The sequence below is a fragment of the Amycolatopsis dendrobii genome, assembly GCF_014145675.1.
Lineage (GTDB): Bacteria > Actinomycetota > Actinomycetes > Mycobacteriales > Pseudonocardiaceae > Amycolatopsis > Amycolatopsis dendrobii.
The window spans coordinates 519,045-574,878 of sequence record NZ_JACGZW010000005.1; the positions used below are offsets into that span (position 1 = coordinate 519,045).

Consider the following 55,834-nt stretch of genomic DNA (forward strand, 5'->3'; position numbering starts at 1 on the left):
CCCGCCGACCCGGCCGTGGCCCGCGGCGGCGGGCAGCACCGAAATCCCGCGCGATCCTGCCGGGTCGAGGGCACCCATCACCCCCTCGACCACCCGATCGGATCAGGCGACCGTCGCGTCCACCGTGACCTCGATGCTCCCGCCGAGCGCCTTCGAATACGGGCAGGTCTGGTGCGCGGCCGCGGCCAGGGCGTCCGCGGTCTCCTGATCGATCCCCGTCAACTCCAGGTGCAGCGCGGCGCTGAGCCAGAAGTTCGCCTCGTCGTGGTGCAGCGTCACATCCGCGACCACCGCCAGGTCGGCCAGTTTCACCTTCCGCTGCGCCGCCGCGATCCGCACCGCGCCCATGAAACACGACGACCACCCGGCCGCGAGCAACTGCTCCGGGTTCGTCGCCCCGCCGTTGCCGCCCAGTTCCTTCGGGATGGCGAAGTTCAGGTCGAGCGCACCGTCGGACGAAACCGCGCGTCCCCCGTTGCGGCCTTCGCCGGTAGTGGTGACGACGGCGGTGTAAGTGGTTTCAGACATGACTTTCCTTTCCGGAAATTTTCAGAATCCGCTGAGGACGGTGCCGGTCAGCGCCGCCAGTGCGCCGAGAACATCGCGGAACACCATCGTGATCGCGTCCATGGGACTTGGCCTTTCGGCAGGCGACCGGGCCGCTGTCCTCCGGTCTCGGCGACGAGAGAACCTTCGCACGCACATTCGTCACCGGTCAAGGGGGTTACGTATTTATGTGACCCGCTACTCATAACCTGCTAGGCCGGTTAGAGTTCCTTGCGTTGTGATTCATCACCTGTCAGACTGGTGCGCATGGAGCACGCCTTCCCTTGCGGAAACCCGGCGCTGGACTTCGTCGGCACGCTGCGGGCCCGCCGCAACGACGAGCCGGCCGAGATGCTGGGGTCGCCGCGCAGCCTGGACGCCTGGTTCCGCGAGTCGGGGGTCACCGGCGCCGATCCGGCGAGCACGGCAGCGGACCTGGCGGGGGCGATCGCGGTCCGGGAGGCGATCTACGCCCTGGTCGCGGCCCGGCTCGTCGGCCACGAGTACGACCCGGAGGCATTGACGCTGCTCAACGAGGCAGCCGCGCAGCCGGACGCGGTCCCGCAGCTGACCCGCACCGGACGGCAAGTCCGGGCGACCGCGGCACAGGCGTTGTCCACCGTGGCCCGGGCCGCGATCACGATCCTGGGCGGACCGGACGCCGATCTGCTGAAGGAATGCGGACGGCCGGAATGCACGCAGGTTTACCTGGACCATTCGCGAGGATCACGACGCGAATGGTGCGCGATGGCCACCTGCGGAAACAAAATGAAGGCAGCGGCTTACCGGGCACGACGGCGAGGAAATCCGCCGCTGACCCCTTCCCGGCAATCCTGAGCGTTCAGCGAGCGAACAAGCGGTTCAGCGCCGTCCGGCTGTCGTCGGCGGCGGCAACTTCGCGGACACCGCGCCGGCCTGCGCCGACGGCACCGCCGAGCGTCTGCTCGGCAAGGTCGCCCGCCCCGCCGCGAAAGCCTTGTCCTGGCGTCGAAATACACAAACCTGCGCCGCCCCGGCGACCCGAACTCCGGCGGGCCGCACCGCGAAAGGCTGTTCGCCTCGGCGGACGCCAGCCTGCGGGCCGCTGAACACGGACTATCTCGACCTGCGCGTCTGGGATTTCACGACGCCGGTCGAGGAGATCCCGCGCGGGATGGACAACCTCGTCCGGCAGGGCGAAATCCACTACGTCGCGATGTCCAGCGCCCCGGCCTGGCAGATCTCGTGCATGCAAGCCATCGCCGACCTGTGCGGATGGGCGCCGCTGACCGCGTTGCAGGCCGAGCACGACCTCGTCGAGTGCACCGGCGAACGCGATCCGCCCCCGATCGGCCGCGAGATGGGCCTCGGCATGGTCCCCCCGCTCTCCGCTGACTGGCGGCGTCCTGACCGGCAAGTACACCCGAGCCGACCTGACCGCGGCCGGGCCCGCCCCCGGCAAGAGCGCCCGCAAGTGCTTCAACCTCGCCCTCGGCGCGGTCACCGAACGCAATCCCGGCATCGCCGAGATTCTGGCCGACGTCGCCAGGGAAATCGGCTGCACTCCTGCCCAGGCCGGGCTCGCCCGGGCGCCGCGAAACCCCGCCGATCGTCGGGGCCCGCACGCCGGAGCAACTGGAAGACGATCTGGCCGCGCTGAGCGTCGAGTTCGCCGAGCCGCACCTGGCCCGGCTCGCCGCGGCCAGCACGATCCAGCTCGGCGTCCCGCACGACCTGCTCGCCAGCGACCGCATCCGCACGGCGGCCCGGGGCGATCCAGCCATCGAGGACCGCCGCTGACCGTCCGGCCGCTGCCGGCTGCGCGAAATAGCGCGGCCGGCACTGCGAAAGCGCGAACACCCGAACCGTCCAGTTCAGCATTTCCGATCGAATCCGTTCAACCCTCCGGAAGTCGGGGATTTCGGAGACCGGGCAGAATCGCTGCACCAGACCACCCGGACCGGCCGCATTCCGTGCGCCCGCGCAGCTTCTCACCGTCCACTATAGACAGTCCAGAGCAGACGAAATCACGCTGGGCGATCATGATCCGCGCCGGACCACCCGTCCGGCGCAATCCAAGGAAGCTGTCCGGCAAGCACCACAAGCGACAGTGGTCTTGTGTGACAACGTTGACGGATAACCCCGCCCCCGCCTTTCTTTGCCAGCTGTTGACCTTTCCCGAATCTCGGGCGTATGGTCTAGACCAAGAAGCCCACCCCCTTCGCTCACCCCCCGTGCGGGCCGGCTCCCGGAAAGCCGGTGCGTCGCTTTGTCGTACCCGCACCGGGAAACGAGCATTCCCCGAAGGAGCTGTCCATGAAAGCGAACCGGAAACTCGTCGCGGCCGCGGTCGGCACGGCGATCGCCCCGGTGCTCGTGCTGATCAGCCCGGCAGGCATCGCCAGCGCGCACGGGTACGTCAACGCGCCGGCGAGCCGGCAGGCCCAATGCGCGCAGGGAGTCGTTCCCTGCGGGCAGATCAAGTGGGAACCGCAGAGCGTCGAAGGACCGAAGGGGCTGCACAGCTGCAGCGGCGGCAACGCCCAGTTCGCCGAGCTGAACGACAACAACAAGGGCTGGAAGGCGACCTCGGTCGGCTCTTCGGTGGCCTTCACCTGGAAGTTCACCGCCCGGCACCGCACGTCCAACTACGAGTACTGGATCGGCAACGACAAGATCGCCACCGTGGACGGCGGCGGCCAGCAGCCCCCGGCGACGGTCACCCACAACGTGAACCTCAAGGGGCACACCGGAAGGCAGACGGTGCTCGCCGTCTGGAACATCGCGGACACCGCGAACGCCTTCTACGCCTGCATCGACCTGCAAGTGAGCTGACCCGGGAAGTCCGCACCAGACACTGAGGCACGGGCCGTGGCGGCGGCCCGTGCCTCAGCGCGCGTCCAGGGCATCAGCCGGAAATGACAAAACCAGCCAATTTCCCCCGCATTCGTTGACCCGCTTTCCCGGCCGTGACTAGCGTGCCGGTCACCGGAAAAGGGCACGACTCCAGGAGGCGGTTTTCCTTGATTTCCCGGCGGGCATTCCTCGGCGCATCCGCGGCAGCCGCGACATTTCCACTCTGGAACTCCGCGTTCGCCTCCGCGACCACCCCCGATACCGCGAAGGTCGCTTTCGACGACAAGTCCGGGGCAGGCCAGACCTACGCGTACATCACCGGAACGACGCTGGACAACCGGCTCGTCATCCTGAAAGCCGACGGCACGCCTTACTATCCGCCGTCCCCCGGCAGCGACCACACGCCGCTCGGCGAGGACTGCGCGATCCCGCTGAAGTCGCTTTCCCAGGTCACCGTCCCGAAAATGTACGCGGCCCGGATCTATGTCGCGCTCGACAGCAAACTGGACTTTTTCGTCAACAAGGGCCCGGCGCTGGTGCACCCGAGCTTCCTCGCCGCCGACGACCCGAACTACAACCGGAACTGGTCGTTCTGCGAATTCACCTTCAACAACGACGTGCTCTTCGCCAACATCAGCTACGTCGACTTCGTCGCGATCCCGATCGGCCTGCACCTCACCACGACCGGCTCCGGCGACCAGACCGTGCCAGGACTGCCCGCGCGCTCGCTGGACCCGATCTGCGACGCCCTCAACGCCCAGGGCGGCAAATGGGGCACGCTCATCGAAACCGGGGGCGACGGAAAGCCGCTGCGCGCACTGTCCGCGCATTACCGCGCCGACCAATTCGGCGGATACCTCGACGGCTACATCGACGAGGTGTGGAAGAAATACGCCGGCGAGACACTCACCGTCGACACCCAGGTGCCCGGCCTCGGCGCGTTCACCGGCCAGGTCGGCGCGGACGGCGTGCTCGCCTTCAACAACGGCGAACGCTTCGGCAAGCCCGCCACACCGGACGTATGGAGCTGCGACAGCGGACCGTTCGCCATCAAACAAGGCGACAGCGACGCCCGCAAGGCGATCATCCCCCGGCTGGCAGCGGCATTGAACCGCACCACCCTGCGCGACAATCCGAAACAGCCGACCGGCGAGGACCCGGCGAAGTTCTACCAGAACCCGGAAACCAACCACTACGCGCGAATCGTGCACAGCAAACTGCCGGACAACCGCGGATACGCCTTCCCGTACGACGACGTCTCCCCCGGCCCCGATTTCAGCGGCGCGGTCCAGGCAGGCGACCCGGACACGCTCACCATCACGGTAAACGCCTTGCGCTGAGCCAACGACGTGCCGCGGTCCATTTCGGACCGCGGCACTGTCATGCGGTGAGATCGCCTTCCCGTTCGTTCTTCGCCGCCTAGAAAGCCAGCTTCTCCTCGTCCGCTTCCACCCCAAGTCCCGGCCCGGCCGGCACCGACGACGCGGCATTGGGATCGACCCGCAACCCGACCTTCGGCAACGCGCTCCCCAGCTCCCGCGCGATCTTCATGCCCGCGGCCGCAACGCCGCCGAAACAACCAGCCGAATCGGTTCCAGGTCAACGTTTTCCACCACCGCGTCAGCCCCCGGCATTTCCTCGATCGCCGGTTCAGCGTTCAGCAACACCCGAAACACCCGCGGCAACACCGTCCGCCCGACGAGATCCTCCGCGAGCGCAGCCGCCTCCGAATTGTCCATTGTGTACTGCGCGGCCAGATACCCGGCGAGCCGCGTGTACATCACCGCGAACATCGCGTCGTAGTACGCCTTCGCGCTGTCCGGCAACCGTTCGGCAGCCGAGATGCAGAGCCGGCACGTCCGCGCCTGCGACTCCCAGGTCAGCAACTGCTGGAACCGCCCGCAGTACAGCGCGACCGCCTCGACCGGGTCGTCCGCGTACGCGTCCGGGGTCATCAGCTTGCCGAGGTACAGCTCGCGGACCAGGTCGAGCACCGCGAGGAACAGCTTGTCCTTGCTCTCGAAGTGCGCGTACAGCGACCGCTTGGACGTCCCCGCGCTGGCCGCGACCGCATCCATCGACGCCCGCTCGAAGCCGGTTTCGAGGAACACGTTCTTCGCCGCCAGCAGGATGTGGTTGCGCAGCTCCGCACCCCTCAGCTGCGAACCGCCTTCACGCGCCATCCTTGCCTCCGCCAAAAGTAAACGGTACGGTGGAGTTTACTTCCTGCTCCACCTCTGCGACAGTCTCCTGGAGTGCCCGCATGATCGTCGTCACCGCCCCCACCGGGAACATCGGCAGCCGCGTCCTCGCCGAGATCTCCGACGGTGCGCGCCCCGTCCGCGCGATCGTCCGCGACCCCGCGAAAATACCCGCTGACCTGCGTGAACGCATCGACATCCACGTTGGTTCACACAGCGATCCCGAAGTACTAGCCCGCGCCTTCGACGGCGCCGACACCGTCTTCTGGCTAGTCCCGCCCGACCGGCGAGCCGCGAGCGTCGACGAGGCCTACTCCGGTTTCGCCCGCCCCGCCGTCGACGCAATCCGCACCCACGGCGTCCGCCGGGTGGTGTCAGTCAGCGCCCTCGGCCGCGGCACCGCGTCCGCGGAACGAGCCGGACACGTGACCGCCACCCTGGCGATGGACGACCTCATCGCCGACACCGGCGTCGCCTTCCGCGCACTGGCGAATCCGACCTTTATGGACAATCTGCTGCGCCAAACCTCGGCGATCAAAGAACAAGGCACTTTCTACGACGTCCTGCCCCCCGATTACGCCGCCCCGACCGCCTGCACGCGCGACATCGCCGCGGTCGCTTCCCGGCTGCTGCTCGATCCATTGTGGACCGGCCGGGAGGAGGTCCCCGTGCTCGGACCGGAAGATCTGTCGCCCGACCAGGAAGCTGAGATGCTGAGCGAGGTGCTGGGGATTTCGGTCAAGTATCAGCAAATCCCGGTCTCCGCACTCGGCGAACAGGTGCTCGCACACGGCCACTCCGAGGCGATGGCACAGTCCATGATGGACATGGCGACCGCGAAGCTGAACCATCTGGACGAGGGCGTGGTCCGCACTCCGCAGAATGCCGTGGAAACGCCGACGACTTTCCGGCAGTGGTGCGAAGAAGTCCTCAAGCCCGCGGTGGACAAGGCCTGATTCTCCTATCGCTCGCTGCGCGCCAGCCCGGCCAGGACGCGGTCCCAGCCCAGATCGGGGTCAGCACGCCCCCGTGCGATGCTTCGTCGACCGTGGTCGGCAACGCAGGCGCAGTACGGCGATTTGATCATCGACAGCGGCGGCCATCCGCATCTGAGCGCCGGTGCGAGCCTGACTCGAATCGCGCCACTGGCGGTCGGCAACGCGCCTCCCCCGCGCCCGCCGCACTTCACCTTCAATGGCACTCAGTGCACTTCACTTGCCGACCGGCAAGCATCTCACCGGGGATCGGCGTCGCGCAGCGCGGCGCCGATCCGGGTCACCACCTCGTGCAACGGTGTCGCGGTGCTGAGCACCGCCACCACCGTGCCCGGCTCCGCTTCGGCGGGGGACTTCCCGCCGGACGTCCGGAAAGCGTCCGCGACCAGGGTGAACGCCTCCGTCGCCGCAGCCTCGATGTCGTCCCGGCCGCCGCTGCGCAGCCAGCGCCGCAGGACATGGTTGTTGGCCGCCGCGATCGCCGCCGCGGCCACCGCGGCCCGGAGCGTCGCGGACTCGTCCCCAGCGGCGGCGAAGCGGTCCTGGAGGTAGCGGGCGAGGACGCGCTGGTAACGGTCGACCGTCGCGACTTCCTTGTCCCGCAACGACGGCACCGTGCGAGTGAGGGTGAACCGCTTGAGCGAGACGTCCAGCTCCGCGGCATAGGACTCCAGCACGAGCGACACCGCCGCGGTCGCCACCTCGATCGGGTCGCGCGCCGGGTCGGCGGTCTCGAAGACCTGCTCCATCTCGGCGACGATCTCGTCGTGATTGGCGAAGAGGACGTCGTCCTTGCTGTCGAAATACCGGAAGAACGTGCGCCGCCCGACGCCCGCCGCCGCGGCGATGTCGTCGATGGTCGTCGCCTCGTACCCGTTGGCGGCGAAGAGATCCACGGCCGCCGTGGCGAGCGCGCGACGCAACTGCCGCCGCCCGGCCGGCGTGGCCCCGACCCGGGTGCGCGGCGTCTCCGTCATTCCCGAACGGTAGCAGCCCGGGTTGCTAGTGGCACTGAGTGCCGTTAGCATCGGCGGGCACCCCATGCGAGCGGAAGGCGTCGACGATGACTCTCGACCAGCAACTGCGGCCCGACCACCACACCGGCCCAGACCCGGCAGACGCGTATTACGGCGGGGTGTTCGGCTGGTCAGTCCGGCGGCAGGGCGCGCGCCTGTTCCTGGCCTTGGAAAACGGCCTGTGCGCAGTCACCCTGCCGAAACTCACCTCAGGCCCGGTGCGCAACCACCTGTCCGCCCTGGGCTGCGAAGGCCCGTCCCTGATCCTCCCCACCCAACACGGTCCGCGCCTGGCCATTCTCGCCGAGACCGACGGCGAACTGCTCCTGCGAGGCAGCCTGCCGGCAGACGTGACCGTCCTGGACAGCGGCGCGCTTCTCCCCCTGCCGACCGGTCAGCAAGCACCCGGCATGGGCCCGGAATGGCTGACCGCGCCGGACCCTAGGCACCGCTGGCTGCCCAGTGTGAGCGCGGTGCTGGCCGGAGTGCGCCAACGCCCCTGACCCGTCCCCGCTCGCATGGATTCTCGTGAGCCACAGAGTCCCCGCCCGTGACGCCTTCCGACACCGATTCCGCGAGGCAGCTGCGCCCCCGGCTGGAGTCCGTGAGGGTTCCCCGCACGGACCCTGACTCCCACACGCCCCGTCCCGCCGCCGCGCTGCGTTGGGTGCGCGGGGTGCAACCAATACCGCATTGGGTGCGTTGCGGCGGTCTGTGAAGGGCTCCTTGAGGGAATCTAAGTCCGTGAAGGGCCCTTCACGGCGTGCGAGAGGGCGTGAGGGATTCCTCAAAGGTGGCCCTCGCGGACGTCGGCGTCGCGCGCCGGGCCTTTCGGCAGAGGCGAGACTCCCGCGCACTGCTAAGAAAGCCCAATGCCACATTGGGCGCATGCGACGCACCCAATGTGGCGTTCGGTGCATCTGACGCACCCAATGCCACATTGGGGCGCTAAACCGCCACCCGCGAACCCCACAGCAACCGGCCACCCAAGCCGCGCCCCACCAACCAAACCGCAGCCGACGCCCCCAACCCCTCAAGGCACCCACACCTCCCCCACCCCCGATACGAAGCCAAAAACACGGCGCGGGGGTGCTTGCCAAGGCATCCTTCCCGCCTTGACAAGCACCCCCGCGCCGTAGTCACACTAAAAAATCGGGGTGCCCGCGAACCCACTCACGAAGCAATGCCGCCGCCAGGCGACGAGCCGACCGCGGCCAAGCGATCAAACACAGACCCCGCCCAGCACGCCCGAAGCCGCCACGACCATCCCGTCCACCTCGCCCGCCAACCGCTCAATCTCGCCCCACCGCCGCAGATCCCGCCCCGGATCCGGAATCAGCGAAGTCCCCACCAGCAGCAGCAACGTATCCACCTCGTAAGCCCGATCCGCCAGCCGCAACAACGGCACCGGATCCCCGCTCGCATCCCCGGCCGCGAACCGGCAAGCCGCATGCCCGAGCTCCCGGCACACCGTCCGCAGCCGCTCCCGCACCGCGTCCGCCCGCGGATCCGCCCGAGGACCGCCGGTCCGGATATTCCACGCCACCGAAAGCAGACAGCGCCCGGCATCGTCCATCGCCGTGTTCATCACCGGGCGAGTCTGGAAGCACCCTCCCCGCCGCGGGTGACCCGACACGCGCAGCTCACCGCATCGAGTGAAGCAACCGCACAGTCGCGTCAAGCGGCAGCCGGTCGTCCGCCGCACGTGCGAGGAAATCCTTGATCCGCTGCCCGTCCGGCGTCAGCGAATCCACGTCGTTGACTTCCGCGCTCGCCGCTTCCAACGTCCCGAGCCCGGCATTGTGGTGCGCGTCGCGAACCGCGTTTCGCAGCACCGCCAATTCCGCCGCCGACGGCCCCCGCTTCTCCGCCCGCAACCGCTCGACAATCCGGAGCACCTGCGGCGAATGCGCGGCCAACGACTGCCGTCCAGCGAACGAAGCCACCATTCGCGGCGTTGCGCCCGCCGAGGCCGGCGGCGGCGGCACCTCGACCGCCTCGCCGACCACCCGCAGGCTCTCCAACGCCGCCGCACGCCGACGTTCGCTCTCGCGCACGCGCGCGAGCGGATCCTTCCGCCGGGACGCCGCGATCGTGCGGGCCTCGGCCCGGGCCCGCTCCCCCGCGTCGGTCAGCCGCGAACGCCGTTGATACGTGCCCTCGTCAGCCGCCTGCTTGCGCCGGTTCGCGAGCCAAGCCTCGAAGGTCTGCCCGCGCCGAGGCGGTTCGCGCACCTCGGTCAGGTCTGCGGCGGCGGACTCGTCGACGAACCAGCCCTTCATCCGCGACCGCAGGAAGTCGCCCGGCTTTTCGCTGGCGCGGCGCGGCCGCTGGCGCGTCCCGTCCGGCAGCGCGCTCATCGCGATCAGCAGCGCGTCCGGGCAGTATCCGTTGGAGTACCAGAATTCCAGCTGCCGCTCGACGTCGTCGCGTTCCTCCCGGGTCAGCCGCTCGGACACCCAGCCCATGCGGCGGACCAGCACGCCCGTCGACTGGGCGCGTTCGCGCGCGTCGGCGGGCACGACCGTCGACGGCCACTCCTGATCAGCGATCCGCACCATGCCACACCTCCCTTGCCGACGACGCCTACGTTATCCCGCCGCACCGACAATTACCCGGCCCGCCGCAGCACCGCCACCGTGTTCGCCGCCACGATGACCCCGATCGCCGCCCACGCGACCGCGTCGAGCCGCTGGTCCAGCAGCACAAGTCCGACCAGCGCGGCCATCACCGGGTTGACGCTCATGAACGCGCCGAAGAACTGCGTCGGCACCCGGCGCAACGCCACCAGATCGACGAGGAACGGCAGCGCCGACGAAAGCAGTCCGGCGGTGAGCGCCGCCGCGAGAGCGCCCGAAGTCGGCGGGTGGTGCAGCATCGCGAACAGCCCGATCGGCACGTACAGCAGACCGGACACCCCGGCGGCGGCAGCCGAGCCCGCAGCCCCGGGCAGGCGACGGCCTACGGTCCGGTTCAGCAGGATGTAGCAGGCCCAGCACGACGCGGCGACCAGCGCGAGCCCCATCCCGAGATAGTCGGTGCTCGGCCGCGGCCGCATCAGCGCGCCGACCGCGACCGCGGCGGCCACCGCGCACGCGAGGTCCGTCCGGCGCCGGGAGCCGGCGAGAGCGATCGACAGCGGGCCGAGGAATTCCAGCGTCACGGCCAGTCCGAGACCGATCCGGTCGACCGCGGTGTAGAGCGAGAGGTTCATCGTCGCGAACACCGCGGCCAGAGCGAGTACCGGCCACCACTGCCGTGCGGTGAAGGTCCGCAGCCGCGGGCGTCCGACCGCCAGCAGCACCACCGCCGCCACCCATTGGCGGACCGCCACCACGCCCGGCGGGCCGAGCACCGGGAACGCGAGCGCCGCGGTCGCCCCGCCGACCTGGTTCGACAGCGCGCTTCCGAGCAGCATCGCGGCACCGGCCGCCCGTGCGTCGCCACGTGTTCGCGGAGCGAGTTCCGTAGTCGCCATGCGGTCGAGCATGCAGTCGGCCGATCCATGCGCAAAATGCATTGACCGCATCAGCGATACGCTGGACGCATGGATCTGGAGCTGCGTCAGCTGCGCTGCCTCGTGACGATCGTGGACGCGGGCACCTTCACCGACGCCGCGGCCGAACTCGGCGTCTCGCAGGCGGCGGTATCCCGGAATCTGGCCTCGCTGGAACGGGTTCTGGGCGTGCAGCTGCTGCATCGCACCAGCCGGAGCCTCGAGCCGACGACCGCGGGCGTCCAGGTGCTCGCCCGCGCCCGGCATCTGCTCGCCGAGGCCGACGAGCTCGTGCGCGAGGCGACCACCGGGCACACGCGGCTGCGCATCGGCCACGCGTGGTCGGCGATGGGCAGGCACACCGCGGAGTTCCAGCGTCGCTGGGCAGCGCGGTACCCGGACGTCGAACTGCTGCTCGTGCGCGCCAACACCGCGACCGCCGGGCTGGCGGAAGGGCTCGCCGATCTCGCCGTGGTGCGCCATCAGGTGCCGCCGGGCAAGTACGCGCACGCGACGGTCGGCCGCGAGGACCGCTACTGCGCCATGGCCGCCGACGACCCGCTCGCCGGACGCCGCACCGTCACGCTCGCCGATCTCGCGTCGCGGCTGCTGGTGATCGATCCGCGCACCGGCACCACTTCCGCCGAGTTGTGGCCGCCGGAATCGCGCCCGCGGATCGAGTACACGCACGACGTCGACGACTGGCTCGCCGCCATCACCACCGGGCGCTGCGTCGGCGTCACCCCGCATTCCACGATGACGCAGTATCGCCGCGACGGCATTGTGTACCGGCGGGTCCGCGACGCCCCGCAGGTGCCGGTCCGGCTCGCCTGGCGCGCCCGCGATCCGCATCCGGCCACGCACGCCGCGGTGGCGTTGCTGGGCGAGTTGTACCGGACGCCGCCGAAAACCGCTTCCGCGCGCACGCGATAGTCCACTGTGGATCTTGAAGCGGGGGCGATCATTTTCCGTTGACGCGGCGGCGCGGGGCGGCAATGATGAAGTCGTCCACAGCCACGAAAGGATCCACGGAATGCCGCGTCGCGACGAACGCATGCACCTGTCGGGCATTCCCGGCTCCGCGCCATGACGTGGCCTGCCACGCCGTGAGCGAGGAGCCGCCCGCCGGAACGCCGGCCGGGCGGCTTTTGCGTTCGCGGCCCGTTCAGCCCCGGAAAGGAGGTGCCCGTCGCCATGGGAGTCCTGGTTCTCAACGCCGGCTACGAGCCCCTGCACACCGTCTCGCTCCCCCATGCCATCCGGATGCTGGTCCGCCAGGTCGCGGTCGTCCACGAAAGCGACGGGCCCGACCTCGGCGTCTTCCCGCGGCCGAAGGTGGTGCGGCTGCTGCGCTACGTCGTCATGAAATGGCGTTATTCCGGGCCGCCGCGCTGGTCGCGTTCCGGCGTGCTGCGACGCGATCGGCACACGTGCGCCTACTGCGGGCGCCGGGCCACCACGGTCGACCACATCACGCCGGTTTCGCGCGGCGGTGCGCGCACGAGCTGGCTCAACACCGTCGCGGCTTGCGGCGGGTCGGCGCGCAGCTGCAACGCGCGCAAGGCCGACCGCACGCCCGCGGAAGCCGGGCTGACGCTGCGCTTCCCGCCGCGCGTCCCGCGGTGGGAGGAACTGCACCCGCTGGCCGGACTGTCCACATGAGACTCGCGCTAGGCTGGCACTCGTGAAGGGCTTGCTGCTGCGGTTGTCCGCGGTCGATTCCGGCGCGGAAACGGCGGTGCGCGTCATCGCGTATTTCGACGAGCTGATCGCCCGCCGGGCGACGCTGCCGGATTTGCTGCGCGCGACGGCTTTTCTTGCGGAATGCGTCGCCGGGATTCGCTGTGCCGACGGAACCGTGCTCCGGTACCGGCCGACCGGCGAACCCGGCGGCGACGGCCCGGCGCCGCCCGGCGCGGTCGTCGCGGACCTCGAGGGCGCCGGGCGCGTCTGGCTGGAACGGGCGGGCGAGCCGGGTCCGCTCGACGACCTGGTGCTCGAACGGCTCGCGATCTCGGCGAAGGTGCTCAACCCGGTCGAACCGCCGCCCGCCGCGCCGCATCTCGCCGACCCGGCGCTGGTCGAGCTGGTGCTGGGCGAGCAGGCGGCGGACGAGGACCGGGCGCGGGCGCTGACCCTGCTCGGCCTGGACACCGCGCGCCCGCTGCGAGTGGTGGCGGTCGCTTCGGGCGCCGGTCGCGATGCCGGCGCGGACGCGGTCGCGCTCGTCGCCCGCGGCAAACCGCTCGGTGCGCGGGTGGCCGTGGTCGGCGGGGTCGCCGCGGTGCTGTTGCAGCCGCGCGAGGGCCCGGATTCGGTCGTGCCGGCGCTGAATGAGACGTTGGCCTTGCGGGCCAAGGACCGTACGCTCCCGGATTCCGTCCGGGTAGGGGTCGGCGACGCGGTCGACGGCCTCGAAGCACGGCGCTCGTGGCTGCAAGCCCGCCTGGCCCAACGATTCGCGGCGACGGCGCGGCCGCTGATCGTGCACGAGGATCTCGGCGCGGTGACGCTGCTGGCGGAGATCCCGGTCGAGCAGTTGCGCGCGCAGCCGGACGTGCGGGCGTTGAACGCGCTCGCCGGGAGCGGCGATCTGGAAACCCTGGAAGCCTTCTGCCGCACGGGTTCCCTCCGCCAGGCCGCGATCGCGCTGCACCGGCACCACAGTTCGGTGGCGGCGCGGCTGGCGCATGTGGAGGACGCGCTGGGATGGTCGCTGGACGACCCGGCGGGGCGGTTCCGGGCGCGGCTCGCGTTGGTGGCGCGGAGGCTGGCGGAGTCTGCGTGAGGGGCGCGGGGGCACCCCCGGTTTCCACTCTATCGTCCTCCACCGGCAAACCCCGCCGCCTTCGGCCGAACTGTCCACAGCGGACGCGAGTTGTGGAAGCGCGCCGGAATCGGCCCAGCACAAGCGATTCCGGCCGCCCCGGCAAGCCGCGACGACCCGACCGCCCAGCCTCAGTCCGCCTCGACCCCGAGCACCCGGGACAGCACAGCCCGTCGTTCCACGGCTTCCCGGCGGCTCACCGTCGCGTGCTGGATCACCCCGGAACCGTGGAAAGTGCCAGGGAACAAGTGCAGTTCCGCAGGCACCCCCGCCGCCAAAAGTCCTTGTGCGTAGGCGATTCCCTCGTCGCGCAGCGGATCGAACTCCATCACCGACACATAAGCCGGCGGCAGTCCCGAGAGGTCGGTCGCCCGGGCCGGCGCCGCATAGACCGGGACGTCCGCGCCGCCGCGCTTGCCCGCGCCGCCGAGGTAGTAGTCCCAGCTCAACTCGGCCGCACCCCGGTGCCAGATCGGCGTGTCCGAGAACTGGCGCATGCTGCCGCTCTCGAGGCGGTCGTCCAGTTCGGGCACGGCGAGGAACTGGAACGCGACCGCGGGGCCGCCCCGGTCGCGGGCCAGCAGGGCGAGCGCCGCGGCCAGCCCGCCGCCCGCGCTCACTCCGTACAGCACCACCTTTTCCGGATCGACGCCCAGTTCGTCCGCGTGCTTGACCGACCATTCGAGCGCCGCGTAGCAGTCCTCCAGCCCGGCGGGATACGGATTCTCCGGCGCGAGCCGGTACTCGACCGACACGATCACGACGCCGAGATCGCGGGCCAGTTCGACGTTGGACGCGTGGTCGACCTCCAGGTCGCCCAGCGCGAAACCGCCCCCGTGGATGTCGAACACCAAGGCATTCGTCGCGACGCGATCGGGCGTGTAAATACGGACCGGGACGTCCGGCGCGCCTTCGGGACCGGGCACGGACTCGTCGCGCGTGCTGACGCCGTTGTCGTCGAAGTCTCCTCGCATCGAGGCGATCAGTTCGGCCATGCCCGCCCGCGCGGCCGCGACGTCGACGAGGTCGACCTCGGGCAGCATCGGGACCGCGGCGGCGATTTCGGGATCGAACGGATAACTCATCGACGGCCTCCGTGTTCCAGGGGAAGACTCCATCGTGCCGAAATCCCGGCCCCGGCAGGCACCGCCACATGGCGCGTACCGCGCGCGGTTGTCCCGCCGACCGGCGCGGCGTCCCCGCGCCCGTGCCCGGAAGGCGCCCGGCGCTGCCTCCCGACCCCTCAGCGCCCCACTTTCTTCCAGATCACCACGATCCCGACGACCGCCACCAGCACCGCCCCCAGCACGATCAGCCCCTTCACGAAGAGATCGTGCGCGAGGTGCTGCAGCATCTCGTCCCCGTCGGCCAGCACCGCGTTCACCGGCCGGACCGCTTCCGGCCCGGGTCCTCGTCCAGCCACCGCGCGGCCTGGCGCACGACCTCGCCGCCGACCCGCCCGCGCACGCCCCGCGCGCCGCGCCGGTCCATCGCCCTTGCCGCGGATTTCGCCAGCACCGCCGCGCCTTCCCGCACGCGCTCCCCCTTGCCGCGCCGCCGCAGCGAAACGATCAGCGCGAACGCGCCCAGCCCGACGACCACCACGATCCCGGCGATGATGCCGAACCGGATCAGCAGGATGTTCAGCACCGTCTCCACAGCGCACCCCTTTCTGTCACACCTGTGATACAAACTGTTTCTATCACGTCTGTGATATAAAAGTCCAGTGCCTAGAGTGGTGGACGGGGAAGAGCGGCGCGCGCACATCGCGGACGCGGTGCTGCGGCTGGCCGCGAAGGACGGGCTGCACGCGGTCTCGCTGCGCGCGGTGGCCGCGGAATCGGGCCTGAACATCGGCTCGGTGCGGCATTACTTCGACAGCCAGCACGCGCTGATGCGGTTCGCGATGCGCACCACCATCGACCGGACGACCGCGCGGCTCGTCGAACGCCGCGAGAAGATCGGTTCGCTGTCGGAACTGCCGCCGGACGAGGCCGTAGACCAGCTCGCCGAGTTCCTGTGCGAACTGCTGCCGCTGGACGAGCGCCGGCGCACCGAGGTGACCGTGCTGGTCGAATTCCTGATGGCCGCGCGCGCCGACCCGGGTCTGGACGACCTGGCCCGCGAGGCGGTTCAGGGCACCGTGACACTGGCCCGCCGCATCCTCGACGCCCAGGCCCGCAGCGGCCGGTTCGAGCCGAAGGACCCCGAGGTCGAAGCGCCCCGGCTGGCCGCGCTGCTGGACGGGATCGCTTTCCGGGCCGTGCTGCAGCCGGAACTCACCTCGCCGGAGGAGTGCGTCGCCGTCCTCCGGGCGCATCTCGCCGAACTCGTCCGACCGGCGGGTGACACCCAGGTGTGAGCCGCGCGGAGACCGGGTAACCGGCGGAACTGGAGCGGTTCCAGATCCCGGGGAGGACTCCGATGCCGGACTCGGCGGCGACGCTGCGAGCGGCGGGCCTGCGCGTCACCAAGCCGCGGCAAGCCGTGCTCGGCTGGCTCGGCGAGCACCCGCACGCCACTGTCGAGGCGATCGCCGCGGGCGTGCGCGAAAGCCTGGGCAGCGTGTCGATCCAAGCGGTCTACGACGTGCTCGCCGCGTGCGGCGACGCGGGTCTCGTCCGCCGGATCGAGCTGTCCGGGCATCCGGCACGGTTCGAACGGCGGACCGGCGACAACCACCATCACGTGGTGTGCCGGCGCTGCGGCAGGGCCGAGGACGTCGACTGCGTCCGCGGCGAGGCCCCCTGCCTCACGCCGCACGACCGGCACGGGTTCGCCGTCGACGAGGCCGAGATCGTCTTCTGGGGTCTGTGCCCCGGCTGCTCCGGCGTTTCCGAACACCACGAGGAGCTCGCGAGATGACCGAAGAACCGAAACCCCCGGCGACCACCACGGACTCCGGGATCCCGGCCGAGAGCGACGAGCATTCGCTCACCCTCGGCCCGGACGGCCCGATCCTGCTGCAGGACCACTACCTGATCGAGCAGATGGCGCAGTTCAACCGGGAACGGGTGCCGGAGCGGCAGCCGCACGCCAAGGGCAGCGGCGCGTTCGGGCGCTTCGAAGTGACGAACGACGTCAGCCGCTTCACCAAGGCGGCGGTGTTCCAGCCCGGCGCGAAAACCGAGATGGCCGCCCGGTTCTCCACGGTGGCCGGGGAACGCGGCAGCCCGGACACCTGGCGCGACCCGCGCGGGTTCGCGCTGAAGTTCTACACCACCGAGGGCAACTACGACCTCGTCGGCAACAACACCCCGGTGTTCTTCATCAAGGACCCGCTGAAGTTCCAGCACTTCATCCGGTCGCAGAAGCGCCGCGCGGACAGCAACCTGCGCGACCACGACATGCAGTGGGACTTCTGGACGCTGTCCCCGGAGTCCGCGCACCAGGTCACCTGGCTGATGGGCGACCGGGGGATCCCGCGCACGTGGCGGCACATGAACGGCTACAGCTCGCACACCTACATGTGGGTCAACGCCGCGGGCGAGAAGTTCTGGGTCAAGTACCACTTCAAGACCGACCAGGGCATCGAGTTCTTCACCCAGCACGAGGCCGACCAGATGGCGTCGGCGGACACCGACTACCACACCCGCGACCTGTTCGAGGCCATCGCGCGCGGCGACCACCCGAGCTGGACCCTGCACGTCCAGGTGATGCCGTTCGAGGACGCGAAGACCTACCGGTTCAACCCGTTCGACCTGACGAAGGTGTGGCCGCACGGCGACTACCCGCTGATCGAGGTCGGGAAGATGACGCTGGACCGCAACCCGACCGACCACCACGCCGAGATCGAGCAGGCCGCGTTCGAGCCGAACAACCTGGTGCCCGGCATCGGCCCGAGCCCGGACCGGATGCTGCTGGGCAGGATCTTCGCCTACGCCGACGCACACCGGTACCGGATCGGCGCGAACTACAAGCAGCTGCCGGTGAACGCGCCGGTCGCGCCGGTGCACAGCTACAGCAAGGACGGCGCGATGCGCTACGCCAAGGTCTCCGACCCGGTGTACGCGCCGAACTCCAAGGGCGGCCCGCGCGCGGACACCGAACGCTACGGCACGCCCGCGGGCTGGCACGCCGACGGCGAGATGGTCCGCTCGGCCTACGTCGACCACGCCGAGGACGACGACTGGGGCCAGGCGGGCACCATGGTGCGCGAGGTGCTGGACGACGCCGCGCGCGAACGGCTGGTCGACAACATCGTCGGCCACCTGCTGAACGGCGTGACCGAACCGGTGCTGAAGCGGGCGTTCGAGTACTGGCACAACGTGGACAAGGACCTCGGCGACCGCGTCGAGTCCGGTGTGCGCGCGAAGCAGAACGAGAAGGACCCGAAGGCGGGCGAGCAGGCCAACCCGGCACGGGAGAGCATGCAGCGGAAGGCATAAGGCGATCCGCACGAGCGGCGGCGCCGGCGCAGACCGGCGCCGCCGCTTCGTGTCCTCTGTGGACAGCCGAAAAACCGTGCGGCGATTCGCGGCTGCCTGGGTAGAGTGCGCGGGCATGGGGCATTTGGAGGCCGCGCATCTGCGCTACGTGCTGCCCGACGGGCGTCCGCTGCTCGGCGACGTCTCGTTCCGGGTCGGCGAGGGCGCGGTCGTCGCACTGGTCGGCCCTAACGGCGCGGGCAAGAGCACGCTGCTGCGGATGCTGTCGGGAGAGCTGAAGCCGGACGAGGGCTCGGTCACCGTCTCCGGCGGGCTGGGCGCGATGGCGCAGTTCGTCGGATCGGTGCGCGACGAGCGCACGGTGCGCGATCTGCTGGTTTCGGTTGCCCCACAACGGGTTCGCGACGCCGCACTGGCGGTGGACGCGGCCGAGGAACGGCTGCTTGAGGTCGACGACGAGGCCGCGCAAATGCAGTACGCGCAGGCACTCAGCGACTGGGCCGAGGCGCGCGGATACGAGTTCGAGACGACGTGGGACATGTGCACGACCGAGGCCCTCGGCGTGCCGTTCGACCGCGCGCGCCGGCGGCTCGTGCGCACGCTCAGCGGCGGCGAGCAGAAACGGCTCGTGCTGGAAGCGTTGCTGCGCGGGCCGGACGAGGTCCTGCTGCTGGACGAGCCGGACAACTACCTCGACGTCCCCGGCAAACGCTGGCTCGAAGCCCGGCTGAAGGAAACCCGCAAAACCGTCCTGTTCGTCTCGCACGACCGCGAATTGCTCGCGCGCGCGGCGGACAAGATCGTGAGCGTCGAGCCCGGCGGCGACGGCGCGGACGCCTGGGTGCACGGCGGCGGTTTCGCCACGTATCACGCAGCGCGCCAGGAACGGTTCGCCCGCTACGACGAACTGCGCCGCCGCTGGGACGAGAAGCACGCCCAGCTCAAACGCCTGGTCCGGGACATGCAGCAGTACGCCGCGCGCAGCGACGAGATGGCGTCGCGGTACAAGGCGGCGCAGACCCGGCTGCGGAAGTTCGAGGAGGCCGGTCCCCCGCCGGAACCGCCGCGTCCCCAGGACATCCGGATGCGGCTGCGCGGCGGCCGCACCGGCGTGCGCGCGGTGACCTGCAAGAACCTGGAACTGACCGGGTTGATGAAGCCGTTCTCGCTGGAGATCTTCTTCGGCGAGCGCGTCGCGGTGCTCGGTTCGAACGGCTCCGGGAAGTCGCATTTCCTGCGGCTGCTCGCGGGCGGCGACGTCGCGCACACCGGCGAGTGGAAGACCGGCGCACGCGTCGTGCCCGGCCATTTCGCGCAGACGCACGCGCGCCCGGAACTGACCGGCCGCACGCTGGTCGACGTGCTGTGGACGGAGCACGCGGCCGATCGCGGCGCGGCGATGGCCGCGCTGCGCCGATACGAGCTGCATCGCCAGGGCGAGCAGGCATTCGACCGGTTGTCCGGCGGACAGCAGGCGCGGTTCCAGATCTTGTTGCTGGAACTGGCCGGAACCACCGCGCTGCTGCTCGACGAGCCGACCGACAACCTCGACCTGGAATCGGCCGAGGCGCTGCAGGACGGGCTGGAGTCGTACGAGGGCACGGTGCTCGCGGTCACCCACGACCGCTGGTTCGCGCGCTCGTTCGACCGCTACCTGGTCTTCGGCTCGGACGGCGCGGTCCGCGAAACCCCGGAACCGGTCTGGGACGAGCGGCGGGTGGAACGGGTTCGCTAACCCTTGCGCAGCAAGGCATCCAGCTCGCGCACCCACTCCCCCGCCCGGCCCCGGCCGCCCGGAGCCGCCGGATACCGCGACAGCACCCGGACCACCACCGGATCAGCCGCCGGGTGCTGAACCGTCAATCCGGCCAACTCGAACGCATACGCCGCGTGCCCGGCCGGACCGAGGATGTGCCACACCTGAGTCGCCTTCGCGAGCGGATGCAGAAACGCCGCGCCAGCAGCGGCGACAGCGGCCCGCGCGGCCTCGCTCGCCGCGGCCTGACCGGCATCGCGCGTTTCCTGATACGCCCGCTGCGCCGCCCACGCGCCGTCGCGAATCGCCTTGCTGCGCTTGGCTCCCTGAGCAAACGCCCGGGCCGACTCGATCGCGTCGTGCGGACGGCGGTCGCCTGGACGGGCTTGTTCGAAGATCGGCAGCGCGGGCTCCGCACAAGCCACCGCGTAGGCCGTGACGGCGCGAAGCTCGGACAGGTCGAGTTCGATCTTCTCGGTCATGTGCTTGAACTGTATCGTTGAACCGCCGGTTGGCAGTTCAACGCGACTTCCGGCAGGAACCTCCAGTGAAACCTTCAACCGGGGAAGGACGGCGGTGGACGAGCGGACGGAATGGTCCGAGGCCGACAAGGCGGCCTACCGCCGGTTCGTGCGCACCCATCACCCGGACGTCGGCGGCGACCCGGACGAGTTCGCCGCCGGGCTCCGCGAGTTCCGGCGCGGACGGCGCGACGAAAACGCCGCGGGGACCGAACCGGCCCCACGCGGCGAATCCTTGGTGTTCGTGCGCCGGAGCCGAGGAGTGCCCCGGCTGCTGGCGGCTTTTGCCGAGCGCAGGCGGCGGAAACGGAATCCGCGCGTGCGCTAGCGCGTCACATCCCGCCGGTCAGCGCCTGCAGCCCGAGACTCGACGCGGCGACCGCGACCCACAGGATGGCCCCCATCAGCAGCGGCTTGTGCCCTGCCTTGCGCAGGTCGGACGGCTTGAGCGCGAGACCGATCCCGGCGAGCGCCATCGTGATCAGGAAGGTGCCGAGCGTCGACAGCGGCGCGTGCCACGACTGCGGGATCCAGCCCGCGCTTTCCACCGTGGCGGCGGCGAGGAAGCCGATCAGGAACGGCGGGACCAGCCGGTGCCAAGGCATGGCGCGCAAGGAAACCCGGCCGCCGGACTGCTTGCGTGCGACGAGCACGGCGAGGAAGAGCACGATCGGGATCAGCGTGAGCGTGCGGGTGAGCTTCACGACGAGGCCGTACGAGCCGGCGTCGCCGCCGTACGCGTAGGAAGCCGCGACGACGGAAGACGTGTCGTTCACCGCGGTTCCGGCCCACAGGCCGAACGCGTGCGGCGACATCCCGAGCGCGTGTCCGAGCGGCGGGAACAGGAGGACGGCGGCGACGTTGAAGGTGAAGATCGTGCCGAGCGCGTAAGCGATATTGGCTTCCTTCGGCTTCAGCACCGCACTGGTCGCCGCGATCGCGGACGCACCGCAGATGCCGGTGCCGACGCCGATCAGCGTCTGCGTGTCCCCGCGGACGCCGAGCAGCCTGCCGAGCACCCAGGCGCCGCCGAGCGCGACCGCGAGCGTGCCGAGCATCACCGGCAGCGACTGCCCGCCGACGTGCACCACCTGCTGGATCGAGAGCCCCGTGCCCAGCACGACGATCGACAGCTGGAGCACCGGCCGCGACGCGATCGCGTAGCCCGGGCTGAACCGCCAGCCGCGCAGCCCCGGCACGACCGCGCCGGCGACCGCGCCGAGCAGGATCGCGAGCACCGGCCCGCCGACCACCGGAACGAGCTTGCCGCCCGCCGTCGCCACCGCCGCGACCAGCAGCGCGACCGCGAGCCCCGGCACCGGACGGGCGAGCTTCGCCCGCCACTGCACCGTCGCGCGCGCCGCTCCCAGCGTCGCGCCGGTCACCGGTTCACTCCTGTGCGCACTCTGGCCTCCTCGGTAATGTACGTACATTTAATCTAAGAGCTGTCCGTACATTTGGCAAGCGGTAGTGTTCCCGGCATGGGCGAGGCAGAGCTGGTCCGCACCGGCGGGCAGCCCCTGTGGCGGCAGTTGCAGCAGCGGCTGCTGGTGCGCATCCGCGCCGGGGAATTCGACAGCGCGTTCCCCGGGGAGCTCGCGCTCGCCGACGAATACAGCGTCAGCAGGCAGACCGTCCGGCAGGCGCTGCGGGAACTGCGCGCGGACGGCACGCTCATCGCCGAACGCGGCCGCCAGCCCCGCGTCGCGGCGGCCGCGGAGATCCAGCAGCCGCTCGGCGCGCTCTACAGCCTCTTCGCCGCGGTCGAGGAGGCCGGTCTCGACCAGCACAGCGTCGTGCGCAGGCTCGACATCCGCGCGGACGCGGTGGTCGCCGAACGCTTGTCGCTGGAGGGCTCCACTCCCCTGCTGTACCTCGAACGCGTGCGGCTGGCCGGGAACGACCCGCTGGCCGTCGACCGGGTGTGGCTGCCCGCCGAACTCGCCCGGCCGCTGCTGGACGCGGATTTCCAGCACACCAGCCTGTACGGCGAACTCCATCGCCGCACCGGCGTCCGGCTCGACCACGGCGAGGAGCAGATCCGCGCCGTCGTGCCGACCCGCGCCGAGCGCACCCTGCTGGGCTGCGGCGAAACGGTCGGCGCGTTCTCCATCGGACGCCTCGGCACCAGCGCGGGCAAACGCATCGAATGGCGGCACACGCTGGTGCGCGGCGACCGGTTCGCGCTGACGGCCGAGTTTTCCGGGCGCACCGGGTACCGGTTGGTCACGACGGGGGCACTTGCCGGAACCCGCTGACCCGGCGGGCATTGGGTCGCTACGCTCCGCGCATGTCGATCTTCGCGCGGATTCTGCAGGTCTTCTTCATGGTCCTTGGGCTGGCCAGCATCGGGGTTGGGCTGATCATGGTGCTGATCGCCAAGCCGCACTGGTACTGCGAGGTTTCGCGGAACGGGGAGGCGACCACGTGGTGCTACGAGCACGACCTCGAGGCGCTGACCAGCTACCACCTGTTCTGGTTCGTGCTCGGCCTCGCGCTCGAGATCATGGCTGTCGCGGTCGTCGCGGGCGCGCGCCGCAGGACCGTCGAAAACCTGCTGATGTCGATGAACTCGCCAGCGGCCGCGCCGACGTTCTCCGGCTCGCTGCCGCCCGCCCCGTACCCCGGCTACCCGCAGCAGCAGCCGCCGTACCCGGGGCAGTAGCTCAGGAACTCAGCCGATCCGGATCCCGGCCAGCTGCGTGCCCTGCGCGACCAGCGTCCCGGCGCTGTCCCACACGTGGCAGGACTCGTCGACCCGCCCGTCGCCGATCAGGTGGGCGCGGTGCAGCACGCGCACCGGGCCGGGAGCCGGATGCGCCCGCACGTAGGCGGTCAGTTCGAGCGTCGGGACCCAGCCGGACGGCGCGACGTCGAGGGTCGCCGGCGGCAGGGCGTCGACCGCGAACAGCAGGCTGACCGGGTCGAACGGCTCGTCGCCGGGCAGCGCGAGCAGGGCGCGCAGTTCGCCGCGGCCGCTGGGCCCGTCGGCGAGCGGACGGTCGAAGTACACGTCGATCTCGTCGCGGATCGTGATCGGGATGCCGGACGTCAGCACGGCCGGGCCCCACGGCTCCTCCGGGAACGGGCCGAATTCCGGCCGCGGCACGCCGTCCTGCCAGAACGGTTCGGCCTCGCCGAGCACGCCCAGCGTCAGCAGAGCCTCGACCTGCGGCACGCCGTCCTTGAGCAGCCGTCCGCGCAGCTGGGTCGCAGTCCGGCCGGTGCGCAGCACCTCGACCTCGATCTCCGCCGGGCCCGGTTCGGGCGAGCGCAGGTAGTGCGCGCTGGCCGCGAGCACGTCCGGATGCCCCGAAACGACAGTCGCCGCGCGGGCGATCGTGGCCAGCAGGTAGCCGCCGTTCGGGCGGCCGCCGATGGTCCACGCCGGGCTGAGGTCGACGCTGAACCCGGTGTCCGAATGCTGCTTGACCGCGGACACCGCGGCGAAGGTCGTCGTGCTCACGGTTCCCTCCAGGTGAGTTGCTTCCCGCAACCTACCTGCTAGGCCATTCGGACGTCCCGGGCACTGAGACCCACGCCACCTGTTCCGCCCCGCGCTCGCCGATATTCCCGGCAAGATGTCCGCGATGCGTGTCGAGGACGGTGCGCGGGTTCCGTTCCCTTGGTGAGCCCGCCCGGAAGCGGCGAGCCGGACACTGGAGGAAACGCTATGCCGAAGTACATGCTGCTGCAGACCTACGCCCAGGGCGAGGACTGCGACGTGCCGCTGCCGGAATGGGCCCCCGAGGACATTCGCGCGCACATCCAGTTCCAGCACGTGCTCAACGCCGAACTGACCGAGGCCGGGGAACTCGTCGAAGCGGAGGGCCTGGCCGGGCCGGAGGCGGCGAAGACCGTGGTGGCGGACGGCAAGGGCGGCGCGGTCGTCACCGACGGGCCGTTCCCGGAGGGCAAGGAACTGCTGGCCGGATACCGGGTGGTGGACGTCGAATCGGAGGCGCGGGCGCTGGAGATCGCCACCCGGGTCTCGGCCGCGCCCGGGCCCGAAGGCGCGCCGCTGCGGGTGCCGATCGAGGTGCGCCAGGTGATGAGCGCGCCGGAGGTGTGATGTCGCAGCCCGAGGTCGAGGACCTGGTGCGCGCGCTCGCGCCCCAGGTCCTCGCCGTCCTCGCGCGCCGGTCCGGCGATTTCGGCGCGGCCGAGGACGCGACGCAGGAGGCTCTCCTCGCCGCGGTGCAGCACTGGCCCGCCGAGGGGATCCCGGAGAATCCCCGCGGCTGGCTGCTGCAGACCGCCAGCCGCCGGGTCATCGACAGCTTCCGCAGCGACCAGGCCCGGCGGCGGCGCGAGGACACCGTCGCCGCCGAGCCGCCGGGCGCCGAGGTGCCGGATCGCGACGACACGCTGACGCTGTTGTTCCTGTGCGCGCATCCGTCGCTGACGTCGGCGTCGGCGATCGCACTGACGTTGCGAGCGGTCGGCGGCCTGACGACCGCGGAGATCGCCAGCGCGTTCCTCGTGCCGGAAACCACGATGGCGCAACGGATCAGCCGGGCGAAGGCGAAAATCAAGAAGTCCGGCCTGCCGTTCCGGATGCCCGCCGCGGACGAGCGGCAGGCGCGGCTGCGGTCCGTGCTGCACGTGCTGTACCTCGTGTTCAACGAGGGCTACACCAGCAGCGGCGGCCGCCGTCTGCACCGGACCGAACTGTCCGCGGAGGCGATCCGGCTGGCGCGGCTGCTGCACGCCGCGCTGCCGGACGACGGCGAAGCGGCGGGGTTGCTCGCACTGATGCTGCTCACCGACGCCCGCCGTCCGGCTCGCACCGGACCGGACGGCGACCTCATTCCGCTCGCCGAGCAGGACCGGGCGAGATGGGACCGTTCGCTGATCCGGGAAGGCGTCGCGCTCATCACCGCCGCGCTGGCCCGCGACGGCATCGGCGAATACCGCTTGCAAGCCGCGATCGCCGCGACGCACGACATCGCGTTGCGGGCCGAGGACACCGATTGGCCGCGCGTGCTCACGCTGTACACGCGGCTCGAAGCCCTGACCGGCAACCCGGTCGTAACGCTCAACCGCGCGATCGCGACTGCGATGGTGCACGGGCCGGACGCCGGGCTCACGATGCTCGCCGAACTCGACGACCGGCTTCCCGACCACCACCGCCTCGCCGCCGCCCGGGCGCACCTGCTGGAGCTGGCCGGCGAACGAGAGGAAGCCATCCGCCACTACACCGCGGCCGCCGCCCGCACCGGAAACACCGCCGAACAGCGCTATCTGACGCTGCGCGCGGCCCGGCTGCGCGCCAGCCATTCCACAAGTCGCTCGCCGATCGGCACCGAGTAGTATCAGGACACTTCACGAGCGGAGCGCACCATGGCGAGCATCGAAGACGCCCGTCGCCGGACCGGGTACGACGTCACCGAGGCGACTGTCGACGACGTGCTCTCCGCCCTGCGCTCCGCCGAACCGCCCACGCCGGACGCCGGGATCGTCTGGTGGCTGTACGCGGGCCGGAAGCCGCGGACGCCGTACCTGGTCGCCGGTTTGCGCGGTGCGCGCGGAAGCCTGACGTGGCACGAAAACGGCGAGACTTTCCTGCCCGCGAACGGCGTCGGCGAGGAACCGGTCGACTACTGCAGCCTTCAGGGAGCGCACTTCCCGCAGCCCTCCGGGAGCGAGGTTTCCGCCGAGGAAGTGCTGCGCGCGGTGCGGGAATTGTGCGAATCCCAGACGCGACCCGCGTGCGTTTCCTGGAAGACCGCGTAGCCACTGTCCACAGTGGACTTTCTATGGGCGCTGGGCGAAATCGTCCTTGTGCGCCCGCGCCCACTCGCGGAATGACGTCGCTCGTCCCGCGAACCGCTCCACCGTGTTGTTCACCGGCGCGAGGCGGCCCACTGCTGCCTCCTCCACGTCCATCAGGTGCTCCAGGACCGCCGCGGGCATCCACTCCGGACGCCGTTCCAGCGCTTCGCTGCGAGTTTCGGTCACCACTTCGATCGAGCGACCCAATTCCTCCGCCAGGGTCTCGACGATCGCACGCTGCGTCATCGACTCCGGCCCGGTCACCGTGAGCATTCGCCCCGGATAGCTACGCTCCGCAAGCAACCTCGCGGCTACCGCGGCCACGTCCGCCTCGGCCGTCGGCGTGAACTGCGACTCCGGAGAGAAGAGCCGCACTGGCTCACCGGCCCGGATCGCCGCACCCCAGTCGCGCCGGGTATTGCCCATCAGCCAGCCGGGGTACAGCACCGTGAACGGCAGTCCGGACTCCGCCACCGCCGCCTCCGCGGGCAGATGCCCCCGCCGGATCGGATTGTCCGCCGACCCCTCGTAGACGTCCGGCGAGGACAGCAGCACAACGTACGAAACCCCGGCTTTCTTCGCTGCGGCAAGGAAATCCGCCGCACCGTTCGGCCGAGCCGGATACAGGAAGATCGCGTCTGCGCCGCACAGCGCGTCCTCGAACCCGCCCTCCGCGGCGAGATCCACCGACACCGCGTCCGGCAGGTTGAGCGCGGTCGCGTCACGCGCCGACCCACGCACCTCGTGTCCGCCCTCGCGGAGCACCCGGACGACCTCGCTCCCGACATTCCCGCGCGCCCCTGTCACCAGGATGGTCATCCCATACTTCCTTTGCTCTTAAATTAACTTTGTTTGCAAAGCTATAGCTCATTACTCCCCGCTGTCAACCTCCCGCGTCCGGTACACGACCGGGCGAGATCGTTGTATGGATCGTGTACGGATCCCTCCGACACTCCGGCAGTTCGATTCGGACGAGTGAAGGGAGATCCGTCGTGGTCGGGAATGTGACGGTCCGGCGCACGGTCGCCGCACTGCTCGCCGCGGGGGCGGTCGCCGCAGTCGCGACGCCCGCGAGCGCTGCCGAGGCGTCGGGAACCTGGCGAGCCGATCTGTCCTCGGTGGACAGCGACGACGTCAACGTCGCCGCGGCCAGCGGCACGCTCACGCTGCGAGACGCCGCGTGGAGACCCGCCGACCGGGCCGCGGGCAGCGAGGGCTACCTGCTCTCCGCCGAACGGCGCCTGCCCGCGCCGGTGAACCGGGTAGCCGCCGAGATCTCCGCCGACGCGCCGCAGGGCACCTCGGTCGACGTCGACGTCCGCGGCCGATCCGGCGCCGGCGACTGGACCGAATGGACCCCTGCCGGCACCGCGCTCCCGCGTGCGGTGAGCATCGTGCAGACCAGGATCACGCTGTCCGGCACGACCGCCGCCCGCCCCACCGTGCGCGACGTCGAACTGACCGGCTCCCTGTCCCCGCAGGCGAACGCCATCACCGCGGCCACCCCGCTGACCTACACCGTCTACGCCACCCGCGAAGGCCTCGCCGGCCACACCACCGCGAACGGCCACGTCATCGCGAGCAACGACCACTTCGTCGCGCTGCCGTCCGGAAAAGCCTTGTCGCCCAAGGGAACCGGCAACTACACCGTGCGAGTGTGCAAGACGGACAACAGCCGCTGCGAATACGCGCCGGTCTGGGACGTCGGCCCGTGGAACACCAAGGACGACTACTGGAACCCGCCCTCGGTGCGCGCCGAGTACAAAGACCTGCCGCAAGGCCAGCCCGAGGCGTACGCCGCCTACCACAACGGCTACAACGGCGGCCGCGACGATCTCGGGTACAAGGTGGGCAACCCGGCGGGCATCGACCTGGCCGACGGCACCTTCAGCTCGGGTGTCGGCCTCGGGGACAACGGAAACGTGAAGGTCGCCTACCTGTGGACCGGCTCCGCCGCGGCGACCGGCCTCGTCCAAACGGCAGGCGACCCGGTGAACGTCCGGTCGGGCGCGCACACGTCCTCGTCGGTGAAGGGCCTGGCGGCCAACTACGCCAAGGTGAACATCGAGTGCTACGTCAACGGGGACACGGTGACCGGGAAGTTCGGGACGAGCAAGATCTGGGACCGGATCGGGCCCGGCCACTACATCTCGGACACGTACGTGAAGACCGGCTCGGACGGGCCGGTGGCTCCGCTCTGCTGAAGTGCCCGGGGGTTGCCGGTGCGAGGCCTGGGGCCGGCTTCGCACCGGTGGCCCCCGTTCGGTCTGCCGAGTTGATCGCGGCTTTCCGGCACTCGGTCCTCGGGCCGGCTCCCCTCGCCTTGTCCGCCGAAGCGAACGGACCCGACACTGAGTTCGGGATGGTTCCGCACCGCTGTTTCTCAACGCGCTCCCGCTGAAGCAGCCAGGTCTCGGAGCAGTGCTTGCGGCCGACTCCGCGCCGGCGGCTCCGGCCAGGCCGCCGTTCGAGTATTCGACTGCTGGGCAGTTCCTTGCCGACGACGCCGCCGTCGCCAGGTTTCACTCCGAGAACCTCGCTTCCCTGCCACTGCCCTCGCTTCCCCCGCGTTCCCGAAACCCGTTTCCTCAGCCGTTCTTCGCCCTGGCCCCATCGGTCAGCCTCCTTCACCGCAAGCCTTCCCCCGCACTCTGCCCGCGATTCCTTTGCCCGAGCCGAATTTCGCAAGCGATCCCGCCTCACCCGCCGCGGGAGCCCGGATCCGGGCTCCCGCGGTTTCCACCCGGTTCAGCGACGGTTTTCCGCTCAACCGCCGGTTAAAGTGGTTCTCGTGCGCTGCCGCAGCCGAGGGGGTCCGCTATGCCACGCCGATTGGCTTTCATCGTCGCCGTCGTCTTGTCCGTCATCAGCCTGAGCCTGTCCGCCGCAAGTGCCGCTCCGACCGTCATCGGCGGAGAAAAGGCTTCACTGACACAACATCCGTACGCTGTGTACTTAGTGGACAGTCACGGAACCCAGTTCTGCGGTGGCGTCATCGTCAGCCGCACCGCGGTCGCGACCGCCGCGCACTGCGCCGCCACCGTCCCGATCGGCGAACTCAGCGTAGTAGCCGGAAGAGAAGACAAACGCAGCCAGGACGGCGTCGTCCGCGCCGTGTCCGCCGCGTGGCAACACCCGGATTTCCAGACGCCGCAACAAGGTGCGGATGTCGCAGTCCTGACCGTCCGCGGCTCGCTCCCCTACCGCCCCGCCGGCCTGGCCCGCGATCCGAGCCGCTACCCCGCCGGAACCAATGCCACCGTCCTGGGCTGGGGCCGGCTCGCCGACGGCGGCGACCGGTCGGACTACCTGCGCCAAGCCACCGTCCCCATAGCCGGCGACTCCGCCTGCCGCACCGGATACCCGGAGTACTCCGCGGCGAGCATGCTGTGCGCCGGCTACCCGAACGGCGGTATCGACGCCTGCAAAGGAGATTCCGGAGGCCCGCTGGTAGTCGGCGACACGGTGGTCGGCATCGTCTCGTACGGCGACGGATGCGGAAAGCCCGGCAAACCCGGGATGTACACCAGGGTGACATCGTTCGCCGACGATATCGCCGCCCACGCCGGACTCAACTGAACCCGCGAGACCAACCGGTGCCGCGCTGTCCGGATCGGCGCTCCTCGTTCGCCCCGCACGGGATCCGAACGCGAACTCCGGCTGTCGACGACGGCCGCGCCCCGGCGACCCCACGATGCGCGGCCTGGCCGGATTTCCGTTCCCCACGGGAGGAACAGGGGAATGCGCGCGACTCCCTGAGCACGGCAAGGTAAAGTCCAGGGCATGACGTCGCCGGAGGCCAGCAGACGGTAGCCGCCCAGCCGCAACCTGGGCGGCGGAGTGACGGGTGCCGGGGTTCATTCCCGCGCCGGGCTGACCGGCGGAAGTTTCACCGCGGATACCCTGCGGTTGAGCTGTGCTCTGAACAGGTTCTCGTGCGTGGTGTATGCCGGTTCTCACCGGCGTGACCACGCACGGCGGCCAGGCATAGCGCCGGGCCGCCGTGTGCGAACGAATCGCGCCGACGGCAAGGTTGGCCAGCCAGCGCCAAGACTGCGCACGGTGGCCACTTCGCGGTGAAGTCTGACGCCACGGGCAAAGCTTGCCGTTCGATATGTGTGCTGGCGAAGCCTGCGCACAGAGAGCCACCGGCAGAGCGTGCTTGGCACCACGGCATCGCGGGCAAATCATGCTCGGCGCTACAGCACCGCAGGCAAAGCCGGTGCACGCAAGGCAACCGGCAAAGCATGCTCAGCACCGCTGGCGAAAGCAGCGCTCGGCACCGCGTACCGCAGGCAAGGCGCCCTCGGCACTACAGCACTGCGGGCAAAGCCGGTGCACGCAAGGCAACCGGCAAAGCGCGCTCAGCACCGCTGGCGAAGCATGCCCCGCGTTACAGCACCGCGGGCACAGCATGCTTAGCACCGCTGGCAAAGCCTGCACACGGCGGAGCCTCCGGCAGCGCATGCTCGGCAGCACAGCAGACCTGGCAACCCATTCCCGGCACCGCAGTATCCGGACGAGGCCTGCTCGCGGCCATCACGCCGCGGCAAAGCTCCGACCGGCCCAACTGCGGCCTGGACCCAGGCCAACGGCCTGCCGCACGCGAACCCGAGCCACCCCACTCCGCAAGCGAACCGTCCACAGCCCCCAGGCGTCCCCGGACGCCGACAGCTCATCGGAGTCGATTCCCTTGCCACCCCTCATCTTCCTGCTAGCCGCCGCGGTCTTCGCCCAAGGCACGTCCGAGTTCGTCCTCTCCGGGCTTCTCCCCCAGATCGCCGCGGGCACCGGTGTCTCCATCGGTACCGCCGGGCTGCTCACGTCGCTCTTCGCGGCGGGAATGGTCGTCGGCGCACCAGTTCTCGCGATGCTCGGCAGCAAACTGCCGCGCAAAATGGCGCTCCTCACCTTCCTCGGCCTCTTCTCCGCAGTGCACATCGTCGGTGCCCTCACCACCGACTTCCCGCTCCTCCTCGCCACCCGCGCCCTCGCGGCGTTCGCCAACGCGGGGTTTCTCGCGGTGGCGCTCGCGGCGCTGCCAGCGCTCGTCCCGGAGGACGCCGTCGGGCGGGCGGCTTCCGTGCTGTTGTCCGGTGTCACGCTCGCGTGCATCGTCGGCGTTCCGGCCGGGACACTGCTCGGTCAGCACGCCGGATGGCAGGCCGCGTTCTGGGCTATCGCGGCGATCACGGCAGCGGCCGCCATCGCGCTGACAACAGCAAAGTTCGACAATCCGCCGGCCACAAGCCCGGTGTATCGCGAGTGGCGGGTCCTGACGCGACCGCGCGTCAGGGCGACCGTGGTCAAGGGCGTGCTGGTCAACGGCGGGACGTTCGCGGCGTTCACCTACCTCGGCACGATGACCGCCCCGCCGGGATGGGTTCCGGTCGTGCTGGCGGTGTTCGGAGTGGGATCGTTCGTCGGCGTCACCGTCGCGGGCAAGGCAGGGCCGAGGATCGTCAAAGCGGGCACGGCAGTGCTGACCGCCGTGTGGGTGGCGGCGTTCTTCGCGGCGCAGAGTCTTCCGGGGCTCGTCGCATCAGCGTTGGTCACCGGGGCGATGGCGTTCGGGGCCGGGTCCGCGTTGATCGCTGCGATTGTCACGTCTGCCAGCGAGGATGCGCCGCGGGTGGCCGGGGCGATCGCGACTACGGCGTTCAATCTCGGGGCGGTGGCCGGGCCTGCGGTGGCGGGGGCCGTCGTCCTTGATGCGGCGCACGCGCGTGCGGCGTTCTGGGTCAGCGCGGCCTTCACCGCGGCGGCGATGTTCCTGCGGGTGAAGAAATAGAAAGTGGCGGCCCGGGCGGGAAACCCGGGCCGCCGCACAATCAGCGCAGGGTGTCCCAGCCCGCGTAGCGAGCCTCGGTGCCCAGCTCTTCCTCGATGCGGATCAGCTGGTTGTACTTCGCCGTGCGGTCCGACCGCGACAGGGAACCCGTCTTGATCTGGCCGCAGCCGGTCGCCACCGCGAGGTCGGCGATGGTGGTGTCCTCGGTCTCGCCCGAACGGTGCGACATGACCGCCGAGTAGCCCGCCTTGTGCGCGGTGTCGACGGCGGACAGGGTCTCGGTCAGGGTGCCGATCTGGTTGACCTTGACGAGGATCGAGTTGGCGATGCCGCGCTTGATGCCGTCGCGCAGGATCTCGACGTTCGTGCAGAACAGGTCGTCGCCGACGAGCTGCACGCGGTCGCCGATGCCGTCGGTCAGCTGCTTCCAGCCCGCGTAGTCGTCCTGGGCCAGGCCGTCCTCGATCGAGACGATCGGGAAGCGCTCGGTCAGCTCGGTCAGGTACGCGACGTGCTCCTCGACGCTGCGCTTGCGGCCCTCGCCGGTGTAGTCGTAGACGCCGTCGCGGTAGAACTCCGAGGCCGCCGGGTCCAGCAGCAGCGCGATGTCCTTGCCCGGCTCGTACCCGGTCTGCTCGATCGCGCGGACCACGAACTCGAGCGCCTCGTCGGCCGACCCCAGCTGCGGCGCGAACCCGCCCTCGTCGCCGACATTCGTGTTGTGTCCCGCGTCGTGCAGCGATTTCCGCAGCGTGTGGAACACCTCCGAGCCCATCCGCACGGCCTCGGCGAACGTCTCCGCGCCGACCGGGCCGATCATGAACTCCTGGAAGTCGATCGGGTTGTCCGCGTGCGCGCCGCCGTTGATGATGTTCATCATCGGCATCGGCAGCAGATGCGCGTACACCCCGCCGACGTAGCGGTACAGCGGCAGCGTGTTCGCCGCGGCGGCCGCCTTCGCCACCGCCAGCGAGACCCCGAGCGTCGCGTTCGCGCCCAGGCGGGCCTTGTTCTCGGTGCCGTCGAGGGCGATCAGCGCGCGGTCGACGTCGGCCTGCGCCTCCGCCTCCATGCCGACCACGGCGTCGGCGATCTCGCTGTTCACCGCGTCGACCGCCTTGCGCACGCCCTTGCCGTGGAACCGCTTCGCGTCGCCGTCCCGCAGCTCCACGGCCTCGCGCGTGCCGGTGGAGGCCCCGGACGGCACCGCCGCGCGGCCCGCCGACCCGTCCGCCAGCACCACGTCGACCTCGACCGTCGGGTTGCCCCGGCTGTCGAGCACCTCACGGCCCCGGACCCGGACGATGCCTGTCATAACGCTCCTCGGAGGTTCGAGCCGAAGCACTCAGCGCACGCTCCGTGGAGCGCCCCGGCGGCAACGCGGCACCACGGCGAGCCGCACGTCACCCCGGAGGCTAGCAGAACCGTTCTGAATCGATCCGGCACCGCCCGGACCCTCCACTTCGGACAGTCTGGAAACCGTTTCCCGGCAAAGGGAACGAACCGGAACCCGCCCGGACGACACTTCACGCGCCGGACAGCAGGCGTTCATCGGCGGGCCGCGCGGCCAGCATAACTTCGCTTTCGCCTGGGAGCCGGAGGAGGCCGCCATGTCCAACGCCGTCAGCCGTCGAGGAGCATTAGGCCTAATGGGCGCAAGCGCTGCCGTACCACTGCTCGGAACTGGTACGGCCGCCGCCGCTCCGCTCGCGCCGGCACCGGGCGGCGGCGCGACGCCAGTGCAGGGTTTGCACCTCACGTTCGGCCGCGATCCCGCCCGGCAGATGGTGGTTTCGTGGCTCACCGACGGCCCGGTCCGCCGCCCCCGCGTCCTCTACGGCACGCTCGACGACGGCTTCGGCTCGTACGCGCCCGCGGTCACCCGCACCTACCTCGACGGCGCCTCCAACCGCACGGTCTGGGTGCACCACGCCGAGATCAACCGCCTCTGCCCGGACACCGAGTACCTCTACGTCGCCCAGCACGACGGCGCGACGCCCGACGCCGGCACGTTCCGCACCGCGCCCGGCGGCCGGTCCGCGTTCACCTTCACCAGCTTCGGCGACCAGTCCGCGCCGCAGGTCACCTGGGACCTCAAGGGCGCGCCCGCGCTCGACTTCTTCTCCACCCCGGCGACGAAGGACATCGTCACCGGCATCGAGACCGTCGCGCCGCTGTTCCACCTGCTCAACGGCGACCTCTGCTACGCCAACCTCGACGTCGACCGCGTGCGCACCTGGAACAACTTCTTCACCAACAACACCCGCTCGGCGCGGTACCGGCCGTGGATGCCCGCCGCGGGCAACCACGAGATCGAGAAGCAGAACGGCGCGCTCGGGATGGACGCCTACCAGGCGTATTTCCAGCTGCCGTCCACCGAAACCGACCCCGAACTGGCCGGGCTCTGGTACGGCTTCACCGTCGGCTCGGTCCGGGTGATCGTGCTGCAGAACGACGACAACTGCCTGCAAGACGGCGGCGACCTCTACGTCAGCGGCTACTCCGGCGGGCGGCAGCTCGCCTGGCTGGAGAAAGAACTCGCCGCGGCACGGGCGTCGCGGGACGTGGACTGGATCGTCGTCGCGATGCACCAGGTCATGATCAGCACGTCCGACGCGAACGGCGCCGACCTCGGCCTGCGCGAGAAGTACGGCCCGCTGTTCGACCGCTACGGCGTAGACCTGGTGCTTTGCGGGCACGAGCACGACTACGAACGCTCCCTGGCCGTGCACGGCGTCGTCGCGGAAAGCGAAACGCTCACGCCGAACCCGGTGTCCGACGCGACCGACAACATCGACGCGACGCACGGCACTGTGCACATGATTCTCGGCGGAGGAGGCGTCTCCGGCACCACCAACGGCAGTTTCTTCAAGGACGGCACCGGAAAAGTGCTGACTGCCGTCGCGGACAAGCGGGATCCGGCCACGGGCAAGCGGAAGCCGACCTATGTGCGCGAAAAAGCGGTGTGGAGCGCGGTGCGCGACCTCGACCACCCCTACGGCTTCGCCGCGTTCACCGTGGATCCCGGGCGCCGTCCGGGCGGCACGACGACCATGCACGTGACCTACTACAACGTCACCAAGCCGACCGGCGAACTGTCGGTGTTCGAGCGGTTCTCGCTGCACCGCAAGCGCGCCGACGGCTGACGTCAACCCCTTCTCCGGCCTGGTCCGGACCACCCCTCAAGCCGGACAGAGCGATCCTTAGCCGCGCTACGCTTGTCGCGGACCCGGTGGCCGCAACGGACACCTCCCCCATCGTCAGTCCATTGTGGACCATCGGGCCGCGAGGAGCGCCCATGGACCACGCCGTCACCCCCTTCGTGCTGGACCCGGCCGCGCCGGACGTGCACGGCGAGGGCGCCCGGCTTCGCGCCCGCGGACCGCTGACCGTGGTCGAACTGCCGGGCGGCGTGCTCGCCTGGTCGGTCACCAGCCTGCCGCTGCTGCGCGCCCTGCTCGCCGACCCGCGGGTGTCGAAGGACGCCCGGCGGCACTGGCCCGCCTACCGGGACGGCAGGATCTCCTCCGACTGGTCGCTGCACATCTGGGTTTCGGTGCAGAACATGTTCACCGCCTACGGTGACGAGCACCGGCGGCTGCGGTCGCTGGTGTCCAAGGCTTTCGCGCCCGGCCGGATCGCCGCGCTGCGCCCGGCGGTCGCCGAAATCGTCGACGGCCTGCTCGCCGAACTCGACGCCGGGCCATCCGAAACCGACCTGCGCGAACAGTACTGCTACCGGTTGCCGATCGAGGTGATCTGCCGGCTGGTGGGAGTCCCCGAACAGACGCGGCCGGGCCTGCGCACCGCGGTGGCCGGGATCTTCGCGACGTCGGCGACCGCGGAGGAAGCGACCGCGAACGTCGAGCTGCTGTACGGAATTCTCGCCGGCCTCGTCTCCCAGCGGCGCTCCGAGCCCGGCGACGACCTCGCCACCGCCCTCATCAGCGCCCGCGACTCCGACGGCTCCCGGCTGAGCGAAGCGGAACTGGTCGACACGCTGATCCTGGTGATCACCGCGGGTCACGAGACGACGGTCAACCTGCTCGACCAGGCCGTGACCGCGCTGCTGACCCATCCCGGCCAGCTGCGGCAGGTGCTCGGCGGAAAGCGCACCTGGTCGGACGTCGTGGACGAGACTTTGCGCTGGCAGGCCCCGCTTTCGCACCTGCCGTTGCGGTTCGCGCGAGAGGACATCGAGGTCGAGGGCACGGTCATCCACGCGGGCGACCCGATTCTCCCGTCCTTCGGTCCCGCCGGACGCGACGAGAGCCACCACGGCCCGGACGCGCACGAGTTCGACTTGACCCGCAAGGACAAATCAGCGCTCGCGTTCGGCCACGGCGTGCACTATTGCCTCGGCGCGCAGCTCGCCCGGATGGAGGCGGAGCTGGGGTTGCCGGCGTTGTTCGAGCGGTTCCCGGATCTGGCGCTGGCGGTGGCCGAGGAGGAGCTGGAGCCGGTGCCGTCGTTCATCACCAACGGCCACGTGACGTTGCCGGTGCGGTTGCGGTCCTCGTGAGTGCTGCTGCCGGTTAGAACCGGCGCCAACACTCACGAGCGCCCAGCCGCGTGCTCATGCCTTCCAGTCGGCGAGGACGTCCTCGGTGTCCGCGCCCGGCACTGGCGGCGGCGACGGCAAATCCGTTGTGCTGCGCGAAAACCGCGGCGCCGGAGCGGGCTGGACGATCCCGTCGAGCGTGACCAGGCCGGACCGCGCGGCGATGTGCGGATGCCGGGGAGCCTCGTCGGGCGAGAGGACCGGCGTGACGCACGCGTCGGTGCCGTCGAAGACCTCGGCCCATTCGTCGCGGGTGCGGCTGAGGAAGGCCCGGGTGAAGGTGGCGCGGAGCGCGGGCCAGCCGTCGCGGTCCAGTTGCGGCGGGAGGTCTTCCGCGGCGAGGCCGAGGCCGTCCAGGAGAGCCGCGTAGAACTGCGGTTCGAGAGAACCGACTGCGACGTACCGGCCGTCCGCGCACACGTACGTGTCGTAGAACGGCGCGCCGCCGTCGAGGAGGTTCGTGCCGCGTTCGTCGGACCAGGAACCCAGGCCGCGCAACGCCCACATCATCTGGGACAGCACGTTCGCGCCGTCGACCATCGCCGCGTCCACGACCTGGCCGCGTCCGGTCCGGCCGCATTCCCACAACGCCGCGAGCACGCCCGCGATCAGGAACATCGATCCGCCGCCGAAGTCGCCGACCAGGTTGAGCGGCGGCACCGGACGCTCGCCCGCGCGGCCGATCGCGTGCAGCACGCCGGTGAGGCCGAGGTAGTTGATGTCGTGCCCGGCGCGCTGGGCGAGCGGCCCGTCCTGGCCCCAGCCGGTCATCCGGCCGTAAACCAGGCGGGGATTGCCTGCGAAGCAGTCGTCCGGGCCGACGCCGAGCCGTTCGGCGACGCCCGGGCGCAGGCCTTCGACCAGCACGTCCGCTTTCGCGGCGAGCCGCAGGACGAGCTCGCGGCCCTCGGGAGTCTTGAGGTTCGCGGCGACCGAGCGGCGCCCGCGCAGCAGCGGGTCCGGCTTGCCGCCGCTGAGGTCGAGCGATCCGGAAGGCCGTTCCACCCGGACGACGTCCGCGCCCAGGTCGGCGAGCACCATGCACGCGTGCGGCCCCGGCCCGATCCCGGCCAGCTCGACGACCTTCAGCCCGCTCAACGGTCCCGCCACACGTCCTCCTCGGCTCCGGCGCCCCTGCCGCGGCGACCCTACCGGCCCGCCGCGGCCGGACCCGGGCGTGTGGGGTAACCCACCCGTGGCCCGACCCGGGCAGAACCGGCGCCGGGCCTCACCCGAACCGGGGACTGGCGTCTCGCGGCCGCGCCCTTCGGGTACCCGGCTGGTATCCATGGGTCACGAATAGATCAAGGAGGATTTCAATGAGCTTTTTCGACCAGGCCAAGGACAAGATCCAGGAATTCGCGGGCAACAACCAGGACAAGGTCGGCGAGGGCATCGACAAGGCCGCCGAATTCGCCGACGAGAAAACCGGCGGCAAGCACGGCGACCAGATCCGCCAGGGCGCGGACAAACTGAAGGAGAACTTCGGCGGCGGCCAGCAAGGCGGCGGCCAGGAACAGGGCGGCGGACAGCAGCAGGGCGGTTTCGACCAGGGCGGACAGCAGGGTCAGCAGGGCGGTTTCGGCCAGGGCGACCAAGGCGGCCAGGGCGGTTTCGACCAAGGCGGCCAGGGCGGCTTCCAGCAGGGCGGCCAGCAGCAGGGCTTCGAGCAGGGCGGCGAACGAGGCGGTTACGAGCAAGGCGGCCAGCAGGGCGGCTACGACCAGGGCGGCCAGCAGGGCGAGCAGCAGTGGGGCAACCAGTAGCAGCGAGCCTGTTCCGGCCTGAGTTCCCGTGCCGATCGCTTCCGCGATCGGCCTCGCTCATCGCCCGCGGTATGCGGAGCAAACCGTTGGCGGCAAAAGAACTTCGCGAGTCAGGAGACTCAGGAGACAGCCACCGCAAGCGATCCTGCCGCAGGAAGTCCTCCACTCGTCTGCGGTGAGCCAAACGCGAGCCGACTGCCGCAGGAAGTCCGCGGGTCGGCTGCGGCGGGCGAACCGAGCGAATCAACTGCCGCAGGTCGAGCGCGGCGAGCGAACCGCGCACGTCAGGAGCCTCGGCAACCAGCCGCGGCGAGCGAGCGAGCGTGTCGGCGGTCGCAGCCGGCTGCGGGATTCGGGTGCGGCGGGCAGGCTCAGCGGAGAACGAGCAGCGCAAGCCAGGAGCCGCGGCCAGCCGATGTGCGCGAGCGGGCACAAAACGAATCGGCTGCGGTGAGCGGTCAGTGGCGAGGCGGCAGCAAACCTCGCGAACCGGTCGCCGTGAGCGAACCGCGGTGATCCGGCAATCACCCGGTCTCGGCGGGGATTCATTCGATCGGCCGGAAAACCGGCCGCGACGAGCGGGCGGGGCGGCGTTTCCGCGCAGTTTCCGGCGTGTTCACCCGGCAGCGCGGAAATGCCGCCCCGCTTTCCCGCAGCACTGAATTTGTTTCACCATTTCGTGCTTTCCGGAGCCGCTCAGCCGGGTTTGCGGGCCGAGATCAGCAGGTGCTCCTCCGGCTCCGCCCCGGGCTTGTCCGGCGCGAAGGTCTCCGCCCGGGTCCCGGTCACTTCCAGCCCGGCCGCGCGCACCCGCTCGACCAGCGCGTCCGCCGGGAAGCTCGTGACCCGGATCGAGTGGCCGAGGAAGTCGACCGGGACGTTCTCGACGTCGGAGGGCACCGTGATCAGCGCGAACCTTCCTCCCGGGACCAGCCAGCCGGCGATCCGGCCGAGCGCGCGCTCCGTTTCGGCCCGCGCCAGCTGCAGGAACGGGAAGAACGCGCACACCGCGTCCCAAGACTCCGGTTCCGACTCCCATTCCCGCACGTCGGCCTGCACGAACTCGGCCCCGGGCACCTGCTCGCGGGCGATCCGCACCATCTCCGCGGACACGTCGATCCCGGTCACCCGATGCCCGGCGGCGACGAGATCCGCCGCCACGGGGCGGCCGGTCCCGCTGCCGACGTCGAGCACCCGCGCCGAGGGCGGCAGCACCGCGAGCAACTCCCGCACCGCCGCGTCCACCACCGGCGGGCGGCCGAACGCCTCCTCGTACCCGGCTCCGATCGCGTCGAACAGTTCCGCCGCGGTAGTCAGTTCCTCGGACATCCCAGATTCCCCTCGCCGTCGAAGGAACCCAGGCTATCCGCCGCGGGAAGGCAGTTCGACGACGCCGAACCCGGCCAGCGCGGCGAAAGCCGCGAGTGCCCCGAGGATCGCCCAGCTGATCGGGTTGCCGAGGTTGAGCGTCCAGGAGACGCCCGAGCGCCGGTGCACGAGAAGGGCCGGGTCGCCGCGGTTGACGTAGACCATGCCTGCGAGGCGCCAGTACCGGTCGTCGTCGCGCTGCACGCGGCCGGAGTCTTCTTCGTCCGCGGGCAGCCGGTGCCCCGCGTCGCCGGCCCGGAACGCGAACGCCACCCACGCGATTGCCGCGGCGGCAAGAGGCAGGTAGCTGACGACGGTCGCGCCTGTCGTGGCCGGGACGATCTCCCACACCTCCAGCGACGCCACCAGCAAGCTCGCGGCCGCACATCCGGCGGTGCCGAACAGCAGCCGCAGCACCCCGGCGAGGTAGCCGCGGTATCGGGCGGCCGAGGCGGCAGGCTGTGCCGCGTCGAGTTCCGGCCGGGCACGAGGGAGGGCGAAGCCCAGCAGACCGACGAGGACGATGATCAGCAGCTGCGCGGTGACGGTCGCGAAGGCGTGGCCGACTGTCGTCTCGCTGCGCCGAGCGGGGTCGACGATCATTCCGTTCGGCGTCGGCAGTGTCGCGGGCAGAGCGCCGTAGCGCCAGGCCCCGATCGCCGCGGTGATCGCGAACAGCGCTGCCGCCGGAGCCAGAAGAATCCACTGTGGACGGACGGGGTCGGTGCGCAGGGAGGTGTCGGCCGCGACTGCCTGACGGGTGCCGGAATACCAGTCGCCGTCCCGTTTCGCGGCGGCTACTCTGCGGTGCTCCCGGTAGCCGAGCCCGCAGCAAGCGGCCGCGAGAACCGGTGCGACGAACGCGGCCGCCGATTCCCAGCGCAGTCCGGCTGAAGCGAAAGCGACCAAGACGAACGCGAGAGTGCCGACCACCAGCACTCCGCGCGCGTACCGATGGTGCGCGCGGATGATCTCCGGTTCGGCCATGCGCGCGGCCGGGACGCGGACACCGAACGGAAGCGTCGGCCGGGCCAGCGCGGGAGCCGCCCAGAACGCGGCGGCCAGCAGCGCGACCAGCGCGAGATCCAGGCAGACCGACGACGTCACGACGGAGCCTTGGCGCGGAAGGATTCGAGCACCGTGCCGCAGCGGGCGGTCACCTCGCCGGCGTCCAGCCCGAGCGCGACGGCCTCGGCCAGGAGCGTGCGGAGGCGTTCCTGCCATTCGTCGGCGAATCCGGGTTCGGCGGGACCGGACCGGGCGTCGCGGCGGATCACCGCGCCGCTCTTGCGGTTGATGCGGATCAGACCCTGCGCGCGGAGCAGGTCGTAGGCCTTGTTCACGGTGTGGAAGTTGATGCCGAGGTCGGCGCCGAGCTGCCGGGTGGAGGGCAGCGCGTCGCCCTCGGCGAGGTCGCCGTCGGCGATCGCCTCCACGATCCGGTCCCGGATCTGCAGGTAGATCGGCGTCTCGCGGTCGAGATCCAAAGTCAGCAGCACCCGTCCAGGATATCTGCTATACATCTAATAGAACAGATAACGCAGGAGGTGGTGGCGATGGCGACGGCCGAGATCGTCGGCGACGAACTCCGGGTGCGGTTCGCCCGCTGGGAGCGGTTCGCGGTGCGGCGCGAAGAAATCACGGTTCCGCTGGCCAGGATCCGGACGGCCGAACAGATCGGGAACCCGTTGGCCCGCACCCGCGGCGGCCGGATCGGCATGCTGGTCAGCGGGGTGTTCAAGGTCGGGGTCTGGGGGCTGGGCACCGGGACGCGCCAGCTGGTGTCGGTGCGCCGGTCCGGGCCTGCGCTGCGCATCGTCCTCGACGACGCGGAGTTCGCTGAACTGCTGCTCAGCCTGCCCGATGCGGCCGAGCTGGCCGACGCGCTCAAGGCTCGCGCATGAGCATCGCCGTCCAAGATCTGACCAAACGATTCGGCGCGACGCCCGCGGTCGCCGAGCTGACGTTTTCCGCGAGCCCTGGGGAGATCACCGGGTTCCTCGGGCCGAACGGCTCCGGGAAGACGACCACGATGCGGATGCTTCTCGGCCTGGTCCGGCCGGACTCCGGGACCGCGACGATCGACGGTCTCCGGTACGCCGAGTTGCCGCATCCGGTCCGCGCCGTCGGTGCTGTGCTCGACGGGGCCGAGCCGCATCCGGCGTGTTCTGCGCGTGAGCATCTGCGCGTCTGCGCCGCGATGGCGCGGCTGCCTCGGCGGCGCGTCGACGAGGTGCTGGAGCAACTGGAGATGACCGGCTTCGCGGGGCGGCCCTCGCGCGGCTATTCCACTGGCATGCGGCGGCGGCTCAGTCTCGCGACAGCGTTGCTCGGCGATCCGCCGGTGCTGGTGCTCGACGAACCGGGCAACGGGCTGGACCCGCGGGGCATGGCGTGGTTGCGCGACCTGCTCACCGGGTTCGCCGCGGGCGGGCGCACGGTGCTGGTTTCCAGTCATGTGCTCAGCGAACTGGAGCAGATCGCCGGGCAGGTCGTGGTCATCCGCGACGGTCGCCTCGTCGCCACCGGGACCGTAGCGGACCTGTCCGCCTCGACCGCGTCCGTCGCGCTTGTCCGTTCCCCTGACGCCGACGAACTCGCTCGGGCGCTGGGCGGAACTGCCGAGCGGATCGCGCCGGATCTCCTTCGGGTCCGCGGGATCGGCACCGCCGAGATCGCGGACCGGGCGGCCGCGGCGGGACTCCGGATTCACGAGCTGACACCGGAAAAACCCGGCCTGGAACAGGTTTTCCTCGCCCTCACCGCGGGCGAGCGGCGATGATCGCCGCGGAACTCCGCCGGTTGTGCTCCACCCGGCTGTGGCTGTGGGCGCTCGTCACGGCCGCGGCGTGCGGCGGCGGACTGGTCGGGCTGATCGGCGTGATCGGCCCGCAGCACGTCCAGCCGCCGATGCCGGGTCTCGACACCGCCGCCGGGGTGCGGAATGTCCTCGGCATGGCGACCGTGACAGTCCTGTTCCCGGCCGTCTTCGGCACTGTCGCGATGACGTCGGAATACCGGCACCGCACGATTTCCGTCACGTTCCTCTTCGCACCGCGCCGCTGGCGGATCCTCGTCGCGAAACTCGCGGCGTTCGCCATCGGCGGGCTCTGCTACGGCGTCGTCACTGCGGCCGCCGCCGGGCTCGCGCTCTACGGAAGCGCCGCCGTCCACGGAGTGACTGTCGGCCTCGCGCCGGGAACAGTCCTCGAACTTCTGCTCCGGATCGCCGCCGCGATGACGATCTACACCGTGCTGGGCGTGGGAATCGGTGCGCTGCTGCGGAACCAAGTCGCCGCGCTGGCGGTCGTGATCGGATATCTGTACCTGGTGGAGATCGCGCTGCTCGCCATTCCGGGCGTGAACGCGATCTATCCCTTCCTTCCCGGCGGAGCCACCGCGGCGCTCACCGAATTCGGTTACCTCGCCGACGCGCTGGCCCAGCAGACCGGCCACGCGGGCGGACAGCTGCTGCCCACCGCGGGCGGCGCGCTCGTTCTCCTCGGCTACGCACTGGTCGCGGCCGGACTGGCGGTCGCGTTCCCGCTTCGCCGGGATGTCACTTGACCGCTTCGTAGACGGCCGCCGCGACCGCCAGATCCTCCCAAGCCATTCCGACGCTCTTGAACAGCCGAGGACCCGGCGGCACCGCAGCACCCTGGGCCAGCGCGGCGAGCGAGACAAGGTCGTCCGCGGCAAGGGCGCCGGATTCCATTGCCATTACGACATCCCCGGCCTCGCGGGTAGCCGCGCCGATGCCTTCGACGACCACTGTGGATCGTCCGATGAGGACATCGTCGACCTCGCGAGCGTCGGGTTCGTGCGAGCCGACGGCTACCACGGTGGCGTGCTCGGGGACCTTCGCTCCGTCGAACACGGGGGTGCGCGACGAGGTGCAGCAGGCGATCAGATCAGCTGCGGACACGTCGTCGGGAGTGCCCGCGCGGGCGAACGGGTACTGCGCGGCGAAAGCTTGCGCACGCTCCGCATTGCGGCCGACGACCACTACGTCCCGCACCGGTCGCACGGCACGGAAAGCTTCGATGTGGCTTTGCGCTTGCGGACCGGTCCCGAACACCACCAGGCGTTCCGCGTCCGGCACTGCCAGCAGGTCCACGGCCACCGCGGAAACAGCCGCCGTGCGCACCGACGTGAGCGCGACGCCGTCGAGGAGGGCCATGGGGGTGAGCGTCGGGCCGTCCATCAGCAGGTAGTGGCCTTGGATCCGCGGCAGGCCTCGCGCCGGGTTGTCCGGGGCGACGGAAGCGACCTTGACCCCGGCATAGCGGTCCCAGAACGCGGGCATCAGCAGAAACTGCCCGGTGGGCACGGGTACGACGGACCGCGGCGGGTCCTGGTCCGGGTCCAGGCCGCCGGTCAAGGCGGCGCGGATGGCGTCGACGGCTTGGTTCACGGTCGGTCGGGCGTCGAGCAGCAGCACCCGAGGAGCATCGCACACGCCCCCGACAAACCAGCTGAGCCGCAGGTCACAACGGCTTAGATACAAGCTGGGATGCATGTTAGCGTCGCACCTGTGAACGCGTCGAAACCCGCCGCCGACCGCGCGTACGAGCTCACGAAGGAACTCGTGCTCACCGGCGAACTGCCCGGCGGCCACCTGTTCAGCGAGGGCGAGATCGCCGAGCGGCTCGGGGTGAGCCGGACGCCGGTCCGCGAGGCGTTCCTGCGGCTGCAGGTCGAGGGGCTGCTCAACCTGATCCCGAAGCGCGGCGCGATCGTCGTGCCGATCACCCCGGGCGAGGCCGAGGACGTGCTCGAAGCCCGCGAGGCGGTCGAAAGCGCGGCAGTACAACGGCTGGGCCGTCGTCCGGAGCTGATCCCGGCGGCGCTCGAGCAACTGCGTGCGGTGCTGGACGTCCAGCGGCAGCACGCGGACGCGGGCGACGTGCCCGCGTTCGCGGAAGCCGACGCCCTGTTCCACCGCACGATCGTCGAGGCGGGCGGCAACGCATTGCTGCTCGCCTTCTACACGACGCTCGCCGACCGGCAGCGCCGGATGAACGTCCACGCGCTCGCGCCGATCCCGGCACGCCTGCCGCGGGTCGTCGGCGAGCACGAAGACCTCCTGAACATCATCGCGGAGGCCGGGACGAAGGCCGACACCTTCGCCCCGGCCCTGCGCGCACACTTGGATTCGGTGCACCGTCGATGACCACTACTGCTGACCCCCTGCCCGACACACCCGAAACGACCACTCGCCCGGCCTGGTTTCCGGCCGCCGCGGCGGTGTTCGCGGCCGGATGGGGCGGCAACCAGTTCACCCCGCTGCTCGTGATGTACCACGCCGCGGGCTACTCCGCGTTCACCGTCGACGCCCTGCTCGGCGCGTACGTCGTCGGCCTCGTGCCGGGGCTGCTGCTGTCCGGCGGACTGTCCAATCGGTACGGTCGCCGCCCGGTGATGTTCGCCGGCACCGTGTTGTCGCTGCTGGCGAGCGTGCTGCTGGCGCTCGGCCCGGCCGGCGCCGGGTGGATCGCCGCGGGCCGGTTCCTCTCCGGGATCGCGGTCGCGGTCGCGATGGCCGTCGGCTCCACCTGGATCAAGGAGCTCGCCGACGCCGACCCGTACAGCGCGGCCGACACGGGCACCCGCCGCGCGGCACTGTGCCTGACACTCGGGCTCGGCATCGGGCCGGGCGTCGCCGGAGCGCTCGCGCAATGGGGTCCGTGGCCGATGGTCCTCCCCTACCTGGTCCACATCGGACTCGCGCTGGTCTCGCTGCTCGCGGTCACGCGCAGTCCGGAAACGCTCGCTGTCCGGACCGGCTCGGTCCGCGCCGCATTGCCCGCCACCGCGCGGCATCCGCGGTTCCGCCGGGTGATCCTGCCCGCCGCGCCGTGGATCTTCGGCTCGTGCGGCGTGGCGTACGCGATCCTGCCGCAGCTCGTCGAGCACCAGACCGGGTCGTGGGCGCTGGCCTACTCCACCTTGCTCACCGTCTGCGCGATCGGCGCGGGCGTGGGGATTCAGCCGATCGCCAAGCGGGTCGACCGCGCCACCAGCGCCCGCGCCGTGCTCACCGGGATGGCGGTGCTCTGCGTCGGACTCGTCCTGAGCGTCTTCGCGGCAGCGGAGGAATCGCCGTGGATCGCGCTCGGCGCGGCGGTCGTGCTGGGCGCCGCTTACGGCATCGTCGTGGTGTCCGGACTGCTGGAATTGCAACGTCTCGCCCGGCCGGACGAAATCGCGGAACTCACCGGCGTGTACTACGCGCTGGCGTATGTCGGATTCCTCTTGCCGTCACTTCTGGCGGCACTGAACGCAGTAGCGGGCTACCCGGTGCTGCTCGCCTGCGTCGCACTGGTCGCCATCGCGGGAACCCTTGTGGTGACGCGACACTCGCGCCGGCACCTCCCCCAGGACTGACCCCGATTCCGGCAAACGGGACCGAATGCGCGACCGCGCGGAAATTCGGTCCCGTTTGCCGGATTTGTTTCCCACTATTGTCGCTTGTGGATCGTGCGGGAGTCGGAAAGAGTTCTGCTACTGGGAAATCGAGCGCGGCACGAGTGCGCCCGATTTCGTCGGGGCCGGTAACTCACGAACCCTTCTAGCAGGAAGTGGGAACTGCACATGGGGCGTTCCTCGCGATCCGTTCGCGCCCTGGTCATGGCTGCGACCGGCAGCCTGGTGCTGGCCGGGGCGACCCAGCCGGCGCAGGCTGCCGCACCGGCCGCCGCGGCGGACACCGCGCCGCAATCGGTGATCGTCGTCCTCGCGGACCAGTTGCCCAGCGCGCCGCCCACCAAGGCGGCCTCGGACACTCGCCGCGCCAAAGCGACCCAAGAACAGGACTCGGTGCTCGCCAAGCTCGCCGGCGCGGCACCGGCCAAAGTCAAGCACTTCGCGCTGGGCAACGCGTTTTCCGCCACCGTCACGCCCGCGCAGGCCGCGCAGCTCGCGCACGACCCGGCGGTCGCGCAGGTGCTGCCGGACAGCAAGGTGACGCTGCCGGACGCCAAACCGGGCGCACCGGCCGCCGCGCCGAAGGCAGGCGGACCTTCCGCACCGGCTTCGCCGAACGCGACCTGCCCGGCCGATCCGGCGAAACCGTTGCTGGAGCCCGAAGCGCTGACGTCGATCCGCGCGTACAGCACCACCGGCGGCAAGAGCGCGTCCGATCTGGCCAATGGCGCCGGCGTGAAGGTCGCGTTCCTCGCCGACAACATGGACCCGAACTACGCGGACTTCATCCGTCCCGACGGCAGCCATGTGTTCTCGGACTACCAGGACTTCTCCGGCGACGGCCCGAACACGACCGACGCCGGCGCCGAGGCATTCGGCGACGCTTCGTCGATCGCCGCGCAGGGCGTCGTGGTGCACGACCTGTCGAAGTTCGTGAACGAAAAGCACCCGCTCCCGGCAGGCTGCAACATCGTCGTCAAGGGCGTCGCGCCGGGCGCGAGCCTGGTGGGGCTGAACGTCTTCGGCAAGACCGCCACGAACTCCGCGGTGCTGCAGGCGATCGACTACGCGGTGACCGTCGACCACGTCGACGTGATCAACGAATCGCTCGGCCTCAACCAGTACCCGGATTCCAGCTCCCGCAACCTGTTCCAGGTCTTCAACGACCAGGCCGTGGCCGCGGGCGTCACGGTGACCGCCTCCAGCGGCGACGCGGGCACCACGTCCACGATCGGCAGCCCGGCCACCGACCCGCTGGTCATCTCCACCGGCGCGACCACCGACAACCGGCTGTACGCGCAGACCGGCTACGCGGCTTTCCCGTTCTCCAACGGGAAATGGGTCAGCGACAACATCTCCGCTCTGTCGTCGTCGGGCATCACGCAGAACGGCCGCACCATCGACCTCGTCGCGCCCGGCGAGGGCAACTGGGCCGACTGCTCCCCGGCGTACTCGGAATGCCGCAACTTCAACACCGTCCCCCAGCCGACCGACCTCGAATCCTTCGGCGGCACCAGTGAATCCGCCCCGCTGACCGCGGGCGTCGCCGCACTGGTGATCCAGAGCTACCGCAATTCCCACCACGGCGCGTCGCCGACGCCCGCGCAGGTGAAGCAGATCATCACCAGCACCGCGCGCGACCTCAACCTCCCGGCCGACGAGCAGGGCGCCGGCCTTCTCGACGCGCGCGCGGCGGTCGAAGCGGCGCTCACCGCTCCGGGCTCGACCGGCGCGCCGGCGGGCGTTTCGTCGAACATCTCGCTGTCGGCCGACCAGCTGACGCTGGAAGGCGCGCCGGGCAGCACGCAGCAGGCGTCGGTCAACGTCACCAACTCGGGTACCAAGCCGCTGACGGTCAGCACCGGCACGCGGACGTTCTCCCCGATGGGCACGCAGGCGCAGACCACGGCGTTCGACTCGACGAAGCTGCCGACCTTCCCGTACTTCAACGGCACCAACTGGGCGTACAAGAAGGTCACGTTCTCCGTGCCGAACGGCGCGCAGCGGCTGCTGGCGCGGATGGCGTGGCAGGGCAGCCCGAAGTCGGTCAACGGCCAGTCGGTCACCCCGGTGGTGCGGCTGACGCTGCTCGCGCCGGACGGCACTTTCGTCGCCAACAGCCGTCCGCAGGGCGGGGCCGCGACGGCGAACTACGCCAATGTGGACGTCACGCGCCCGGCCGCGGGCACGTGGACCGCGGTGCTCTACTCGGCGTCCGGGCAGGCCGGTTACACCGGTGACGTCCAGCTGGCGACCACCGCGCAGCGGGCTGTCCCGTACGGCCAGGTCTCGCCGCAGATCCTGCAGCTCAACCCGGGGCAGACGAAGCCGGTGCACGTCGCGCTGCAGACCCCGGCCAGCGGCGGCGACGCGGACTACTCGATCACCTTCGGCAGCTCCGACGGCCACCAGACCACCGTGTCGGCCGTGCTGCGCGCACTGATCCCGACGAAGAACGGACCGGGCGCCTTCAGCGGCACGATCACCGGCGGCAACGCCCGTGCGGTGTCGCCCGCGCAGACCTTCTCCTACGAATTCGACGTTCCGCGCGGCAAGCGGGACCTCGACGTCGCGGTGAAACTCCAGGATCCGGGCACTCTGCTCGACGGCGTCCTGGTCGACCCGAACGGCGAACTCGCCGACGTGAACAGCAACGCCTCCCTCGATTCGGCCACCACGCTGAAGCAGGGCACCGGATTGCAGCTCGTCGACGCGAACCCGCTGCCGGGCCGCTGGCACCTGGTGCTCGTCGTGCAGAACCCGGTGACCGGCAAGCAGATCGACCAGCCGTTCACCGGAACCGTCGGCTTCGACCAGGTCTCGGCCAGCGCGCCCGCGCTGCCGCAGTCCGCGTCGCTCGCCGCGGGCAAGGCGGTGACCGTGCCGGTGACGGTGCGCAACACCGGCGTCGAACCGCTCGCCATCGGCGTCGACGCGCGCACGAACACCAGGCAAACGCTGCAGCCGCAGCCGATCCAGGGGTCGACCGAGGTCAACCTGCCGGAGCTGAACTCGGACGCTCCGGTCTACTCGATTCCGCCCGAGACGAGCAAGTTCACCGTCGCGACCTCCTCGACCGTGCCCGCGCAGGCGGAGATCCAGGGTTCGGCGGCGGGCATCGACGTGCTCGGCGACCTGAAGTCCGCGCAGAACGGCAGCACGGTGTCGGTCGCGACGATCGGCGAGAAGACCGGGTACGTCACCAAGGGCGTCTGGTTCGCCGACGTGCAGGAGATCGGCCCGTTCGGTCCGGAAGGCGCGCCTGCCGGGCATTCGAGCTACACGGCGTCGATCCAGACGGCGGGCTTCGACGGTTCGGTGACGTCGTCGACCGGCGACCCGTACGGCCAGTCGGTGGACCCGAACGGCACCGGCGGCACGCCGCAGCTGGTGAAGCCGGGCGAGACCGCGACGATTCTGGTGACGATCACGCCGTCGGGCGACCGCGGGCAGAAGGTGGCCGGGCACCTGAACATCGTGACCGTGCCTTCGCTGCCGACCGGCGTGACCGGTCTGCCGCAGGTCGGAACCGGCGAGGTGCTGGCGACTCTGCCGTACAGCTACCGCATCGGCTGATCTCTGATGTCCGTGAAGGACTCCTTGCGGGAATCTGATTCCCGCAAGGAGTCCTTCACGGACGGCAACTGACCAGTGCGCGGAGGGATTCGGCGTGCGCGCGCGTCATCGCGGCACGGACGCGCGGGACGCAACCGGCAAACGGGCTGTCCTCAGCCCAGGCGAGCACGAGAGTCGAATTCGTGGCCGCACAATGCAGTGGCCGGTATGAGGTGTCCGGCATCGGTCTCGTCGGCGGCGCTGTCACGGTCAGGATCCCGGCCCCGTAACCGACACACAGCACCGCCCATTCGCTGTCGGCGTAGCAAAGCCGCGGATCAGCGCCAGCGTCGGCGAAGGCCGCGAGCAGTGCGTGCGTCCGAGGCTGCACGGCCTGGTCGAGCAGCACGCAGCGCCGGCCGGACAGCGCGGCCGGCGTGAGCGAGTCCGGAACGCCGAGCGGATGTCCGGGCGGAATGCCGACCACGAGCGGCTCCGTGGCTATCGAAACCCATTCGAGGGGGCGTTCCCGGACGGCGTCCTGACGCAGCAGGCCGAGGTCCAGTTCCTCACGAAGCAGTGCTTCGGCCAGCTCCGCGGCCGATTCGCCGGTCCGGACCGCGAGTCCGGCGCCGGGGTTGCGCAGCCCCACCTCGCGGATCAGCCGCGGCAGCACGGGCGTCGGCACCGAGCCGATCCGGATCTGCGCGACGGGGCGCTCCAGTCCGGCGCGAGCGGCGGTCAGCATCCGGTCGAACTGCGGCACCACCGCCGAGGCGTGTTCGAGCAGGACCTCGCCGGTTTCGGTGAACAGCTTCCCTGCCGGTTCCGCGGCCAGCAGCGCGGCGCCGATCATCCGTTCCAGCCGCCGGATCCGCAGCGTGAGCTTGGCCGGAGTGGTGCCCAGCGCGGCCGCGGCAGCCGCCACGCTGCCTGCCTCGGCGACCGCGACCAGCAGCTTCAGCTGCCGCAGCTCGAGGTCCGTGCCGGTGCGGATCAGCTGGTCCGGGCGGTCAGCCACGGCAGTTCCCCCGGAATCGCGCGCGGGCCGTCGTAGCCGCCCCTTTCGTCGTGGTAGGCGTCGAGGATCAGCCCGGCCAGCAGGCCGGCCCGCGCGGCGACCGGACTGTCCTCGCGGTACAGCAGGAAATGGCGGGTCCGCTCGCGCAGGCCGGGGACCGGCCGGTGCACCACTCCCGGGGCGAGCGGGCGGGAGGCCTGGACGAGCGTGACGTCGCCTTGGTAGCGGACGATCTCGTCGCGCGGGCCGGAGACCGGCACGTAGTGGGCGATCACCGGGGCGAAGCCGTACGGGCCGCACACCCTGGCGAGGAACTCGCGGCAGCGGTCCGGCCCGGTCGAGGAGATCCACCGCTCGTGCTCCAGTTCGGCGAGGTCCACCTCGCGGCGGGCGGCGAGCGGATGCCAGTCCGGGAGCATCATCAGCAGCGGGTCCTCGGCGAGGTCGATCCGGCCGGTGTTCGCGGGGAGCGGCACCTCGCACTGTTCGGACAGGACGGCGAGGTCGAGTTCGCCGCGGCCGAACCAGACGAGCATCTCCGCGGTCGACTCGGCGGTCCGGATCTCCGCCCGGTCGCCGAGCCCGGTCGTCTCCAGCGCACGGAGCAACGGACCGGAGAGGACGGTCTCCGACCAGCCGACCCGCAACGCACTGTCGCGCTGGGCGCGGTGCTGCGCGAGGGCGGGCCCGATCCGGGCGGTGCGCGCCAGGATCCCGTCCGCGTAGTCGAGGATCAGCTGCCCGAACGGCGTGGGCCGCACCCCGGCGCGGGCGCGTTCGAACAGCGGCCTGCCGAGCAGTTCCTCGATCCGGCGCAGTTCGCGGCTGAGGGCGGGCTGCGGCAGCACCAGTTCGGTGGCCGCGCGGTTGAGGCTGCCCGCTTGGGCGATCGCCTGGAGGTGGCGCAAATGCTTGAGTTCCAACTCCACGAAAGTTCACGATATGACGCCCGCCGGTGCGAGTGCACCGGCGAAAGTGTGGCAATCGCCCGACCAAAGTAGGAAATCCTCTTTCCGAACCGCGGCCATGGCCGCACTCCCGCGGAAGTCCGCGAGGGGAACCCTGAAGGAATCTGATTCCGCGCGGGTTCCTCTCGCGAACCTCCGCATCGCACAGTCGCCGCCGTCCCGCGGCGGCATAACCGGCAGGCATTACCCGCGCCGCCCGGATCCCGGCACAGTGAGCCGCACCAAGTCCCGCCCCGCCGGGAGAAACGCGGAATCGAGACGAGAAAAGGTGGAATTTTCAATGTTCGACGCGACTCCGCTGTCTTCCGGCTGCGCCCGCCTGTATCCGGACGTCCGGCACGCCTGCGTCGGAGTGAGCCCGTTCAACGGCTACTTCACCGCGGAACGGCTGGCCCGGCTCGCCGCGTGGACCGCGGACCGCTTCGCCGAGTTCTGCTTTTTCGTCCCGGACGAGGTCACCGCCTACACGCTCGAAGCGCTCGGATACCCGCCCGCCAGGGCGAAACAGAAGGCGCACCGGCAGTCCTGCCACGTGCACAACAAGATCGCCGCCGCGCTGCGCGCGCTGGACGTGCCCGACCCGGAGAGCCGGATCCTCGGCATGGCCCGGCTGCGCGAACTGCCGTCCTATCGGGAACTGCTGGCCTCGGCGGAAACCCACTTCGAAACCGACAGCGCATTCCGTTCCGCCTGCTACAGCGCTTCCACCTGGGTGCTGCAGGGCCGGACCGGAAACGTGCCGGACGAGCAGGCGCTCCGGCTCGCCGTGCGTTACTTCCTCGCCGAACTCCCGTTGTTCGCCGGTTCCGGGCTGATCACCGGAAATCCGCGGTCGATGTTCGTCTACCACCAGCGGGTGCCGTTTCTCGAGAAGTTCTTCGACCGGGAATTCGCCTTCCGGCCCGAGCCGGGACAGGGTTTCCTCGTCGTCGCCGAAGCCGCACTGGAAGCGACCGGGCGATGAACGACCGGCACGACGACTATTCGCTGACCCGCGTCCCGGACGCCGCCCGCCGGTCCTGGCCGTCGGTCGCGGTGCAGCGGTTCGGGCAGGTGTCCTCGTTCCAGCAGTTCATCGTCGGCGCGCTGCTGGGCTACGGCATGACGTTCTGGAACGCGGTGCTGGCCATCACGATCGGTTCGGTGCTGCTGGAGGTCATCACCGTGCTGCTCGGCATCGCCGGGGTGCGCGAGGGACTGTCCACCTCGGTGCTCGCCCGCTGGGCCGGATTCGGCCGGAAGGGTTCCGCACTGGTCGGCCTGCTCGTGGCGATCAGCCTCGCGGGCTGGTTCGGCGTGCAGAACGGGGTGTTCGCGCACGGGATGCACGCCCTCGGCGGTGCGCTGCCGGAATGGGGCTGGGCGCTGGTCGGCGGAGCGGCGATCACCGTGATCACCGTCTACGGCTTCCGCCTGATGGCCTGGACCGCCTACCTGACCGTGCCCGCTTTCCTGGTGCTGGCGGGGTATTCGGTCCTCGACGCGCTGCACACGCACTCGCTGGCGGACCTGGTCGCCGCTCCCCCGCCGGGACCGCCGCTGTCGCTCGGCGCGGCGACCACGCTGGTGTCCGGAGCCTTCATCCTCGGCGCGCTGATGACCCCGGACATGACGCGGTTCAACCGCACCCGCGCCGACGTGGTCAAGCAGACCGTGATCAGCGTGACGCTCGGCGAGTACCTGATCGGGCTGATCGGCGTGCTGCTCGCGCACGCCGCCGCCACCTCGGACGTCGTCGGCATCGTCACCTCCTCCTCGGGGCTGCTCGGCACCCTCGTGCTGGCCACCGCGATCCTCAAGATCAACGACTGGAACCTGTACTCCTCCTCGCTCGGCCTGGTCAACGTCGTGGACGTGCTGTTCGACCGGAAGGTCAGCCGGGTGCACGTGGTCCTGGTGCTCGGCGTGTTCGGCACGGCGGCGTCGGCGCTCGGGATCGCCGACGACTTCGCCGGATTCCTGACCGCGGTCGGCGTGCTCGCCCCGCCGGTCGCCGGGGTGCTCATCGCGGAGTACTTCGTGCTTCGCCGGTGCCGTCCGGTTTTCGCCGCCCTGCGCCGCGGGCAAGCCGTCGCCGGTCGCGACTGGGAGCTCGCCGCGCTGGTCAGCTGGGCGCTCGGAACGGCCTTCGCGGTCGTCTTCGACTTCGGGATTCCCACGATCAACTCGGTGGTCGTGGCGTTCGTCAGTCACCTCGCGGCGGGCCTGCTTGCCCGCCGCCGGAACCCGGGAGGAACCGGCATGCTGCCGCTGATCGGCCGCGAAGAGCTGAAAACCGCGATGGACGAGGGCACGGTGATCGTCGTCGACACCATGCCGCCCGACTACTACGCCCGCGAACACCTTCCCGGCGCCCGCAACATCCCGGGCTTCCCCTACGAGCAGGCCGCGCGGTTCACCGACGAGCACGCCCCTCGGGTCGTCCCGGACAAAACCGCGGCGATCGTCGTCTACTGCGCCAACACCCCTTGCCGCAACAGCGAATTCGTCGGCGCCCGGCTGCTCGAACTCGGGTACGCCGACGTCCGCAAGTACCGGGAAGGAATCGAAGACTGGGTCGGCGCCGGGCACCCCACCGAAACCGGCCCCGCCCCCGAAACCCCGGCGCGTCCGGCGCCGGTGCCGGTCACCCACCCCGAATAGAGGAGAGCACATGGGAACGAGAATCCGGATGTTCGCGGCCGTCGCGGCGATGACGGCGGGAGTCCTCGGCGGTGCCGCGGCGACGCCGGCGAGCGCCGCGCAGACCCCGGCGTCCTACGCTTCGCTGGCGCCGCAGGACGAGACCGTCGTCGACGTCACCTCGGCCAACTACGACCAGGTGATGGAGATGTCCAAGACCAAGCCGGTCGTGCTGGACTTCTACGCCAGCTGGTGCGGCCCCTGTCAGAAGATGGCCCCCTACCTGGAGAAATACCACGCGGCCGACGGCGGCAAGTGGATCTGGGCGAAGGTGGACCTGAGCGAGCAGGGCCAGAACAAGGACATCGCCGACAAGTACGGGATCGAGTACATCCCGACGCTGATCGACATCTCCGCCGGTCAGGAGAAGGGCAGCCGGGTGGTCGGATTCGACGAGGGCAGCGGCCCGGACGACCTGCGCACCTGGCTGAACAATCTCTGACCGCGCCCGCCTCCGCCGGGATTCCCCGGGATCGCGGCGGAGGCTCCCCGAAGGGACGACCATGAAACGCACCCCGAAAGCCGTCGTGCTGGCGGCCCTGCTCTCGCTCGCGGCCGGCATCGCGGCGCCCGCGGCGGTCGCGGACGACACCGCGGTGTACATCGTGCGGCTCAAGCCGATGGACAAAGACAAGGACAAGGTCACCGCCGCGGCGAACGCGCTGATCGCCAAGTACGGCGGCACGCTGCGCCGGGTCTACTACTCGGTCTCGCAGGCGTTTTCCCTTTCGGCGACCCGGGAACAGCACGACAAGTACCTCACCGACGCCGCGGTCACCACGGTCGGGGCCAACCAGGTCTACACCGCCGCCGGAACCCAGGAAGACCCGCCTTCGTGGGGACAGGACCGGATCGACCAGACAGACCTCCCGCTCGACGGCAGCTACACCTATCCGAACACCGCGGCCAACGTGCACGTCTATGTGCTCGACACCGGGGTGCGCACCAGCCACCACGACTTCGGCGGACGCGCGCACGCCGCGTACGACGCGGTCGATCCCGACGACGACCAGAGCGGAACGGACTGCAACGGCCACGGCACCCAGGTCGCGGCCGCCATCGCGGGCAGCCGCTACGGCGTCGCGAAAGAGGCCTCGGTCGAGTCGGTGCGCACTCTCGGCTGCGACGGCACGGGCACGTCCGAGGAGATTCTGTCCGCTTTGGACTGGGTGAACCTCAACGCGCAGCGCCCGGCCCTGCTGAACCTCAGCTTCGCCGGTCCCAGCGGCACGGTCCTCGACATCCAGCTCTACAAGATGACCCAGAACGGCCTCTCCTACACCGTCGCCGCGGGCAACGGCGACGGCAGCACCGGGGTGAACGCCTGCGACATCACGCCC

At 70.4% G+C, this 55,834-nt stretch carries 56 protein-coding genes and 1 pseudogene (1 of these 57 running past the window's edge); 35 read left to right on the top strand and 22 right to left on the bottom strand.

From position 1 onward, the window contains the following. Positions 1-102: 102 nt before the first annotated feature. Entirely contained in the window at positions 103-528 is a 426-nt protein-coding gene (locus tag H4281_RS17405) for an Ohr family peroxiredoxin (protein ID WP_182891961.1), read from the bottom strand. Between the two features lie 285 nt (positions 529-813). Between H4281_RS17405 and H4281_RS17410 the strand changes: the two genes are divergently transcribed. The 4 genes and pseudogenes from H4281_RS17410 to H4281_RS17425 all read left to right on the top strand — a co-directional run bounded on the left by H4281_RS17410 (position 814) and on the right by H4281_RS17425 (position 4,721). Next, positions 814-1,383, top strand: a complete 570-nt coding sequence (locus tag H4281_RS17410) for a CGNR zinc finger domain-containing protein (protein WP_182891962.1) — start codon at positions 814-816, stop codon at positions 1,381-1,383. Between the two features lie 91 nt (positions 1,384-1,474). Beyond that, a pseudogene (locus H4281_RS46805) lies at positions 1,475-2,185 on the top strand (aldo/keto reductase); the annotation flags it as partial. A 656-nt stretch (positions 2,186-2,841) separates the two neighbouring features. After that, positions 2,842-3,360, top strand: coding sequence for a lytic polysaccharide monooxygenase auxiliary activity family 9 protein (locus H4281_RS17420; RefSeq protein ID WP_182891963.1), 519 nt, complete (start codon positions 2,842-2,844; stop codon positions 3,358-3,360). Positions 3,361-3,548: 188 nt separating this feature from the next. Beyond that, positions 3,549-4,721 carry a glycoside hydrolase family 64 protein gene (locus H4281_RS17425; protein ID WP_182891964.1) on the top strand — a complete coding sequence of 391 codons (1,173 nt, stop codon included), beginning with the start codon at positions 3,549-3,551 and terminating at the stop codon, positions 4,719-4,721. Between the two features lie 79 nt (positions 4,722-4,800). Here H4281_RS17425 and H4281_RS46240 read toward each other — a convergent pair whose 3' ends face one another. Further along, positions 4,801-4,932 (bottom strand): hypothetical protein, encoded by a 132-nt coding sequence (locus tag H4281_RS46240; RefSeq protein WP_255751339.1) that lies wholly within the window; start codon positions 4,930-4,932, stop codon positions 4,801-4,803. After that, positions 4,929-5,564: a TetR/AcrR family transcriptional regulator gene (locus tag H4281_RS17430; RefSeq protein ID WP_182891965.1), complete on the bottom strand. Its 636-nt coding sequence runs from the start codon at positions 5,562-5,564 to the stop codon at positions 4,929-4,931. The genes H4281_RS46240 and H4281_RS17430 overlap by 4 nt, the downstream gene beginning before the upstream one ends. An 80-nt stretch (positions 5,565-5,644) precedes the next feature. On the opposite strand from H4281_RS17430, the gene H4281_RS17435 reads away from it, so the two are divergent. Next, entirely contained in the window at positions 5,645-6,538 is an 894-nt protein-coding gene (locus H4281_RS17435; protein ID WP_182891966.1) for an NAD(P)H-binding protein, read from the top strand. A 278-nt stretch (positions 6,539-6,816) separates the two neighbouring features. On the opposite strand, the gene H4281_RS17440 is transcribed toward H4281_RS17435, so the two are convergent. Continuing rightward, complete coding sequence (locus tag H4281_RS17440; protein WP_182891967.1) at positions 6,817-7,554, bottom strand: TetR family transcriptional regulator; 738 nt, start codon at positions 7,552-7,554, stop codon at positions 6,817-6,819. Between the two features lie 86 nt (positions 7,555-7,640). Here H4281_RS17440 and H4281_RS17445 point away from each other — a divergent pair, with 86 nt between their 5' ends. Beyond that, on the top strand, positions 7,641-8,096 hold the full coding sequence (locus tag H4281_RS17445; protein ID WP_182891968.1) for a hypothetical protein: 456 nt from the start codon (positions 7,641-7,643) through the stop codon (positions 8,094-8,096). A 719-nt stretch (positions 8,097-8,815) separates the two neighbouring features. On the opposite strand, the gene H4281_RS17450 is transcribed toward H4281_RS17445, so the two are convergent. From H4281_RS17450 to H4281_RS17460, 3 genes are read right to left on the bottom strand one after another with little or no spacing between them, the layout of a single operon-like run. Beyond that, positions 8,816-9,181 (bottom strand): hypothetical protein, encoded by a 366-nt coding sequence (locus H4281_RS17450; RefSeq protein ID WP_237600853.1) that lies wholly within the window; start codon positions 9,179-9,181, stop codon positions 8,816-8,818. A 55-nt stretch (positions 9,182-9,236) separates the two neighbouring features. Continuing rightward, entirely contained in the window at positions 9,237-10,154 is a 918-nt protein-coding gene (locus H4281_RS17455; RefSeq protein WP_182891969.1) for a hypothetical protein, read from the bottom strand. A 50-nt stretch (positions 10,155-10,204) separates the two neighbouring features. Then, positions 10,205-11,071: an EamA family transporter gene (locus H4281_RS17460; protein WP_182891970.1), complete on the bottom strand. Its 867-nt coding sequence runs from the start codon at positions 11,069-11,071 to the stop codon at positions 10,205-10,207. A gap of 69 nt (positions 11,072-11,140) precedes the next feature. On the opposite strand from H4281_RS17460, the gene H4281_RS17465 reads away from it, so the two are divergent. From H4281_RS17465 to H4281_RS17475, 3 genes are all read left to right on the top strand, one after another. Beyond that, the gene (locus tag H4281_RS17465) at positions 11,141-12,022 is read left to right on the top strand and encodes a LysR family transcriptional regulator (RefSeq protein ID WP_182891971.1); all 882 of its coding nucleotides are present in this window, start codon (positions 11,141-11,143) and stop codon (positions 12,020-12,022) included. 261 nt (positions 12,023-12,283) lie between these two features. Continuing rightward, the gene (locus tag H4281_RS17470) at positions 12,284-12,751 is read left to right on the top strand and encodes an HNH endonuclease (RefSeq protein ID WP_182891972.1); all 468 of its coding nucleotides are present in this window, start codon (positions 12,284-12,286) and stop codon (positions 12,749-12,751) included. 22 nt (positions 12,752-12,773) lie between these two features. Continuing rightward, positions 12,774-13,877: a PucR family transcriptional regulator gene (locus H4281_RS17475; protein ID WP_182891973.1), complete on the top strand. Its 1,104-nt coding sequence runs from the start codon at positions 12,774-12,776 to the stop codon at positions 13,875-13,877. A gap of 170 nt (positions 13,878-14,047) precedes the next feature. Here H4281_RS17475 and H4281_RS17480 read toward each other — a convergent pair whose 3' ends face one another. From H4281_RS17480 to H4281_RS17490, 3 genes are all read right to left on the bottom strand, one after another. After that, positions 14,048-15,001: an alpha/beta hydrolase gene (locus H4281_RS17480; protein ID WP_182891974.1), complete on the bottom strand. Its 954-nt coding sequence runs from the start codon at positions 14,999-15,001 to the stop codon at positions 14,048-14,050. Between the two features lie 158 nt (positions 15,002-15,159). Continuing rightward, a complete protein-coding gene (locus H4281_RS17485) occupies positions 15,160-15,300 on the bottom strand; it encodes a hypothetical protein (RefSeq protein WP_220507445.1) in 141 nt (46 codons plus the stop codon). Then, the gene (locus H4281_RS17490; RefSeq protein ID WP_167754362.1) at positions 15,297-15,575 is read right to left on the bottom strand and encodes a hypothetical protein; all 279 of its coding nucleotides are present in this window, start codon (positions 15,573-15,575) and stop codon (positions 15,297-15,299) included. Before H4281_RS17490 ends, H4281_RS17485 begins: the two co-directional genes overlap by 4 nt. A 67-nt stretch (positions 15,576-15,642) precedes the next feature. On the opposite strand from H4281_RS17490, the gene H4281_RS17495 reads away from it, so the two are divergent. The 4 genes from H4281_RS17495 to H4281_RS17510 all read left to right on the top strand — a co-directional run bounded on the left by H4281_RS17495 (position 15,643) and on the right by H4281_RS17510 (position 20,039). Beyond that, positions 15,643-16,278, top strand: a complete 636-nt coding sequence (locus H4281_RS17495; protein ID WP_182891976.1) for a TetR/AcrR family transcriptional regulator — start codon at positions 15,643-15,645, stop codon at positions 16,276-16,278. A gap of 62 nt (positions 16,279-16,340) precedes the next feature. Next, the gene (locus tag H4281_RS17500; protein WP_182891977.1) at positions 16,341-16,781 is read left to right on the top strand and encodes a Fur family transcriptional regulator; all 441 of its coding nucleotides are present in this window, start codon (positions 16,341-16,343) and stop codon (positions 16,779-16,781) included. Then, the gene (locus tag H4281_RS17505) at positions 16,778-18,304 is read left to right on the top strand and encodes a catalase (RefSeq protein WP_182891978.1); all 1,527 of its coding nucleotides are present in this window, start codon (positions 16,778-16,780) and stop codon (positions 18,302-18,304) included. Before H4281_RS17500 ends, H4281_RS17505 begins: the two co-directional genes overlap by 4 nt. A gap of 115 nt (positions 18,305-18,419) precedes the next feature. Continuing rightward, positions 18,420-20,039, top strand: a complete 1,620-nt coding sequence (locus tag H4281_RS17510) for an ABC-F family ATP-binding cassette domain-containing protein (RefSeq protein ID WP_182891979.1) — start codon at positions 18,420-18,422, stop codon at positions 20,037-20,039. On the opposite strand, the gene H4281_RS17515 is transcribed toward H4281_RS17510, so the two are convergent. After that, complete coding sequence (locus tag H4281_RS17515) at positions 20,036-20,542, bottom strand: putative immunity protein (protein WP_182891980.1); 507 nt, start codon at positions 20,540-20,542, stop codon at positions 20,036-20,038. The two genes, H4281_RS17510 and H4281_RS17515, sit on opposite strands and share 4 nt — an antisense overlap. 94 nt (positions 20,543-20,636) lie before the next feature. Between H4281_RS17515 and H4281_RS17520 the strand changes: the two genes are divergently transcribed. After that, a complete protein-coding gene (locus tag H4281_RS17520; protein ID WP_182891981.1) occupies positions 20,637-20,909 on the top strand; it encodes a hypothetical protein in 273 nt (90 codons plus the stop codon). A gap of 4 nt (positions 20,910-20,913) precedes the next feature. Here H4281_RS17520 and H4281_RS17525 read toward each other — a convergent pair whose 3' ends face one another. Continuing rightward, positions 20,914-21,966: a YeiH family protein gene (locus H4281_RS17525; RefSeq protein WP_182891982.1), complete on the bottom strand. Its 1,053-nt coding sequence runs from the start codon at positions 21,964-21,966 to the stop codon at positions 20,914-20,916. 96 nt (positions 21,967-22,062) lie between these two features. Between H4281_RS17525 and H4281_RS17530 the strand changes: the two genes are divergently transcribed. Continuing rightward, positions 22,063-22,839, top strand: coding sequence for a GntR family transcriptional regulator (locus H4281_RS17530; protein ID WP_182891983.1), 777 nt, complete (start codon positions 22,063-22,065; stop codon positions 22,837-22,839). Between the two features lie 32 nt (positions 22,840-22,871). Continuing rightward, complete coding sequence (locus tag H4281_RS17535; RefSeq protein WP_182891984.1) at positions 22,872-23,246, top strand: hypothetical protein; 375 nt, start codon at positions 22,872-22,874, stop codon at positions 23,244-23,246. Positions 23,247-23,255: 9 nt separating this feature from the next. Here the strand turns inward: H4281_RS17535 and H4281_RS17540 are convergent, their stop codons facing one another. Beyond that, positions 23,256-24,047, bottom strand: a complete 792-nt coding sequence (locus H4281_RS17540) for a thioesterase family protein (RefSeq protein WP_182891985.1) — start codon at positions 24,045-24,047, stop codon at positions 23,256-23,258. A gap of 207 nt (positions 24,048-24,254) precedes the next feature. Here H4281_RS17540 and H4281_RS17545 point away from each other — a divergent pair, with 207 nt between their 5' ends. The 3 genes from H4281_RS17545 to H4281_RS17555 are packed head-to-tail and all read left to right on the top strand — an operon-like array spanning position 24,255 to position 26,317. After that, on the top strand, positions 24,255-24,653 hold the full coding sequence (locus tag H4281_RS17545; protein ID WP_009076620.1) for a YciI family protein: 399 nt from the start codon (positions 24,255-24,257) through the stop codon (positions 24,651-24,653). Beyond that, positions 24,653-25,894, top strand: a complete 1,242-nt coding sequence (locus tag H4281_RS17550; protein WP_220507322.1) for an RNA polymerase sigma factor — start codon at positions 24,653-24,655, stop codon at positions 25,892-25,894. Before H4281_RS17545 ends, H4281_RS17550 begins: the two co-directional genes overlap by 1 nt. Before the next feature lie 30 nt (positions 25,895-25,924). After that, entirely contained in the window at positions 25,925-26,317 is a 393-nt protein-coding gene (locus H4281_RS17555; protein ID WP_182891987.1) for an Imm1 family immunity protein, read from the top strand. 21 nt (positions 26,318-26,338) lie between these two features. On the opposite strand, the gene H4281_RS17560 is transcribed toward H4281_RS17555, so the two are convergent. Next, positions 26,339-27,175: an SDR family oxidoreductase gene (locus H4281_RS17560; RefSeq protein ID WP_182891988.1), complete on the bottom strand. Its 837-nt coding sequence runs from the start codon at positions 27,173-27,175 to the stop codon at positions 26,339-26,341. A 173-nt stretch (positions 27,176-27,348) separates the two neighbouring features. On the opposite strand from H4281_RS17560, the gene H4281_RS17565 reads away from it, so the two are divergent. The 3 genes from H4281_RS17565 to H4281_RS17575 all read left to right on the top strand — a co-directional run bounded on the left by H4281_RS17565 (position 27,349) and on the right by H4281_RS17575 (position 32,147). Next, positions 27,349-28,560 carry a DUF8814 domain-containing protein gene (locus H4281_RS17565; protein WP_182891989.1) on the top strand — a complete coding sequence of 404 codons (1,212 nt, stop codon included), beginning with the start codon at positions 27,349-27,351 and terminating at the stop codon, positions 28,558-28,560. A 616-nt stretch (positions 28,561-29,176) separates the two neighbouring features. Continuing rightward, positions 29,177-29,935, top strand: coding sequence for a S1 family peptidase (locus H4281_RS17570; protein ID WP_182891990.1), 759 nt, complete (start codon positions 29,177-29,179; stop codon positions 29,933-29,935). A 1,114-nt stretch (positions 29,936-31,049) separates the two neighbouring features. Further along, positions 31,050-32,147, top strand: a complete 1,098-nt coding sequence (locus H4281_RS17575) for an MFS transporter (protein WP_182891991.1) — start codon at positions 31,050-31,052, stop codon at positions 32,145-32,147. Positions 32,148-32,187: 40 nt separating this feature from the next. Here the strand turns inward: H4281_RS17575 and eno are convergent, their stop codons facing one another. Beyond that, on the bottom strand, positions 32,188-33,462 hold the full coding sequence (eno, locus tag H4281_RS17580; protein WP_182891992.1) for a phosphopyruvate hydratase: 1,275 nt from the start codon (positions 33,460-33,462) through the stop codon (positions 32,188-32,190). Positions 33,463-33,796: 334 nt separating this feature from the next. Between eno and H4281_RS17585 the strand changes: the two genes are divergently transcribed. Both H4281_RS17585 and H4281_RS17590 read left to right on the top strand, forming a co-directional pair. Beyond that, a complete protein-coding gene (locus tag H4281_RS17585; protein ID WP_237598967.1) occupies positions 33,797-35,293 on the top strand; it encodes a purple acid phosphatase family protein in 1,497 nt (498 codons plus the stop codon). Between the two features lie 152 nt (positions 35,294-35,445). Next, positions 35,446-36,669 (top strand): cytochrome P450 family protein, encoded by a 1,224-nt coding sequence (locus H4281_RS17590; protein WP_182891994.1) that lies wholly within the window; start codon positions 35,446-35,448, stop codon positions 36,667-36,669. Positions 36,670-36,723: 54 nt separating this feature from the next. On the opposite strand, the gene H4281_RS17595 is transcribed toward H4281_RS17590, so the two are convergent. Continuing rightward, positions 36,724-37,818 carry a CaiB/BaiF CoA transferase family protein gene (locus H4281_RS17595; protein ID WP_182891995.1) on the bottom strand — a complete coding sequence of 365 codons (1,095 nt, stop codon included), beginning with the start codon at positions 37,816-37,818 and terminating at the stop codon, positions 36,724-36,726. 209 nt (positions 37,819-38,027) lie between these two features. Here H4281_RS17595 and H4281_RS17600 point away from each other — a divergent pair, with 209 nt between their 5' ends. Continuing rightward, positions 38,028-38,474, top strand: coding sequence for an antitoxin (locus H4281_RS17600; RefSeq protein ID WP_182891996.1), 447 nt, complete (start codon positions 38,028-38,030; stop codon positions 38,472-38,474). A 696-nt stretch (positions 38,475-39,170) separates the two neighbouring features. Here the strand turns inward: H4281_RS17600 and H4281_RS17605 are convergent. Genes H4281_RS17605 through H4281_RS17615 form a run of 3 tightly spaced genes read right to left on the bottom strand, consistent with a single transcriptional unit; the run spans position 39,171 to position 41,341 of the window. Next, the gene (locus H4281_RS17605) at positions 39,171-39,803 is read right to left on the bottom strand and encodes a class I SAM-dependent methyltransferase (protein ID WP_182891997.1); all 633 of its coding nucleotides are present in this window, start codon (positions 39,801-39,803) and stop codon (positions 39,171-39,173) included. Between the two features lie 33 nt (positions 39,804-39,836). After that, on the bottom strand, positions 39,837-40,949 hold the full coding sequence (locus H4281_RS17610; protein WP_182891998.1) for a DUF1648 domain-containing protein: 1,113 nt from the start codon (positions 40,947-40,949) through the stop codon (positions 39,837-39,839). Continuing rightward, complete coding sequence (locus tag H4281_RS17615) at positions 40,946-41,341, bottom strand: GntR family transcriptional regulator (protein WP_182891999.1); 396 nt, start codon at positions 41,339-41,341, stop codon at positions 40,946-40,948. Before H4281_RS17615 ends, H4281_RS17610 begins: the two co-directional genes overlap by 4 nt. Before the next feature lie 57 nt (positions 41,342-41,398). Between H4281_RS17615 and H4281_RS17620 the strand changes: the two genes are divergently transcribed. From H4281_RS17620 to H4281_RS17630, 3 genes are read left to right on the top strand one after another with little or no spacing between them, the layout of a single operon-like run. Beyond that, a complete protein-coding gene (locus tag H4281_RS17620; protein ID WP_182892000.1) occupies positions 41,399-41,746 on the top strand; it encodes a hypothetical protein in 348 nt (115 codons plus the stop codon). Next, positions 41,743-42,624, top strand: coding sequence for an ABC transporter ATP-binding protein (locus tag H4281_RS17625; protein ID WP_182892001.1), 882 nt, complete (start codon positions 41,743-41,745; stop codon positions 42,622-42,624). Before H4281_RS17620 ends, H4281_RS17625 begins: the two co-directional genes overlap by 4 nt. Continuing rightward, on the top strand, positions 42,621-43,409 hold the full coding sequence (locus H4281_RS17630; RefSeq protein WP_182892002.1) for an ABC transporter permease: 789 nt from the start codon (positions 42,621-42,623) through the stop codon (positions 43,407-43,409). The genes H4281_RS17625 and H4281_RS17630 overlap by 4 nt, the downstream gene beginning before the upstream one ends. Here the strand turns inward: H4281_RS17630 and H4281_RS17635 are convergent. Continuing rightward, entirely contained in the window at positions 43,402-44,283 is an 882-nt protein-coding gene (locus H4281_RS17635) for an ornithine cyclodeaminase family protein (RefSeq protein ID WP_220507324.1), read from the bottom strand. The two genes, H4281_RS17630 and H4281_RS17635, sit on opposite strands and share 8 nt — an antisense overlap. Before the next feature lie 93 nt (positions 44,284-44,376). Here H4281_RS17635 and H4281_RS17640 point away from each other — a divergent pair, with 93 nt between their 5' ends. From H4281_RS17640 to H4281_RS17650, 3 genes are all read left to right on the top strand, one after another. Then, the gene (locus H4281_RS17640) at positions 44,377-45,015 is read left to right on the top strand and encodes a GntR family transcriptional regulator (protein ID WP_182892004.1); all 639 of its coding nucleotides are present in this window, start codon (positions 44,377-44,379) and stop codon (positions 45,013-45,015) included. Continuing rightward, on the top strand, positions 45,012-46,229 hold the full coding sequence (locus H4281_RS17645) for an MFS transporter (RefSeq protein ID WP_182892005.1): 1,218 nt from the start codon (positions 45,012-45,014) through the stop codon (positions 46,227-46,229). The genes H4281_RS17640 and H4281_RS17645 overlap by 4 nt, the downstream gene beginning before the upstream one ends. Positions 46,230-46,472: 243 nt before the next feature. Next, entirely contained in the window at positions 46,473-49,844 is a 3,372-nt protein-coding gene (locus H4281_RS17650; RefSeq protein WP_246411924.1) for a S8 family serine peptidase, read from the top strand. A 55-nt stretch (positions 49,845-49,899) separates the two neighbouring features. Here H4281_RS17650 and H4281_RS17655 read toward each other — a convergent pair whose 3' ends face one another. Next, the gene (locus H4281_RS17655; protein WP_182892007.1) at positions 49,900-50,844 is read right to left on the bottom strand and encodes a LysR substrate-binding domain-containing protein; all 945 of its coding nucleotides are present in this window, start codon (positions 50,842-50,844) and stop codon (positions 49,900-49,902) included. Then, the gene (locus H4281_RS17660) at positions 50,820-51,773 is read right to left on the bottom strand and encodes a LysR family transcriptional regulator (RefSeq protein WP_182892008.1); all 954 of its coding nucleotides are present in this window, start codon (positions 51,771-51,773) and stop codon (positions 50,820-50,822) included. Before H4281_RS17660 ends, H4281_RS17655 begins: the two co-directional genes overlap by 25 nt. Positions 51,774-52,092: 319 nt before the next feature. On the opposite strand from H4281_RS17660, the gene H4281_RS17665 reads away from it, so the two are divergent. The 4 genes from H4281_RS17665 to H4281_RS17680 form a co-directional block, all read left to right on the top strand. Next, a complete protein-coding gene (locus H4281_RS17665; RefSeq protein ID WP_182892009.1) occupies positions 52,093-52,776 on the top strand; it encodes a tRNA-dependent cyclodipeptide synthase in 684 nt (227 codons plus the stop codon). Then, complete coding sequence (locus H4281_RS46880; RefSeq protein ID WP_182892010.1) at positions 52,773-54,455, top strand: cytosine permease; 1,683 nt, start codon at positions 52,773-52,775, stop codon at positions 54,453-54,455. The genes H4281_RS17665 and H4281_RS46880 overlap by 4 nt, the downstream gene beginning before the upstream one ends. 10 nt (positions 54,456-54,465) lie before the next feature. Further along, positions 54,466-54,936 (top strand): thioredoxin family protein, encoded by a 471-nt coding sequence (locus H4281_RS17675; protein ID WP_182892011.1) that lies wholly within the window; start codon positions 54,466-54,468, stop codon positions 54,934-54,936. A 61-nt stretch (positions 54,937-54,997) separates the two neighbouring features. Beyond that, positions 54,998-55,834, top strand: the 5' portion of a protein-coding gene (locus tag H4281_RS17680) for a S8 family peptidase (protein WP_182892012.1). Its footprint extends 327 nt past the window's final position; the window shows 837 of its 1,164 coding nt (coding positions 1-837); it begins with the start codon at positions 54,998-55,000; the stop codon falls past the right edge of the window.

Excerpts from the sequence above, each read along its gene's own strand:
- H4281_RS17465 (WP_182891971.1), top strand. The coding sequence starts at position 11,141 with ATGGATCTGGAGCTGCGTCAGCTGCGCTGCCTCGTGACGATCGTGGAC.
- eno (WP_182891992.1), bottom strand. The coding sequence starts at position 33,462 with ATGACAGGCATCGTCCGGGTCCGGGGCCGTGAGGTGCTCGACAGCCGG.
- H4281_RS17585 (WP_237598967.1), top strand. The coding sequence starts at position 33,797 with ATGGGCGCAAGCGCTGCCGTACCACTGCTCGGAACTGGTACGGCCGCC.
- H4281_RS17530 (WP_182891983.1), top strand. The coding sequence starts at position 22,063 with ATGGGCGAGGCAGAGCTGGTCCGCACCGGCGGGCAGCCCCTGTGGCGG.
- H4281_RS17440 (WP_182891967.1), bottom strand. The coding sequence starts at position 7,554 with ATGACGGAGACGCCGCGCACCCGGGTCGGGGCCACGCCGGCCGGGCGG.
- H4281_RS17430 (WP_182891965.1), bottom strand. The coding sequence starts at position 5,564 with ATGGCGCGTGAAGGCGGTTCGCAGCTGAGGGGTGCGGAGCTGCGCAAC.
- H4281_RS17515 (WP_182891980.1), bottom strand. The coding sequence starts at position 20,542 with ATGACCGAGAAGATCGAACTCGACCTGTCCGAGCTTCGCGCCGTCACG.
- H4281_RS17450 (WP_237600853.1), bottom strand. The coding sequence starts at position 9,181 with ATGAACACGGCGATGGACGATGCCGGGCGCTGTCTGCTTTCGGTGGCG.
- H4281_RS17630 (WP_182892002.1), top strand. The coding sequence starts at position 42,621 with ATGATCGCCGCGGAACTCCGCCGGTTGTGCTCCACCCGGCTGTGGCTG.
- H4281_RS17560 (WP_182891988.1), bottom strand. The coding sequence starts at position 27,175 with ATGACCATCCTGGTGACAGGGGCGCGCGGGAATGTCGGGAGCGAGGTC.
- H4281_RS17505 (WP_182891978.1), top strand. The coding sequence starts at position 16,778 with ATGACCGAAGAACCGAAACCCCCGGCGACCACCACGGACTCCGGGATC.
- H4281_RS17625 (WP_182892001.1), top strand. The coding sequence starts at position 41,743 with ATGAGCATCGCCGTCCAAGATCTGACCAAACGATTCGGCGCGACGCCC.
- H4281_RS17405 (WP_182891961.1), bottom strand. The coding sequence starts at position 528 with ATGTCTGAAACCACTTACACCGCCGTCGTCACCACTACCGGCGAAGGC.
- H4281_RS17500 (WP_182891977.1), top strand. The coding sequence starts at position 16,341 with ATGCCGGACTCGGCGGCGACGCTGCGAGCGGCGGGCCTGCGCGTCACC.
- H4281_RS17460 (WP_182891970.1), bottom strand. The coding sequence starts at position 11,071 with ATGGCGACTACGGAACTCGCTCCGCGAACACGTGGCGACGCACGGGCG.
- H4281_RS17545 (WP_009076620.1), top strand. The coding sequence starts at position 24,255 with ATGCCGAAGTACATGCTGCTGCAGACCTACGCCCAGGGCGAGGACTGC.
- H4281_RS17645 (WP_182892005.1), top strand. The coding sequence starts at position 45,012 with ATGACCACTACTGCTGACCCCCTGCCCGACACACCCGAAACGACCACT.
- H4281_RS17650 (WP_246411924.1), top strand. The coding sequence starts at position 46,473 with ATGGCTGCGACCGGCAGCCTGGTGCTGGCCGGGGCGACCCAGCCGGCG.
- H4281_RS46880 (WP_182892010.1), top strand. The coding sequence starts at position 52,773 with ATGAACGACCGGCACGACGACTATTCGCTGACCCGCGTCCCGGACGCC.
- H4281_RS17455 (WP_182891969.1), bottom strand. The coding sequence starts at position 10,154 with ATGGTGCGGATCGCTGATCAGGAGTGGCCGTCGACGGTCGTGCCCGCC.
- H4281_RS17550 (WP_220507322.1), top strand. The coding sequence starts at position 24,653 with ATGTCGCAGCCCGAGGTCGAGGACCTGGTGCGCGCGCTCGCGCCCCAG.
- H4281_RS17675 (WP_182892011.1), top strand. The coding sequence starts at position 54,466 with ATGGGAACGAGAATCCGGATGTTCGCGGCCGTCGCGGCGATGACGGCG.
- H4281_RS17620 (WP_182892000.1), top strand. The coding sequence starts at position 41,399 with ATGGCGACGGCCGAGATCGTCGGCGACGAACTCCGGGTGCGGTTCGCC.
- H4281_RS17510 (WP_182891979.1), top strand. The coding sequence starts at position 18,420 with ATGGGGCATTTGGAGGCCGCGCATCTGCGCTACGTGCTGCCCGACGGG.
- H4281_RS17435 (WP_182891966.1), top strand. The coding sequence starts at position 5,645 with ATGATCGTCGTCACCGCCCCCACCGGGAACATCGGCAGCCGCGTCCTC.
- H4281_RS17665 (WP_182892009.1), top strand. The coding sequence starts at position 52,093 with ATGTTCGACGCGACTCCGCTGTCTTCCGGCTGCGCCCGCCTGTATCCG.
- H4281_RS17600 (WP_182891996.1), top strand. The coding sequence starts at position 38,028 with ATGAGCTTTTTCGACCAGGCCAAGGACAAGATCCAGGAATTCGCGGGC.
- H4281_RS17570 (WP_182891990.1), top strand. The coding sequence starts at position 29,177 with ATGCCACGCCGATTGGCTTTCATCGTCGCCGTCGTCTTGTCCGTCATC.
- H4281_RS17420 (WP_182891963.1), top strand. The coding sequence starts at position 2,842 with ATGAAAGCGAACCGGAAACTCGTCGCGGCCGCGGTCGGCACGGCGATC.
- H4281_RS17605 (WP_182891997.1), bottom strand. The coding sequence starts at position 39,803 with ATGTCCGAGGAACTGACTACCGCGGCGGAACTGTTCGACGCGATCGGA.
- H4281_RS17445 (WP_182891968.1), top strand. The coding sequence starts at position 7,641 with ATGACTCTCGACCAGCAACTGCGGCCCGACCACCACACCGGCCCAGAC.
- H4281_RS46240 (WP_255751339.1), bottom strand. The coding sequence starts at position 4,932 with ATGAAGATCGCGCGGGAGCTGGGGAGCGCGTTGCCGAAGGTCGGGTTG.
- H4281_RS17470 (WP_182891972.1), top strand. The coding sequence starts at position 12,284 with ATGGGAGTCCTGGTTCTCAACGCCGGCTACGAGCCCCTGCACACCGTC.
- H4281_RS17555 (WP_182891987.1), top strand. The coding sequence starts at position 25,925 with ATGGCGAGCATCGAAGACGCCCGTCGCCGGACCGGGTACGACGTCACC.
- H4281_RS17590 (WP_182891994.1), top strand. The coding sequence starts at position 35,446 with ATGGACCACGCCGTCACCCCCTTCGTGCTGGACCCGGCCGCGCCGGAC.
- H4281_RS17480 (WP_182891974.1), bottom strand. The coding sequence starts at position 15,001 with ATGAGTTATCCGTTCGATCCCGAAATCGCCGCCGCGGTCCCGATGCTG.
- H4281_RS17410 (WP_182891962.1), top strand. The coding sequence starts at position 814 with ATGGAGCACGCCTTCCCTTGCGGAAACCCGGCGCTGGACTTCGTCGGC.
- H4281_RS17535 (WP_182891984.1), top strand. The coding sequence starts at position 22,872 with ATGTCGATCTTCGCGCGGATTCTGCAGGTCTTCTTCATGGTCCTTGGG.